This is a genomic window from Micromonospora sp. WMMD558, from assembly GCF_049315255.1.
Classification (GTDB): Bacteria; Actinomycetota; Actinomycetes; order Mycobacteriales; family Micromonosporaceae; genus Micromonospora.
The window spans coordinates 285,479-343,149 of the sequence record NZ_CP186061.1 but is presented as its reverse complement, the minus strand read 5'-3'; the positions used below and the strand labels follow the sequence as shown (position 1 = coordinate 343,149).

Below are 57,671 nucleotides of genomic sequence, written 5' to 3'. Positions count from 1 at the left end.
CGACGTCAGCGACGTGCACGCCGACCTGGAGGCGGGGGTGCCCGGCCTGGTCGTGGTCGACTCGCGCGGTGCCGCCGCCTGGGACCAGGGGCACCTGCTCGGTGCCGTCCACCTGCCGACCGCCGACATCGCGACGCGCGCCGCCGGGATCGTGCCGGCCGGATCGCGGGTCGTCACCTACTGCTGGGGTCCGGGCTGCAACGGCGCGACGCGGGCGGCGCTGGAGTTCGCCCGGCTCGGGTACGCGGTCAAGGAGATGCTCGGCGGCTACGAGTACTGGGTCCGCGAAGGGCTTCCCGTCGTCGCGCCGGGCGGGCTCACCCGCCGGCCGGTCGACGAGCTGACCGCGCCGCCCGCCGCGATCACCTGCGACTGCTGATCCCTGCCGGCGCTCCGCCTGGTGCCGGGTGCCGGGTCACCCGGCCGGCTCGTCGGTGAGCCGTTCGCCCCGGCGGCGCAGCATGTTGAGGCCGGGGATGCCGGCGACGGCCAGCTTGAGGTCGCGGGTGACGTCGAGCAGGTCGTGCAGGTCCGGCCCGACCCGGTCGAGGGTGGCGAGGATGGGCAGGATGTCGGCGGTGAGGTGCTGCCGCAGCTTGGGCAGCTCGTCGACGAGGCGGATGGCGGCGGCCACCTCCTCGTGGCTGAGCTGCTCCACGAAGTGGTTCGCCATCGGGGCGCCCCGGCGCAGCGCGGGCTCGTACGCGGTCAGCAACTCCGCCGCGGTGGCCGCCGCCTCCGCCGCGACGCCCACCGTCTCGGCCGCCCGGCCGGCGATCGAGTCGGCCGCGCCGACCACGGCGCCCGCCGTCCGGGCCACCTTCTCCGCCTCGCCGACCACCACCGTCGCGGCGGCGGCCACCTCGGCGGCGTTCTCGATGGCGGTGGTCGCGGCGGCGCTGATGACCGCCACCTCGGCCACCGCGGCCTCGGCGTCGGTGAGTACCCGGTCGGTGCGGTCCAGGGACGTCTCGATCCGGTCCACCACCCCGTCGATCCGCGTCAGCAGCGCCTCCACCCCGTCGAGCACCGCGAAGGCGCGGGCGGGGATCGCGGCGAACGAGGCCGCCGAGTCGAGGGCGGAGCGGGTGAGGCCGACGACCGACGCGGGCCGGGGGAGGGGAATCGCCATGGCACCCAGTGTGCGTCAGCGGCGCTCCCCGTGCTGTTCGACGGCGCGTTGCACGGCCCGGTAGATCTGCCCGAACCGGAGCGCGTCCGGGGTGCGCAGCAGCAGCATCTCGCGGCCGTGCGCCTGCACCCACAGCTCGTGCACGCGGTTCCCCCGCTCGTACGAGCGGTCCAGCCATCCGAGCGGGATCTCCAGGAAGGGCGTGAGCGCCAGCGCGAGCACGACGCACGCGACGAGGGTGATCAGCACCGGCAGCCAGCCCCGGTCCGGCACCGACCACGCGAGCGAGAGCGCGCACACCACGGCCACCAGCGGTGGCAGCGACAGCACCAGCACCAGGACGCCCCGGCCCAGGACCCGCCCCCGGACGGCGAGCGTCGTCCGTCCCTTGGCGTGCCAGACGTACGTCACGTCGGCGATCGCCACCGCCAGTCCACCGACCCGGATCGACTCGGACGTCACCTGCACCACGTCGTCCCGGTAATAGAGGGCCATCACTAAGCCTAACCACCCCGCGGCGAACCGCCGGTGTCCGCGAGGACGGGTCGGGGCCTCCTGTCGGGTCCGTCGGACTGCCGCCGTCGGTACCCCGCGACGTCCCGGTGGCGGCTCACCTCGTCTCACGCGGGCCGGTCCCATGGAAGGCCTGGTGATGGGCACCCGCAGCGGCGACCTGTTGCCGGCCGGCGCCTTTGGAACTGACCCATTCACGACATCAGCCGATATCTCGTCGCCCTGCCAGGTCTCCCGGTGGGGTCCGTCGTCCAGTCCGGCTTGTCAGGGGCGTTCGTCGTCCGGTTCGGGCCAGAGGAGTTCGGCGTCCGGTCCGGCTTGTCAGGGCGTTCGGCGTCCGGTCCGGCTTGTCAGCGGCGTCCGTCGTCCGGTCCGGCTTGTCAGCGGCGATCGGCGTCCGGTTCGGGCCAGAGGAGTTCGGCGTCCGGTCCGGGCACAGCGGGTTCGGCGTTCCGGCCCGCAAGTGGCAAGCGACGTTCGGCGCTGACGCCGGGCGGCGGGCATCCTGTCGCCGAGGGTGCCGGCGCGGGGTAATCCAGCAACGACATCAGGTCCAAAGGGGCCGGGAGGGCTACGTGTAGGGGCGCGTCGACGACGAACAGGTTCCGAGCGGCACCGGCAGGCGGGCCCGGGGGACCGAGCAGGAACGCAACGTCGAGGTGGTCCGGCGGTACTGGCGGACCTCGTCACGAGGGCCTGGCGGAGCTGCGCGCGGCGGCGGTCTCGTCCCCCGGGCTCACCGTGCTCGCCCCGGCGATCGTGGAGCTGCTCGCCGCCGAGGATCGCTACGGCCTGCTGCGGGGCCTGGGCATGCTGCCGGACGCGCCGATCCCGTTCTGACCCGCGCCGATCGCGTTCCGGCCCGCGCCGATCGCGTTCGGGCCGCGAACCGCGGGCGGGTGGCCGGCCTCGACGGCCCGCTGCACCGCCCGGTAGATCTGGCCGAACCGCAGGGCATCCCCGGTGGCCAGCAGCTGGACCGGTCGGCCGCGCCAGCGGGCCCAGATCTCCAGCCGCCGGCTGCCGCGGGCGTACGAGCGGTCCAGGTGCTCGAAGAGAAAGTCGGCGACCGGCCCGACGGCCAGCCCGACCAGCACCGAGGCGCCGACGATCCCGACCGTGACGGCGGCGGAGCGGTCCAGCCAGAGGGCGAGCGCGATGCCCAGCCCGGCGGCGACCAGGGGCCCGGCGAGGGCCGCGCCGATCGCGCCCCGGCCGGCGAGCACCCGCCACGAGCGGCTGCCGCGGTGGTGCCACACGGCGCTGATCTCGGCCAGCGCAAAGGTCCGACCGTCCACCCGCACGGCGGTGGAGGTGACCTGGACCGACCTGTCGTCGTAGTACGTGACCATCACGGAACTCCCGGTGGCGGCGCTGACACCAGACTACGTACCACAACGAGCCGGGCCGTAAGGTTGGCACGCGACTTCGACGAGGAAGTGAGGGTCAGCGTGGGCGAGTTCGTGCGGCTGGAGACCAAGGACGGCATCGGCACCATCCGGCTGGAGCGGCCGCCGATGAACGCCCTCAACACCCAGGTGCAGGAGGAGTTGCGCGCCGCGGCGACGGCGGCCACCGCCGACCCGGAGGTCCGCGCCGTCATCGTGTACGGCGGTGAGAAGGTCTTCGCGGCCGGCGCGGACATCAAGGAGATGGCCGACATGTCCTATGTGGACATGGCCGACCGCGCCGCCGACCTGTCCAGCGCGCTGGGTGCGATCGCACGGATCCCCAAGCCGGTGGTCGCGGCGATCACCGGGTACGCGCTCGGCGGCGGCTGCGAGCTGGCCCTCGCCTGCGACTGGCGGGTGGTCGCCGAGGACGCCAAGCTCGGCCAGCCGGAGATCAAGCTCGGCATCATCCCGGGCGCCGGCGGCACCCAGCGGCTCGCCCGCCTGGTCGGCCCGGCTCGCGCCAAGGACCTGATCATGTCGGGCCGGATGGTGGACGCGCAGGAGGCGCTGCGGATCGGGTTGGCCGACCGCGTCGTCCCGGCCGCCGAGGTGTACGACGCCGCGGTGGCGTTGGTGAAGCCGTACCTGACCGGGCCGGTGCAGGCGCTGCGCGCGGCGAAGCTCGCGGTCGACGGCGGCCTGGACATGGACCTGAACTCCGGCCTCGCCTGGGAGAGCCAGCTCTTCGCGGCGCTGTTCGCCACCGACGACCGGCGCGAGGGCATGGCGGCGTTCGTCGAGAAGCGGAAGCCGGACTTCACCGGCCGCTGACCCGAGCGGTGTTCACATTCGGGCTACCGCTGAGTAGCGTGTGACCCCGGTCATCCGGAACGAAGGGGAGCGGTGATGTCGGAGCGGATCGAAGGTCACGGCGGCGAGCTGGCGCTCGCGGCGCTGCGCGCGTACGGGGTGCGGGAGATGTTCACCCTCTCCGGCGGGCACGTCTTCCCGCTCTACGACGCCGCGCACAAGGGCGACTTCCCGATCTACGACGTGCGGCACGAGCAGTCGGCGGTCTTCGCGGCCGAGGCGGTCGCGAAGCTCCAGCGGCGACCGGGTCTCGCCGTGCTCACCGCCGGCCCCGGTGTCACCAACGGCATCTCCGGGTTGACCAGCGCGTTCTTCAACGCGTCGCCGGTGCTGGTGCTGGGCGGGCGGGCCCCGCAGTTCCGGTGGGGTTCGGGCAGCCTCCAGGAGATGGACCACCTGCCGCTGGTCGCCCCGGTGACCAAGCACGCCGAGACGGTGTTCAGCACCGACGACATCCCGCGGGCGGTGGGCGCGGCGCTGACCGCGGCGCTCACCCCGCACCGGGGTCCGGTCTTCCTGGACTTCCCGCTCGAGGCGGTCTTCTCGGTGGCCGACGCGGACCTGCCCGCGCCGGCGGGCATCGCCCCGATCGAGCCGGACCCGGACGAGGTGACGAAGGCGGCCACCCTGATCGCCGGCGCCAGCCGTCCCGTGATCATCGCCGGTTCCGACGTGTACGCCGGTGACGCCGTCACCGCCCTGCGCGAGGCGGCCGAGGCGCTCCAGGTTCCCGTCTTCACCAACGGCATGGGTCGCGGCGCGCTGCCGCCGGAGCACCCGCTCGCCTTCGCCAAGGCCCGGCGGGTCGCCGTCAAGGGCGCCGACGTGGTCGTGGTCGTCGGCACCCCGCTGGACTTCCGGCTCGGCTTCGGCGACTTCGGCGACGCGAAGGTGGTGCACGTCGTCGACGCGCCGAGCCAGCGCGCCGGGCACGTCCAGCCGGCCGCCGCGCCCGCCGGCGACCTGCGGCTGATCCTCTCCGCGTTCGCCGGGTACACCGGCGACCGGGCCGACCACGCCGACTGGATCGCCGGCCTGCGGACCGCCGAGGACGCCGCCAAGGCCCGTGACGCCGAGGAGATGGCCGCCGAGAGCGACCCGATCCGCCCCGGCCGGGTCTACGGCGAGCTGCGCAAGGTGCTCGCCCGCGATGCCATCACCATCGGCGACGGCGGGGACTTCGTCTCGTACGCCGGCCGCTACCTGGAGCCGGCGCAGCCCGGCACCTGGCTCGACCCGGGCCCGTACGGCTGCCTCGGCACCGGCATGGGCTACGCGATGGGCGCCCGGGTGACCCACCCCGACCGGCAGGTCTGTGTGCTGATGGGCGACGGCGCGGCCGGCTTCTCGCTGATGGACGTGGAGTCGCTGGTCCGGCAGAAGCTGCCGGTCGTGATCGTGGTGGGCAACAACGGCATCTGGGGCCTGGAGAAGCACCCGATGCGGGCCATGTACGGCTACGACGTCGCGGCCGACCTCCAGCCCGAGCTGCGCTACGACGCCGTGGTCGGTGCGCTCGGCGGCGCCGGCGAGACGGTGGCGAAGGCCGCCGACCTGGGGCCGGCGCTGAAGCGGGCGTTCGAGGCGGGCGTGCCGTACCTGGTGAACGTGCTGACCGACCCGACCGACGCGTACCCCCGCTCGTCGAACCTGGCCTGAGCCGGACCGGCCGCCGGCACGCGGTGCCGGCGGCCGGTCAGGCGTCGGGGCTCTTCTCCTCGCGCGGCGGGTCGCCCTCGCGGCGGCGCAGGTCGTCCTCGCGGCGGCGCAGGTCGTCCTCCCAGCGCCGGAACAGGTCCTGGTCCCGCGGGCGGGTGCGCTCGTCGATCGAGCGGAGGAACTCGGGGTCGTCGTCGGGGGCGACCGGCCGGGGCTTGCGCTCGGCGACGCCCTTGCCGACCGGCCATGCCTTCGCGGCGCCACCGGCACCGCGGTCACGGCCGGCGACGAACCAGGCGATCGACCCGACCAGCGGGAAGAACAGGATGATCAGCACCCAGGCGACCCGGGGCAGGGCGCGGATGTCGCCCTCCTCGGCCGAGAGGCAGCTGATCAGAGCGCAGACGGCGAGGACGATCTGCGCGAGGAAGACGAGGACGTACAGCCGGGCCATGACTCCATGATGACGCACCCGCGCCGGCTACCACACCCCGCGTATCAGCACCACGACACCGAGCGTGGCGTACCCGACGGTGGCCAGCGCGGCCAGCGGCACGGCCCGGCTGTAGGCGGCCCGTCGGGCGACCGTCACCCGCCACCAGCAGACGAGCAGCGCCGCCGACCAGCCGAGCACCGCCACCCCGCCGAGTGTCACGCCGGCCGCGCCGAGGGGCAGCGCCAGCCGCACGGTCAACACCATGACGACCGTCATCGCCAGCGCGGTGCGCCGCCAGGCGAGCCGGGTCCGTTCGGGTTGCAGGCCCGGGTCGGGCCGGCTGACCCCGGACGCCCGGTCAGCCATTCCCGCCGATGGCGCGGACCAGCACCGCGGCGACCAGGAGCAGCGCCCCTACGCCCACGGCGAGCGCCAGGACGGCCGGGAAGCGGGAGGCGGGCAGCTCCTCGCCGAGCCGGATCGCACGCTCGGTGCGGGCCCAGTGGTCGATGGCCCGGACCGCGACAGCCCCGCCGAGCAGCAGCAGGGCGATGGCGATCGCCTCACGCAGGTGGGCCAGCGGCAGCGGCGGCAGGAACTGTGCCGTGGCCAGGCCGCCGGCGACCAGCGCCAGGCCGGTCCGCAGCCAGGCGAGGAAGGTGCGCTCGTTGGCCAGCGAGAAGCGGTAGTCCGGCGTGGTGCCCACCGAACGTAGCTCCTGCGGGTCGAACCACCGCCTGATCGCGTGCCACACGTGCTGATTATCCGCTTCCATCCGGACGTAGCCTGGTCTGGTGACGGATCTTGATGTGAACACCCTCCGGAGGGCGTACGACCGCCACCTGCGCGCCTTCGTGCCCGACCCGCTGCCGGCCGGCGTGTCCATCGAGCGGGACGGCCCGCTGCTGCGGTTCCTCGGCCTCGACGACGGCGGCTTCCTCACGTACCACGACCTGGGCGGCCTGGCGGGCGCGGAGCTGGACGAGCTGATCGCCCGGCAGGTGGCGATCTTCCGGGATCGGGGCGAGCCGGTCGAGTGGAAGCTGCACGGCCACGACGAACCGGCCGACCTGGCGGACCGGCTGCGCGCCGCCGGATTCGTGCCGGAAGCGCCGGAGACCGTCGTGATCGGGCCGGTCGCGCCAATCGCCGCCGCCCTCCCGGTCGTTCCCGAGGGCGTCCGGCTGCGCGAGGTCACCTCGCGTGCGGACCTGGACCGGATCGTGGCGATGGAGGAGGCGGTGTGGGGCACCGACCGCAGCCACCTCGGGCCCGGCCTGGAGAAGGAGCTCGCCGCCGACCCGCAGTCGATCACCGTGGTGGTGGCCGAGGCCGGCGACGAGGTGGTCAGTGCCGGCTGGGTGCGGTACCCGCAGGGGACCGGGTTCGCGACCCTCTGGGGCGGCTCGACCCTGCCCGCCTGGCGTCGTCGGGGGATCTACCGGGCCCTGGTCACCTACCGGGCCCGGCTCGCCGCGCAGCGCGGCGCCACGCTGCTTGAGGTGGACGCCTCGGCGGACAGCCGGCCGATCCTGGAACGGCTCGGCCTCGTCGCGGTCACCACGACCACGCCGTACGTCTACACTCCGTGATCATGGAGCAGCGGTTGACGGCCGAGGAGCGGCTGACTCTCAAGACCGGAGCCTTCGGTGCGGTCTTCCTGGTGTCCAACGCCGACCCCGGCATGCTGGCGCTGTTCCGGGAGAGCTTCGCCGCCTCCGGTGCGATGGCCGACGCCAGCGGGGTCGTCAAGGAGGCGCTGACCACCGGCCCGCTGCCCAGGCTGCCGAGGGACTCGGCGCTGGAGATCGAGTCGGTGGTGCTCCCGGCGCTCACCCGTGCGGTGGCGATCCTGCGGAGCAAGGCTCCGTCGGAGGTCGGCACGTACCGCGAGGTGGTGCTCGCCGCGGCGGACCGGGTGGCCCAGGCGCACCGCGGCGTCAGCCCGGAGGAGACGGCGATGATCGAACGGATCCGCGCGGCGCTGGCGCAGGCGGCCTGAGCTGCGCGGTGAGCTGTGTCACCCCCGCCCTCCGGAGAGGGCAAGCTACTTGTGGGTAACATTGCGCCGTGGGCAACTGCACAGCGGCCCGCGGTTGACCGAGCGTTAAGTCACGCGGGAGGCTGCGCCCCAGACCGGGCGAGCGATCGCCACAACCACAGGAGGGTCGTCGAAGCGCGATGAACATCGTCGTACTCGTCAAGCAGGTGCCCGATTCGGGCGCGGACCGCAACCTGCGCACTGACGACAACACCGTCGACCGCGGTTCGGCGAACAACGTCATCAACGAGATGGACGAGTACGCCATCGAGGAGGCGTTGAAGATCAAGGAGGCGCACGGCGGCGAGGTCACCATCCTGACCATGGGTCCGGACCGGGCGACCGAGTCGATCCGCAAGGCGCTCTCCATGGGGCCGGACAAGGCCGTGCACGTCGTCGACGACGCCCTGCACGGGTCCTGCGCCGTCGCCACCTCCAAGGTGCTCGCCGCCGCGCTCGGTCAGCTCAACGCCGACCTGGTCCTCTGCGGCGCCGAGTCGACCGACGGCCGCGTCCAGGTCATGCCGCACATGATCGCCGAGCGGCTGGGCGTCGCCGCCCTGACCGGTGCGCGCAAGCTCACCGTGGACGGCTCGACCCTGACCGCCGAGCGGCAGACCGAGGAGGGTTACGAGGTGGTCACCGCCTCGACCCCGGCCGTGGTCTCCGTCTGGGACACCATCAACGAGCCGCGATACCCCTCCTTCAAGGGCATCATGGCCGCCAAGAAGAAGCCGGTGCAGACCCTGTCCCTGGGTGACCTCGGCGTCGCCCCGACCGAGGTGGGCTTCGACGGCGCGACCAGCACCGTGCTGGAGCACAGCAAGCGCCCGCCGCGCTCCGGCGGCGCGAAGGTCACCGACGAGGGCGACGGCGGCGCGAAGCTGGTCGAGTTCCTCGCCACCGAGAAGTTCGTGTGAGAGCAGGTACGGACATGTCTGAGGTTCTCGTCGTCGTCGAAGCCACTCGGGAATTCGGCGTCAAGAAGGTCACCCTGGAGATGCTCACCCTCGCCCGCGGCCTGGGCACGCCCAGCGCGGTCGTGCTCGGTGGCCCCGGCGCCGCCGAGGCGCTGAGCGCGAAGCTGGGTGAGTACGGCGCGGAGAAGATCTACGCGGCCGAGAGCGAGGAGATCGACGGCTACCTGGTCGCCCCGAAGGCGACCGTGCTGGCCGAGCTGGTCCAGCGGGTGCAGCCGGCCGCCGTGCTGCTCGCCTCGTCGCAGGAGGGCAAGGAGATCGCCGCCCGCCTCGCGGTCAAGCTCGACAACGGCATCCTGACCGACGTGGTGGCCCTGACGGCCGACGGCACCGCCACGCAGGTGGCCTTCGCCGGCTCCACCATCGTGAAGTCCAAGGTCACCCGTGGCCTGCCGCTGGTCACCGTCCGGCCGAACTCGCTTAACCCGGAGCCGGCCGCGGCCAGCCCGGCGGTCGAGCAGCTCACCGTGTCGGTCACCGACACCGACAAGCTGGCCAAGGTCGTCGACCGGGTCGCCGAGCAGAAGGGCTCCCGCCCGGAGCTGACCGAGGCGTCGGTGGTCGTCTCCGGCGGTCGCGGTGTCGGCAACGCCGACAACTTCAAGCTCGTCGAGGAGCTGGCCGACCTGCTCGGCGGTGCGGTCGGCGCGTCCCGCGCCGCCGTCGACTCGGGCTTCTACCCGCACCAGTTCCAGGTGGGCCAGACCGGTAAGACCGTCTCCCCGCAGCTGTACGTCGCGCTCGGCATCTCCGGCGCGATCCAGCACCGGGCCGGCATGCAGACCTCGAAGACCATCGTCGCCGTCAACAAGGACGCGGAGGCGCCGATCTTCGAGCTGGCCGACTTCGGCGTGGTGGGTGACCTGTTCAAGGTCGTACCGCAGGCCGCCGAGGAGATCCGTAAGCGCAAGTGAGCTGAGCTCGCACCACGACGAGGGCCGGGAGCCGGGCAGGTTCCCGGCCCTCGTCGTGCCGCCGTCCGCCCGGAACCGCACGACTGGCGGCTCCGACCTGGGAGGATGGACCTGTGGGCCCCCGCGCACCCCCCGGCCCGGACGTGGGAACGAGGAGTGCGAATGCCGGTGAAGGCGCCCGGAAGTGGCCACCACGCGCTGGCCGTGCACGAGGTCGTCCTGCTGCTGGAGACCGACACCCACCGCGGCCTGAGTGCCTCGGAGGCGGCCGGGCGCCGGGAACGCTTCGGCCCGAACGTGCTGCCGACCGCCGCCCGCGGCAGTGTGCTCCGCCGGCTGCTCCGGCAGTTCCAGAACCCCCTCGTGTACGTGCTGCTGGTCGCCGGCCTGGTCACCCTGCTGCTCCGCGAGTACGTCGACGCCGCCGTGATCCTCGGAGTGGTCGTCGTCAACGCCGTCATCGGCTTCCTTCAGGAGTCCAAGGCCGAGGCCGCGCTGGACGCGCTGCGCACGATGGTGCGGACCGAGGCCCGGGTGGTGCGGGACGGCCGGCCACGGCGGGTGCCCTCGGACGACGTGGTCCCCGGCGACCTGGTGCTGGTCGAGGCGGGGGACAAGGTGCCCGCCGATCTGCGCCTGGCCCGCGCCGACGAGGTGCGGGTGGACGAGTCGACGCTGACCGGCGAGTCCCAGCCCGTACGCAAGGACGAGGTCGTCGTCGCCGACGAGACGCCGGTGGCCGACCGGAGCAACGTGTTGTACTCCGGCACCCTGGTGACCGGCGGTTCGGCGGCCGGCCTCGCCGTGGCGACCGGGGCGGAGACGGAGCTGGGCCGGATCCACCGCCTGGTCGGGAGCGCCCAGGTCCTGGACACGCCGCTGACAACCAAGCTGGCCCGCTTCAGCCGGGTACTGACCGTCGTGATCCTGCTGCTCGCCGGGGTGACCTTCGCGGTCGGCGTCCTACGCGGGGAGCGGGCCGGCGAGACGTTCACCGCGGCCGTGGCGCTGGCCGTGGGGGCCATCCCCGAGGGCCTGCCGGCGGCGGTCACCATCACCCTGGCGATCGGGGTCGCGCGGATGGCTCGCCAGCAGGCGGTGATCCGCCGGCTGCCGGCGGTGGAGACGCTGGGCAGCACGACGGTCATCTGCACCGACAAGACCGGCACCCTGACCGAGAACCAGATGACGGTGCGGGCGGTCTGGACGCTCGCCGGCCGGCACAGCGTCAGCGGCAGCGGCTACGCGGCGGCGGGGGAGATCCGCGACCCCGACGGCGGCATCGCGCGTACCGGGCAGGACGGCGCGCTGCGCTGGTCGCTGCTCGCCGGGGTCGCCTGCAACGACGCCCGGCTGGACGAGCGGGACGACCGGTGCGTGGTGCTCGGCGACCCCACCGAGGTGGCGATGCTGGTGGCCGGGGCCAAGGTGGGCCTGCGGGCTGCGGAGGTGGCCGCCGAGTTGCCCCGGGTCGCCGCGATCCCGTTCACGTCCGAGCGGCAGTTCATGGCGACCCTGCACGACACCCGGGACGGCGAGCGGGTGGTGCTGGTCAAGGGTGCGGTCGAGCGGGTGGTGGAGTGGTGCGCCGAGGCGCTGGACGAGGAGGGGCGGACGGTGCCGCTCGACCGGCGCGCGGTGCTGGCGGCCGCCGGGGAACTCGCCGGTGAGGGCCTGCGGGTGCTGGCCACGGCGATGGCGCGGGTCGGCGGTGGTGCCGGCCTGGCGGAGGAGGACCTGCCCGGCAACCTGGCCTTCACCGGGCTGCACGCCATGCTGGACCCGCCGCGGGCCGCGGTCGCCGACGCGATCGCCGCCTGCCGGCGCGCCGGGATCGCGGTGAAGATGATCACCGGTGACCACCGGACCACGGCGAGCGCCATCGCCGTACGCCTCGGACTGCTGGACGCGGAGCCGGGGCCCGGCGCGGTGCTCTCCGGCACGGACCTCGCGGAGCTGCCGGACGCCGAGCGACCGGCGGCGGTGGACCGCGCCTCGGTGTTCGCCCGCGTCTCGCCCGAGCAGAAGCTCCGGCTCGTCGAGGCGTTGCAGGCGGACGGGCAGGTGGTCGCGATGACCGGGGACGGCGTCAACGACGCGCCGGCCCTGCGGCAGGCCAACATCGGGGTGGCGATGGGGCGGAGCGGCACGGAGGTGGCCAAGGAGGCCGCGGACATCGTGCTCACCGACGACGACTTCACCACGATCGAGGCGGCCGTCGAGGAGGGGCGCGGGGTCTTCGCCAACCTCACCAAGTTCATCACCTGGACGCTGCCCACGAACACCGGTGAGGGGCTGGTCGTCCTCGTCGCGATCGTGCTCGGTACGGCGCTGCCGATCCTGCCCAGCCAGATCCTCTGGATCAACATGACCACGGCGGTGCTGCTCGGCCTGACGCTCGCGTTCGAGCCGAAGGAGGCCGGGGTCATGGAGCGACCGCCCCGCGACCCGGCCCAGCCGCTGCTCACCGGCGCCCTGGTGGCCCGGGTCCTGCTCGTCGCCGCGCTGCTGGTGGCCGGTGCCTGGTGGCTCTTCGAGTGGGAGCTGGGCTCCGGGGCGGAGTTGCCGGAAGCGCGTACGGCGGCGGTGAACCTCTTCGTCACCGTGCAGGCGTTCTACCTGCTGAGCTGCCGGTCGCTCACCCGCTCACCGTGGCGGCTGGGGCTGTTCAGCAACCGCTGGCTCCTCGCGGGGGTGCTGCTGCAGGCTCTCGGCCAGGCCGCGCTGACCTACCTGCCGGTGATGAACACGCTGTTCCGGACGGCGCCGATCGGCGCCGACACGTGGCTGCGGATCGTGGCTGTCGCCGTGGCGGTCAGCGCCGTCGTGGCGGTGCACAAGCGGTTCGGCCGCCGGCTCGGGTGAGGCCGGCGGCGGTTGCGGCGGAAGGGGAGCTGATCGGCGGGCCGGGGAGCTGAGCCGGCCCGCCGATCAGCCCGTCAGGGTGCCCCTCAGCAGGCTGTTGCCGGAGTGGGCGGTGTTGTTGTCGTACGCCTCGGCGGAAACGTCGACAACCGAGTATGCCTCAAGGTCCACGTTCGGTGGCAACGGGAGCAGCTCGTCTTTCTGCGAACCGAGCACGCCGACCGAGAACATCTCCATGGTGTCCGGGTTGATCAGCCACACCTCGTAGTACCCCGACACGTCCGGGAGATTCGCCACGTGCAGGTGCAGTCGCCCGTTGTCGAACACCCGGGCCTCGCCGTTCGCGTCCGGCGGGGTCGAGCCGTACGCGGTGAGCGGCGCCGTGGCCAGCACCGGCGGTGCCGGCTGCGGGTCCGGGCCGGTCACACCGAGCACCGTGAGCGTGCCGACCACACCCATGGCGGCGGCGGCGACCGCGGTCACCGCGGTCGTCAGCCAGCGCGGCCGGCGGGCCCGCCGGTGCGCCGGCGGCGACGGCACCACCGCGGGCGGGTCGTCGGCGGTGCCGGTCGGCGCGGCCGGCGACACCGGGCGGCGCGCGCCCGCGATCGTGGGCAGCTCCTCGGCGGCCCGGACCTCGGCCACGATGCCCTGCCACACGTGCTCGGGCGGGTCGGGCAGGTCCCGCAGGCCCTGCGCGCCGGCGCCGAGGCCCGCGACGTGCTGGAGGGTCTCCATCTCGAGGCGGCAGTGTTCGCAGCTGTCGAGGTGGGTGCTCTCCCCGTTGTCCGCCTCGCTCTCACCGAGCGCCAGGAAGACCAGCCGGTCGTGGTCCAGGTGTTGCACCGTCCACCTCCCATCTGCGTTTCAAGCTCTGCATGCCGCGTCGGATGTGACTCTTCACCGTGCCGAGGGGCACCCCGGTCACCGCCGCTATCTGCTGGTGTGTCAGGTCGTCGAAGAACGCCAGCTCCAGCATGCGTCGCTGGTCGTCGGGGAGTCGAGCCAGCTCGTCCGCCACGACCAGCCGGTCGACCACGGTGTCCGGATCGGGACCGGCCGGGGCCGGGTCGGGCAGTTGACGGACCGTCTCGACCACCCGGCTCTCCCGGGCCGAGGCGCGCAGCCGGTCGACCACCTTGCGGCGGCCGATACCGAGCAGCCAGCCGATCAGCGACCCCTTGGCCGGATCGAACGTCTCGCGCCCCAACCAGGCGGCCACGAACGTCGCCTGCGTCACGTCCTCGGCGTCGCTGCGGTTGGCCAGCGTGCTGGTGGCCAGGTGGAGCACCGCCCGGCCGTACCGGTCGTACGCCTCCCGGAGCGCCGCCTCGTCGCCGGCGCGGAAGCGGGCGGCCAGGTCGTCCTCGGGCGGACCCGGGGGCTGCTGTGGTGCCGCCGTCACGGGTCGGCTCGCCTTCCTCGGGGCATGCCCGACTGTAACTCCCACAGCCTCCGCCCCACTTTCCTGGTCGTGTCGTTCCCACCCGCTCTTCGTCCTGGGGGCCGGCCGCGGATGCGGTCGCCCGGAGAAAAAGAAATCGTCTCCGGCCGCATCCAGCCGGCGCGGAACGGGCGTAACCCGTTTCGCAAGCCGAGCCTGACGAATCAGCTCCAATCACCAGGAGGCAGACATGCAGCTCTCGTACATCCGCCGGGCGGCCGCCGGCGGCGCGGTCGCCGCGCTGACGTTCGCCGGTGTCGCCGCCGTCACCGCGACCCCGGCGTACGCCGCGACGTCCAAGGTCTCCGTGGTGCACGGCATCCCGGACACCCCGGTCGACGTCTACGTCAACGGCGAGAAGACCCTCTCGAACTTCGCGCCCGGCGACGTGGCGGGCCCGCTGGACCTGGCGGAGGGGGCGTACGACATCGCGCTGACCAAGCCCGGCGAGCCGGTCGGCAGCGCGATCCTCACCGTCGACGACGCCCAGGTGCCGGGCGGGGCGAACATCAGCATCGCCGCCCACCTGGACGCGAACGGGCAGCCGAAGATCACGCCGTTCGTCAACGACACCGCGAAGGTCGGCGCCGGCAAGGCGCGGCTGATCGTCCGGCACACCGCCGCCGCCCCGGCGGTGGACGTGCGGGCCGGTGGCACTCCGGTCTTCGAGGACCTGACCAACCCGAACGAGGCCAAGGCCGACGTCGACGCCGGCACCGTCAGCGCGGACGTCGTGCTCGCCGGCACCTCGACCGTGGCGATCGGCCCGGCCGACCTGAACCTGCGCGAGGGCACCGCGACGATCGTCTACGCGATCGGCTCCGCCGAGGCGAACAACCTGGAGGTCGTGGCGCAGACGATCACCGGCCTGCACTCGGCCCCGGCCGGTGTGCCGAGCGGTGACGGCGGCCTGGCCGGCACCGGCGTGGGCACCTGGTGGTACGTGCTGGCCGGCGCGGGTGTGCTCCTGCTGGTCGGTGGCGGGGCGCGGGTCGCCACCGCCCGGACCGGCCGCCGGTGACGGTGCGGGATCGCGGGGCGCTGGCGGCGATGGCCGCCGGCGCCGCCGCGCTCACCGTCGCCGCGCTGGTCGCCTGCGCCACCCGGCCGGCGGAGGACGTCGGCGCGGACGAGGCGGCCGCCCTCGCCGGCGCCAGCCCCTCGGCGACGGCCACCGGCGGTGGGTCGTCGGTTCCGGTCACCGCCGGCGACCTGCCCGCCGGGCCGGAGGTCGTCCCGCCGGTCCGCCTGGAGATCCCGACGATCGGGGTGACCGCCAGGGTGAACGCGGTCGGGATCAACGAGCGGACCGGCGAGTTCGAGGTGCCGCCCAGCGTGGACCAGATCGGCTGGTACCGGTACGGCCCCGGGCTGGAGGCGACGGCCGGATCGGTGGTGATCGCCGGGCACGTCGACAGCTCCACCCAGGGCCGGGGCGCCTTCTTCCGGCTCCGGGAGCTGGACCGGGGTGACACGCTCACGGTCACCGACGGCGCCGGCGGGGAGCGCGCCTACCGGGTGGTCGCCCGGGAGGAGTACCGGAAGACGAAGATCCCGCTGGAGCGGTACTTCGCGCGGGACGGGGCTCCGCGCCTCACGCTGATCACCTGCGGCGGGCCGTTCGACGCCGAGACCCGCCGCTACCGCGACAACATCGTGGTCACGGCCGTCCCGGCGTGACCGCCGGGACGCGCCCGTCGGCCGCCCGACCTGCCGGCTGACCGGGCCGCGCCGAGCCGGGGCGGGGGAGGAGACGCACCCCCGCCCCGGCTCCGGCGTACCGGGCGAGCTCCGCCGTTCGCGGCCCGCGTACTCCGGCGTCCGGCGGGTGCCCGGTTGGTCGTTAGGCTGAACCCTGATGGCTTACCTGGATCACGCGGCGACGACTCCGATGCTCGACGAGGCACTGGAGGCGTACGTCGCCACCGCCCGCGAGGTCGGCAACCCGTCCGCCCTGCACGCGGCGGGCCGCCGTGCCCGCCGGCGGGTGGAGGAGTCGCGGGAGCGGGTGGCCGCCGCGCTGGGCGCCCGACCCTCCGAGGTGATCTTCACGGGCGGCGGCACGGAGAGCGACAACCTCGCCGTCAAGGGTGTCTTCTGGGCGCGCCGGGCCGCGGACGGCCGGCGGACCCGGGTGGTCTCCAGTGCCGTCGAGCACCACGCCGTGCTGGACGCGGTCGACTGGCTCGCCGCTCACGAGGGCGCCGAGGTGGGCTTCCTCCCGGTGGACGCGGCCGGCCGGGTCGACCCGGATCAGCTCCGCGCCGAGCTCACCGCGCACGGCGACCGGGTCGCCGTGGTGACGACGATGTGGGCGAACAACGAGGTCGGCACGATCCAGCCGGTCGCCGCGCTGGCGGCGGTCGCCGCCGCGCACGGCGTGCCGTTCCACACCGACGCGATCCAGGCGGTCGGCCAGGTGCCGGTCGACTTCGCCGCCAGCGGCGTCTCGGCGCTCACCGTCACCGGGCACAAGCTCGGCGGGCCGGCCGGCGTGGGTGCGCTGCTGCTCGCCCGCGACGTCGCCGCCACCCCGCTGCTGCACGGCGGCGGCCAGGAGCGCGACGTCCGGTCCGGCACGCTCGACACCGCCGGCATCGTCGCCTTCGCGGTCGCGGTGGAGACGGCGGTCAAGCGCCAGCAGGAGTACGCGGCCCGCGTCGCCGCCCTCCGCGACGACCTCGTCGAGCGGGTCCGGCAGGCGGTGCCGGAGGTCGTGTTCAACGGCGACCCGGTGGACCGGCTGCCTGGCAACGCGCACTTCTCCTTCCCCGGCTGCGAGGGCGACGCGCTGCTGCTCCTGCTCGACGCGCAGGGCATTGCCTGCTCCACCGGTTCGGCCTGCTCGGCCGGGGTGGCCCAGCCGAGCCACGTGCTGATCGCGATGGGCGCCGACGACGACCGCGCCCGTTCCTCCCTGCGCTTCACGCTGGGCCACACCAGCACGGAGTCGGAGATCGACGCCCTGATCAGGGCCCTCCCCGCGGCGGTGGACCGCGCCCGCCGCGCCGCCAGCTACCGCACCCCCCGCTGAGCCCCGCGCGACCGCCGGCCAGCAGCCGTGGTGCCCGAAGTGCCACCTTCTGCACCAATTGCGGCCACCACCACTTCGTGATCGCGGGCGCTGGGACGGGTGGGGTGGGTCGCAGCGGGGGTGCGGGGAGTTCGAGGGTGGGGTCTCGGGTCGTTACGCTCGGACGGGAGATGGGGAAGGGTGGTAGAGGTGCGGGTACTGGCGGCGATGTCGGGCGGCGTGGACTCCGCCGTGGCGGCGGCGCGGGCCGTCGAGGCGGGACACGACGTGACCGGCGTGCACCTGGCGCTCGCCCGTAACCCGCAGACGTACCGCACCGGCGCCCGCGGCTGCTGCACCCTGGAGGACTCGCGGGACGCCCGCCGGGCCGCCGACGTGATCGGCATCCCGTTCTACGTGTGGGACATGGCCGACCGGTTCCACGCCGACGTGGTGGACGACTTCGTCGCCGAGTACGCGGCCGGTCGTACCCCGAATCCCTGCCTGCGCTGCAACGAGAAGATCAAGTTCGCCGCGGTGCTGGACCGCGCCGTCGCCCTGGGATTCGACGCGGTGGTCACCGGCCACCACGCCCGGCTCGGCGCGGACGGCCTGCTGCGGCGCAGCGTCGACCTCGCCAAGGACCAGTCGTACGTCCTCGCCGTGCTGTCCCGCGAGCAACTGGACCGGTCGATGTTCCCGCTGGGGGACTCGACGAAGGCACAGGTCCGCGAGGAGGCGGCGCGCCGCGGGCTCGCCGTGGCCGACAAGCCGGACTCCCACGACATCTGCTTCATCGCCGACGGGGACACCCGCGGCTTCCTCGCCGAGCGGCTCGGCGAGACACCCGGTGACGTGGTCGACGCGACCACCGGCGCCGTCGTCGGCACCCACGCCGGGGCGTACGCGTACACCGTCGGCCAGCGGCGGGGCCTGCACCTGGACCGGCCGGCGCCGGACGGCCGCCCGCGCTACGTCCTGTCGATCACGCCGAAGACCAACACGGTGACCGTCGGCCCGGCCGAGGCCCTGGCGGTGTCGCACGTCCGCGCCGAGCGTCCGGTGTGGACGGGCGGGGTGCGTCCGGACGCGCCGGTCGAGTGCGAGGTGCAGCTGCGCGCACACGGCGACGTGGTGCCCGCCACGGTGACGGTGACCGCCGACGGCCTGCGCGCCGAGCTGCGTCGCCCGGTCCGGGGCGTCGCCGCCGGTCAGGCGATCGTGGCGTACCGGCCGGAGCCGGCCGGCGACGTCGTGCTCGGCTCCGCCACCATCGCCGCCTGAGCCGGCTTCCGCACCGCTGCCGGCGTACCGGTGAGCCCGGTCCCGCCGAGGCGGGATGGCGTACGTGCGGGCGCCGGGACCGGCGGTCCGGGTGGGGCGGCACCGCGTACCCGATAGTCTTCGGCCGTGACAGATCAGGGGTGGCCGTGGCCGGCCGGGGCGGCGACCGGCGTCGGATCGCTGCCGGGCACCGACATCGCCGAGGCCCAGCGGATCGTCCTCGGTGAGCTCCCCGCCCTGCCGCACCTGCCGGAGCTGCCCGCCCGCGGCCCCGGTGCGGACCTGATCGGCCGCACCGCCGGCCTGCTGGTGGAGCTTCCCGTCGAGCTGTACGCGGCCCGCTGGCGCATCGCGCCCCGCCCCGGGCGGGACCTGCGCCGCGCGCGGGACCTGATGGAGCGCGACCTGGACCAGCTCGCCGAGCAGGCCGAGACGTACGCCGGGCCGATCAAGATCCAGGTCGGCGGGCCGCTCACCCTGGCGGCGTCGCTGGAGCTGCCGATCGGCGGCCGGATGGTCCGCGACCCGGGAGCGGTCCGGGACCTGACCGGGTCGCTCGCCGAGGGGGTACGCGGCCACGTCGCCGCCGTGACCCGCCGCCTGCCCCGGGCCTCGGTGCTGCTGCAACTGGACGAGCCGTCGCTGCCCGCGGTGCTCGCCGGCCGGGTGCCGACCGAGAGCGGCTTCGGCACGTACCGGGCGGTGGAGCCGGGGGTGGCCGGCGCGCTGCTCGGCGACGTCGTCGAGGCGGTCGGGGTGCCGGTGGTCGTGCACTGCTGCGCGCCCGACGTGCCGCTGGAGCTGATCCGTACGGCCGGCGCGGTGGGCGTGGCGCTCGACCTCGGCCTGGTCACCGACCTGGACCCGCTGGGCGAGGCCGTCGACGCGGGCCTCGGGCTGCTGGCCGGCGCCGTGCCGACCGGGCCGCCGTCCGCCGGGCGCGCGCCGACGTCGGCGCAGGTCGCCGACCGGGTACGCCAGCTCTGGGACCGCCTCGGATTCCCGCGCCGCCGCCTTGCCGAGCAGGTGGTCGTCACCCCGGCCTGCGGGCTCGCCGACGCCACCCCGCGGTACGCCCGGGCGGTGCTCACCGCCTGCCGGGACGCCGGGCGGCGGCTCGCGGAGGAGTGAGGTTTCCTGTCGTACGGGCGGGGCAGGATGACGCCATGATTGGACAGCTTCGTTCCGTGGTGATCGACTGCCCCGACCCGCGGGCCCTCGCGGCGTTCTACTCCGAGCTGCTCGGCGTGCCGCTCGACTCCGACGACACGGAGGACGACTGGGTGGTGCTCTCCGGCGGCGGGCACCGGCTCGCCTTCCAGAAGGCCCCCAACCTGCGTCCGCCGACCTGGCCCGAGCCGGCCGTCCCGCAGCAGTTCCACCTGGACGTGGAGGTCGAGGACGTGGCGGCGGCGGAGAAGCAGGTGCTCGCGCTCGGTGCGCGCCGGCTGCCCGGCGGGGGGCAGGACTTCCGGGTCTACGCCGACCCGGCCGGCCACCCGTTCTGCCTGGTCTTCGACGTCTGAGCCGCCGGGCCCCGGCCGCTGGGCGGTCCTCCGCTCCGGGAGGTTCCGCCGTCCCACCACCTCGGTCTGCGGCGCCCGGGTCGGGCGGGTGGCCGCGGGGCTGGCGGAGGTCGTCAGTGGACGGCATGATCGCGGGAATGACCGACCCCTCCCTCCGGCGGGCCGCGGGCTCGCTGTTCGGCCTGGCCTACGGTGACGCGCTCGGCAAGCCGACCGAGTTCCTGACCGTCGCCGAGATCGTCCGACGGTACGGCCCGGCCGGCCCGCGCGAGCTGACCGGCGACCCGGCCCTGGTCACCGACGACACCCAGATGGCGCTGGCGGTCGGCTGGGCCCTCCACGACGCGCCGCAGCTCACCCCGGAGACGGTCGAGCCGCTGCTGCGGCGGCGCTTCGTGGCCTGGTCGGTGAGCCCGGACAACGACCGGGCTCCCGGGATGACCTGCCTGCGCGCCTGCGCGGAACTGGCCCGGGGGACCCGCTGGCAGCACGCGACCGTGATCGGGTCGAAGGGGTGCGGCGCGAACTTGCGGGTCACCCCGGTCGGCCTGCTCGACGTGGACCTCGACACGCTCGCCGGGCTGGCCCAGCTCCAGGCGGGGCTGACGCACGGCCACCCGACGGGTCTGGCGGCCAGCGAGCTGACCGCGTACGCGGTGCGGCTGCTGCGCGACGGCGCCGAGCCGGCCGCGGTGCCGGCGCTGCTCGCGGAGCGGGCCCGGGAGCAGCGGGGGACCTACCGGGAGGAGTGGCTCGGCGACCTGTGGCAGGTCGCTCGTGCCGCCGGCCCGGCGGCCTTCATCGCCACCGGCTGGGACGAGTGCCTCGCGATCCTCGGCCGCCTCCGGGCGGCGCTGGCCGGGCCGGACGACGGCGGTGACCCGTGCCGGCACACCGGCGCGGGCTGGATCGCCGAGGAGGCGCTCGCCACGGCCCTGTACTGCGCGATCCGGCACGCCGACGACCCGGTCGCCGCGCTGGCCCGCGGCGCCACCACCGCCGGCGACTCGGACTCGATCGCCGCGCTGGCCGGCGCCTTCGTCGGCGCGGCCCTCGGCACGCCGGCCTGGCCCGCCGACTGGGCCACCCGCATCGAGTACGCCGACCAGCTCTTCACCCTCAGCACCCTGCCCACCCGCCACCCCTGACGCCCCCCGCTGCGTTGATCAAGAGGTTTTCGGTCTCCGGAGGCGTCCCCGGGCCCCGGAACCTCTTGATCAACTCTCCGCGGCAGGTGGTCACCGGGGGAGGCGGCGGATCTGACGCCAGAGGGCCGGGTCGCAGGTGCCGGCGCGGTTGGCGAAGTCGGCGAGCGGGACGCGCACCGGCTCGGTGAGGTTGACGAAGCTGTCGTGCTCGGCGTCCGGGTCCCAGGTCCGGGTCGGGACGGGGACGTGGTCGTCCCGGTCGCTCTTGTCCCGGCTGGTGATCTTCAGGACGTCGGCGCCCCGCTCGTCGGCGCGCAGCACCAGGCAGGGGCGCACCTTCGAGCCGCTGCCGTCGGCGTACGGGACGTCGGCCCACCAGATCTCCCCGGGGCGGGGTGCCGGGGCGGACGTCCCCGCACCGGTACGCGGGCGGGGCGGGGCGGCGACGCGGCCGCGCCGGCGGGAGCCGGTCCGCGGGTCACCACGCCCGCCGGGCCGGGTGCCACCGCTCCCGCCACGGCCGCCGGTGCCCCCGCCACGGCCGCCACCGCGCCCGTCGCGGGTGCCGGCGCCCTCGGCACGGCTGCCACCGGGTTCCTCCGGGGGGGTGCCGCCCGGCCCGGCGGAGCGGCGTCCGGCGGCGCGGTGCCGCCACTCGTTCCACCCCCAGCCGGCGGCCACCGCCAGCACGATCGCCGCCGCCCAGAGCAGCCAGTCGGGCACGCGTACCCCCTTGGTCACGGGTGGGCGCGGCGGGGCCGCCGCGCGGCGCCGCGGCGGCCCGTCGGGGCCGGTGGGCGCGTCGTCCGGCGATCCTCGCACGTTCCGGGCGGGGTCGCCCGTCCCGGCGCGGCGGGTGGGCGGCGGAGTGTCCCACCCGCCGGATACCGTGCCGGGTAACGGAACAACAGGAGGTCACGGCGGTGTCCGAGGATGTCATCGGTCAGCAGGCCAGTCCGGCGCAGGAGGCGGCGGCCGGCGCCGAGCCGACCCCGGAGGCGCGGGATCGGCACGCGACGCTCGGCCGTGAGCTGACCGAGCACCAGTACCGCTACTACGTGCTCGACGCGCCGACGATCTCCGACGCGGAGTTCGACCGGCAGCTGCGGGAGCTGGAGGCGCTGGAGGCGGAGTTTCCGGCCCTGCGCACGCCGGATTCGCCGACCCAGCGGGTGGGCGGCACGTTCTCCACCGACTTCACCCCGGTGGCGCACGCCGAGCGGATGATGTCGCTCGACAACGCGTTCAGCGACGAGGAGTTGGCGGCGTGGGCCGAGCGGGTCGAACGCGACGCCGGCGGCCCGGTTCCGTACCTGTGCGAGCTGAAGGTGGACGGGCTCGCGATCAACCTGACCTACGAGGAGGGCCGGCTGGTGCGGGCGGCCACCCGGGGCGACGGCCGGACCGGCGAGGACGTCACGGCCAACGTGCGCAGCATCCGCGACGTGCCCGGTGAGCTGACGCCGTCGGCCGAGTTCCCGGCGGTGCCCGACCTGATCGAGATCCGGGGCGAGGTCTACTTCCCGGTCGCCGCGTTCGCGGACCTCAACGCCGGGCTGGTCGAGCAGGGCAAGGCGCCGTTCGCCAACCCGCGCAACGCGGCGGCCGGCAGCCTCCGGCAGAAGGACCCCCGGGTCACCGCATCCCGCCCGCTGCGCCTGGTCGTGCACGGCATCGGTGCCCGCCGTGGCTTCCAGCCGGCCTCCCAGTCCGAGTCGTACGCCGCGCTGAGGGCCTGGGGCCTGCCGACCAGCGACCGGTGGCGCGTCGTGCCCGACCTGGCCGGCGTTGCGGAGTTCATCGCCTACTACGCGGAGCACCGGCACGACGTCGAGCACGAGATCGACGGTGTGGTCGTCAAGGTCGACCCGGTCTCCATCCAGGGCCGGCTCGGCTCGACCAGCCGCGCGCCGCGCTGGGCGATCGCCTTCAAGTACCCGCCGGAGGAGGTCAACACCAAGCTGCTCGACATCGACGTGAACGTCGGGCGGACTGGCCGGGTCACCCCGTTCGCCGTCCTGGAGCCGGTCCGGGTGGCCGGGTCGACGGTCGCGCTGGCCACGCTGCACAACGCCCGCGAGGTCGAGCGCAAGGGGGTGCTGATCGGCGACACGGTGGTGATCCGTAAGGCCGGTGACGTCATCCCCGAGGTGCTCGGTCCGGTGGTCGAGTTGCGTCCCGCCGACGCCCGGCCGTTCGTCATGCCGACCACCTGCCCGGCCTGCGGCACCCCGCTCGCCCCGTCGAAGGAGGGCGACGTCGACATCCGTTGCCCGAACACGCGCAGCTGCCCGGCCCAGCTCCGCGAGCGGGTCTTCCACCTCGCCGGGCGGGGGGCCTTCGACATCGAGGTCCTCGGCTACAAGGGCGCCGCCGCGCTGCTCGACGCGCAGATCATCACGGACGAGGGCGACCTGTTCGGCCTCGACGCCGAGCAGCTCGCCCGGTCACCGTTCTTCGTCAACAAGGACGGCAGCCTCGGCAGCAACGCGGTGAAGCTGCTGGAGAACCTGGCGGTGGCCAAGGAACGCGACCTGTGGCGGGTGCTGGTGGCGCTCTCCATCCGGCACGTCGGCCCGACGGCGGCGCAGGCGCTCGCCCGGCACTTCCGGTCGGTCGAGGGGATCGACAAGGCCACCGAGGAGGAGCTGTCCTCGGTCGACGGCGTCGGCCCGACCATCGCCGCGAGCATCCGGGAGTGGTTCGCGGTCGACTGGCACCGCGAGGTGGTGCGGAAGTGGGCCGAGGCCGGCGTCCGGATGGCGGAGGAGGCGGTCGACGAGGGGCCGCGCCCCCTAGAGGGGGTGACCGTGGTGGTGACCGGCACGCTCTCCGGTTTCTCGCGGGACCAGGCGGCGGAGGCGATCCAGTCCCGGGGCGGCAAGGTCAGCGGGTCGGTGTCCAAGAAGACCGCGTTCGTGGTGGTCGGCGACAATCCGGGCTCCAAGGCCGACAAGGCGGTGAGCCTCAAGGTGCCGACGCTGGACGAGGAGGGCTTCCGCGTCCTGCTCGACGCCGGTCCGGACGCCGCCCAGAAGGTCGCCCGCATCGGCGAATAGCCGGGGATCTTGGGCGCGTATACCAACTTAATTACGACTACGACCGATTCGTGACTGTCGGACGGGGAAACTCGGCACCTGGGGCGTTTCATTGGGGCACGGCGTACGGACGGGTACGCCGTTCGTGACCGCCGGAGGTGTGATGGAGACCGCCGACCCGCGCAACTCCGTCCCACCAGGACGGGTGGCGCCGTTCTCCGCCTTCGTGGCCGCGGTCATCGCCGTGGCCGCGTTGGTCTCGGCCGCTCCTCTGCTCACGTTCACCGACCAGGTGTCCCGGCTTCCCGCCGCGTTCTGGACCATGGCCGTGCTGGCCGTCGCCTGCGACGCCCGTCCGTTCGTCGCGCCCGGGCGGCGCCAGTCGTCGGCGGTGTTCCCGTCGACGTGCTTCACCTTCGCGATCCTGCTCGGCTGGGGGCTGGGCCCGGCGGTCGCCGTGCAGGCCGTCGCCGTGGTCGTGTCGGGAGCCCGGTTGGGATACGCCCCCTGGCGGACCGCCTTCAACGCCGGGCAGTACGCGTGCGCGCTCGGTGCCGCGTACGCCGTCACCCGCCTCGGTCCCGGCGACCTGTTCGACGGCGGCCGGCTGCGGGGGACCGACGTGGCGGTCGTGGGCGGGGCGATGCTGGCCTGGTTCGCCGTCAACTACGGCCTGGTCAGCTCGGCGGTGCGGCTGCGCTTCGGTGAGCGCTGGACGCCCGGCCTGCGGCAGGGCCTGGGGTTCGAGCTGCTGTCCACCGGTTCGCTGCTGCTGCTCGCGCCGGTGCTGGTCACCGCCGCCCGCGCGAGCGCTGCGCTGATCCCGCTGGTGCTCGTGCCGCTGTTCGCCGTCTACCGGATGGCCCGGCTCAGCGTGGAGCAGCAGCAGCTCGCCTCCCTCGACCCGCTCACCGGGCTGCCCAACCGCAAGGCGCTGCTCGCCGAGGTCGGCGAGCAGTTGCACCTGCACGCGGAGCGGGCGGCGCGCGGCGAGCCGCCCGCCCGGCTGGCGCTGCTGCTGATCGACCTGGACCGGTTCAAGCACGTCAACGACGCGCTCGGGCACGCGGTGGGTGACCGGCTGCTGGTCGAGGTGAGCGCCCGCCTCACCGAGGTGGTCGGGCGGGACATGGTCGCCCGGCTCGGCGGGGACGAGTTCGCCATCGTGATGACGGGGCTGACCGACGCCGGCGAGGCGCGCGAGTTGGCCGACCGGGTGGTCGCGGCGCTGGCCGAGCCGGTGCCGCTGGACGGGCTGCCGCTGGACGTCGGCGGGTCGATCGGCATCGCGCTCTTCCCCGACCACGGGGAGGACTTCGCCACTCTCATGCGCCACGCCGACGTGGCGATGTACGACGCGAAGCACCGCAACGACACGGTCGCCGTGTACGCGGCCGAGTCCGACCACAACTCCGCCGAGCGGCTCGGGCTCCTGGCCGACCTGCGCCGGGTCCTGGAGACCGGGGCGTCGGCCGCCGATCCCTCGACCGCCCAGCCGGGGCCGGGCGAGCCGGCCCCGGACGCCGGCGCTCCGGGCCTCGACGGCCGGCCGGAAGCGGAATTCGCTGACCCCGACGTCGAAGCGGCCGGTGGCGAGACGGTGGGCGCCGACGGCCGGGACGGGGACGTGACCCAGCCGGTGCTCGCCCCCGGTGGGCCGGCGCTGGCGGTTCCGGCCACCGCGCGGGGTGGGGACGGCGCCGCGCTGCCGGCCCGCGACGGCGGCTCCCGTACCGGCCGCTGGCGGCTGCGTGGCCGGCGGCAGCGGGACGACGACCTGGCCCACACCGACGAGCTGATCCAGCGGATCGTCACCGCCGCCGACCCGATCCGCCGCCGGGAGGCGCGGGCGGCGGGAGCCGACGCACCAGCGGCCGGCGCCGCCGGACCGCCGGGCGTCGCCGCCGGGCACCTGGCCGGTCCCGCCGCACACCCGGGCGTTGCCGCCGGGCACCCGGCCGCTGCCGACCGGGCCGACCCCGCGCGGCACCACGACCGCGCCGGTGGCGCACGCAACGGATCGCGGGGCCGGGGCGGCGGCCGTCCCGACGGGACCCCGCAGCGCCGGGGCCGTGGCACGGCCGACCGGCAGTCCGGCGAGCCGGCCGCCGACGCCGGTGAGATCACGATGTATTACCAGCCGCAGATCGCGATCGCCACCGGCGAGGTGGTGGGTGTCGAGGCGCTGCTGCGCTGGCGGCACCCGCGGCGGGGGATGGTCGACCCGGAGGAGCTGATCCGGGTGGCGGAGCAGAGCGCCGTGATGCGGCTGCTCACCTTCCGGGTGGTCGACGACGTGGTGGAGCAGCTCGCGAAGTGGTCGGCCGCCGGTCTCGGATTGCGGGCCTCGCTCAACGTCAGCGTGCGGGACCTGCACACCGGCGAGATCGCCGACCGGATCGCCGGCCGGCTGGCCCGGTACGGCGTACCGCCGCAGCGCCTCCAGCTGGAGATCACCGAGGGGGCGCTGATGGCGGACCCGCGCCGGGTGCTGGCCACCATCTCCCGGCTGCACCGCCTCGGGGTGGGGATCGCGCTGGACGATTTCGGCACCGGGTACTCGTCGTTGCAGCACCTGCGCCGGCTGCCGCTGTCCGAGGTGAAGGTGGACCGCTCCTTCGTGCTGGGCATGGCGGAGGACGCCGACGACGCGGCGATCGTCACGTCGATGATCGAGCTGGCCGGCGCGCTCGGGCTGCGGGTGGTCGCCGAGGGGGTCGAGGACGAGCGCACCTGGCGGCTGCTGCACGCGGCCGGGTGCGACGCCGCGCAGGGCTGGTTCTACGCCCGGCCGATGCCGGCCGAGGAACTCGTCGCCTGGCTGGCCCGGTACCGCCCGGTCCGTCCGGCCGCCGGTCCGGACACCGCGGTCCCGCGCCGGCACCCGCGGTGAGCGTGCGCGGGAAACCGGGGCGCGGCGGGACCGCTCGTGGTCGGGGCCCCCGACGAGCCGGGGGTGCGGGCAGTGGCGTCCGGCGGGCTCGGAGGGGGAGTCGGGGACGCGCCGCCGGGGCGGAACAATAGACTCGCTCCGGTCACCGCGCGTCACGCACCACCGCCGCGGTCGGCGCAGGAGGACCCAGCAGGACAGCCACGAAGGGGGCACCGATGGCCGCCATTTCCCGCGAGGAGGTCGCGCACCTGGCGCGACTGTCGCGGCTTGCCGTGACGGAGGAGGAGCTGGACACCTTCGCCGGCCAGCTCGACGTGATCCTCCAGGCGGTCGCCCAGGTCGGCGAGGTCGCCGCCGCGGACATTCCGCCGACCTCCCACTCCGTGCCGCTGACGAACGTGCTGCGGGAGGACGTGGTGACGCCGTGCCTGACCCCCGAGGAGGCGCTGTCGGGCGCGCCCGACGCCGAGGAGCAGCGGTTCCGCGTCCCGCGGATCCTGGACGAGGATGTGGCATCGTGACCGATCTGACGAGACTGACCGCCGCGGAGCTCGCCGGCCTGGTGGCCAAGGGCGAGGCTTCCGCCGTCGAGGTCACCCAGGCCCACCTGGACCGGATCGCCGCCGTCGACGACCGCGTGCACGCGTTCCTGCACGTCGACACCGCCGGTGCGCTGGACGCGGCCCGCGCGGTGGACGAGCGCCGCGCCGCCGGTGAGAAGCTGGGCCCCCTCGCGGGCGTGCCGGTCGCGGTCAAGGACGTGCTCACCACGAAGGGCGTGCCGACCACCGTCGGCTCGAAGATCCTGGAGGGCTGGCGCCCGCCGTACGACTCGACGATCGTGCAGCGGCTGCGTGCCGCGGGCACGGTGATGCTCGGCAAGACCAACATGGACGAGTTCGCGATGGGCTCCTCCACCGAGTACTCGGCGTACGGCGCGACCCACAACCCCTGGGACCTGAGCCGGATCCCGGGTGGCTCGGGCGGTGGCAGCGCCGCGGCCCTCGCCGCGTACGAGGCGCCGCTCGCGATCGGGTCGGACACGGGCGGCTCGATCCGCCAGCCCGGCGCCGTCACCGGCACCGTCGGTGCGAAGCCGACGTACGGCGGGACGTCCCGGTACGGCCTGGTGGCGTTCTCGTCCTCGCTGGACACGCCCGGCCCGTGCGCCCGTACTGTGCTGGACGCCGCGCTGCTGCACGAGGCGATCGCCGGCCACGACCCGCGCGACTCCACCTCCATCCCGGCCCCGGTGCCGGACGTGGTGGCCGCCGCGAAGCTCGGCGCGACCGGGGACCTGACCGGCGTCAAGCTGGGCGTGGTGAAGGAGTTCGCCGGCGAGGGCGCCGAGCCGGGCATCACGGCCGCGTTCCGCGACGCGGTCGACACGCTCACCAAGCTGGGCGCCGAGATCGTCGAGGTGTCCTGCCCGCACTTCAGGTACGCGCTGCCGGCGTACTACCTGATCGCCCCGAGCGAGTGCTCCTCCAACCTGGCCCGGTTCGACGGTGTCCGCTTCGGCCTGCGGGTCGGCGACGACGGCAACCGGTCGCTGGAGGAGGTCATGTCGCTGACCCGCGAGGCCGGCTTCGGCCCCGAGGTCAAGCGCCGCATCATGATCGGCACGTACGCCCTCTCGTCGGGCTACTACGACGCGTACTACGGGCAGGCGCAGAAGGTCCGCACGCTCATCACCCGGGACTTCACCGCCGCGTTCGAGCAGGTCGACGCGCTGATCTCGCCGACGACGCCGTTCGTGGCGTTCCCGATCGGGGCGCGCACCTCCGACCCGTACCAGATGTACCTGGCCGACCTGTTCACCATTCCGACGAACCTGTACGGCGGTCCGGGCATCTCGGTGCCGTGCGGCCTGTCCGAGGGGTTGCCGGTCGGGCTACAGGTCATGGCACCGACGATGGCCGACGACCGGATGTACCGGGTCGCGGCCGCGCTGGAGAGCGCCGTCGGCACGTTCACCCCACCGGCACTGTGAGGCAGGAGCACCGATGACGACGACACTGCCCGCGTACGACGAGGTCGTCGCGCGCTTCGAACCGGTGATCGGCCTGGAGACCCACGTCGAGCTGGGCACGAACACCAAGATGTTCTGCGGCTGCCCGACCGACTTCGGCGGCGCGCCGAACACCCGGGTCTGCCCGGTCTGCCTGGGCCTGCCGGGCTCGCTGCCGGTGGCCAACAAGGCGGCCATCGAGGCGACGATCCGGATCGGTCTGGCGCTGCACTGCTCGATCGCCGAGTGGTGCCGGTTCGCGCGGAAGAACTACTTCTACCCGGACATGCCGAAGAACTTCCAGATCAGCCAGTACGACGAGCCGCTCTGCGTCGACGGCTACCTGGACGTCGACGTGAACGGCGAGACCGTGCGCATCGGCATCGAGCGGGTGCACCTGGAGGAGGACACCGGCAAGACGCTGCACGTCGGCGGCGCGACCGGTCGCATCCACGGCGCCACCGAGTCGCTGGTGGACTACAACCGGGCCGGCATCCCCCTGGTCGAGATCGTCACCAAGCCGGTCACCGGCACCGGCGCGCTGGCGCCGGAGGTGGCCCGCGCGTACGTCACCGAGCTGCGTGACGTGATCCGCTCGCTCGGCGTCTCCGACGTGCGGATGGAGGAGGGTTCGCTGCGCTGCGACGTCAACACCTCCCTCAACCTGCCCGGGGAGGAGTGGGGCACCCGCACCGAGACGAAGAACGTCAACTCGCTGCGTTCGGTGGAGCGGGCGGTCCGCTCGGAGATGATCCGGCAGGCGTCGGTGCTCGACGCGGGCGGCCGGATCACCCAGGAGACCCGGCACTTCCACGAGGACACCGGTGACACCACGCCGGGCCGGTCCAAGGAGACGGCGACCGACTACCGGTACTTCCCCGAGCCGGACCTGGTGCCGCTCGCGCCGGACCCGGCGTGGGTGGCCGAGCTGAAGGCCGCGCTGCCCGAGCTGCCCCGGTTGCACCGGCGGCGCCTGCAGGAACAGTGGGGTCTGTCCGACCTGGACATGCAGTCGGTGCTCAACGCCGGTGCGGTCGAGCTGATCGAGGCGACGGTCGCCGCCGGCGCGACCCCGGCCGCCGCCCGCAAGTGGTGGCTCGGTGAGCTGTCCCGCCGCGCCAACGAGGCCGGCGTGGAGCTGGCCGACGTCGGGGCCACCCCGTCGCAGGTGGCCGAGCTGCAGAGCCTGGTCGACGCGGGCAAGCTCAACGACAAGCTGGCCCGGACCGTCCTGGAGGGCGTCGTGGCCGGCGAGGGTACGCCCACCGAGATCATGACCAACCGGAACCTGGAGGTCGTCTCGGACACCGGGGCGCTGACCGCCGCCGTGGACGAGGCGATCGCCGCCAACCCGGACATCGCCGACAAGGTCCGTGGCGGCAAGACGGCCGCGGCCGGCGCGCTGGTCGGCGCGGTGATGAAGACCACCCGGGGTCAGGCCGACGCCAAGACCGTCCGCGAACTGATCCTGACCCGCCTGGGCGCCCAGGGCTGACGTGCAAGGAAGGGCCCCTTCTTAACGCCTGGTGCATAGGAAGGGGCCCTTCCCAACCCCCCACACCCCTCGGAGGGCGTCAACGGCGACGCCCGGATGGAGTCACCGTGAACCAGCACGACCTCGACGTCCTCGACGAGATCCAGCGGCGGGTGCTCTGGCTCGCCACCCGCATCGTCGACGCCGCCAACCACGACCGGGACACCGGTGACGGGGTGAAGGTGGGCGGGCACCAGGCGTCGAGCGCCTCCCTGGTCACCGCGATGACCGCGCTGTGGTTCGCGCACCTCGACGCCGAGGACCGGGTCGCCGTGAAACCGCACGCGTCGCCGGTGTTCCACGCCATCCAGTACCTGCTCGGCAACCTGGACCGGTCGTACCTGACCCGGTTGCGGGCGCGGGGCGGCCTCCAGTCGTACCCGTCCCGGACCAAGGACCCCGACGAGGTGGACTTCTCGACCGGCTCGGTCGGGCTGGGCGCCGCCGCGCCGCTGTTCGCCGCGGCCACCCGCCGCTACGTCGACGCGCACTTCGGCGAGCGCGCGCGCTCCCGGTTCATCGCCCTGATCGGCGACGCCGAGCTGGACGAGGGCAACATCTGGGAGGCCGTCGCCGACCCCGCGACCACCGGCCTCGGGAACGTCATGTGGGTGGTCGACTTCAACCGGCAGTCGCTGGACCGGGTGGTTCCCGGCGTCCGCATCGACCAGTGGCGGGGGCAGTTCGAGGCGGCCGGCTGGCACGTGGTCGAGGTCAAGTACGGCCGCCGGCTCGCCGAGGCGTACGCCCGGCCCGGCGGCGAGGCGCTGCGCGACTGGATCGACGCGATGCCCAACGAGCAGTACCAGTCGCTGTTCGGGCTGGCCGGGCCGGCCCTGCGCAAGCAGTTCCTCGACGGTGCTCCGGCGGGCGTCGCCGACCTGATCGCGGACGTCTCCGACGACGAGCTGGGCCCGCTCGTCACCGACCTCGGCGGCCACGACCTGGCGGCCATGCTCGACGCGTACGCCCAGTGCGACGCGGTCACCGACCGGCCCAGCGTCGTCTTCGCGTACACCGTCAAGGGCTGGGGGCTGCCGATCGCCGGCAACCCGCGCAACCACTCGGCTCTGCTCACCACCGAGCAGGTCGCCGCGCTGCGCGCCGCGCAGGGCCTGACCTCCGAGACCGAGTGGGACCGCCTCGACCCGGCGTCCCCGGCCGGCATCCGGGCCGGCGAGCGCCGGGAGGCGCTGTCCCGCGCGCCGCGCACGCGGGCGCTGGGCGTCCCGGTCCCGGAGACCACCCGGGTACGCGCGAACAAGCCGATCTCCACCCAGGAGGTCTTCGGTCGGGTGCTGGTCGACCTGGCCCGCGACCCGCAGGTGGGGCGTTACCTGGTCACCACCGCGCCCGACGTGGCCACCTCGACCAACCTGGCCGGGTTCATCAACAAGACCGGGGTGTTCGCCCCGACCGAGCAGCGTTCCTGGAGCGAGGACCGGATGCTGCGCTGGACCGAGAGCCCGGCCGGGCAGCACATCGAGCTGGGCATCTCGGAGATGAACCTGTTCCTGCTGCTCGGGCAGCTCGGCCTGTCGTGGGACCTGTCCGGGCAGCCGCTGCTGCCGGTCGGCACCGTGTACGACCCGTTCGTGCTGCGCGGCCTCGACGCGTTCCTGTACGGCACCTACTCCGGGTCGCGGTTCGTCGTCGCGGGCACCCCGTCGGGCGTCACCCTCGCGCCCGAGGGCGGCGCGCACCAGTCGACGATCACCGCCAGCGTCGGCCTGGAGCTGCCCGGGGTCACCTTCGTCGAGCCCGCGTACGCGGCCACCCTGGACTGGCTGCTCTGCGACGCGTTCGGCCAGATCGCGCAGGGCGGGGCGCCCGCCGCCACCGCCGCACCGGCCGAGGACGGCGCGTACTACTTCCGGCTCAGCACCCGCCCGATCGACCAGGCGCCCTTCGAGGCGGCCCGCGCCCGCCTCGGCGAGGCGGTGCTGCGCCGGCAGGTGCTCGCCGGCGCGTACCGCCTGGTCGACGCCCACCAGGCGTACCCGCACCTGGCGGACGCCCCGGTCGTGCAGATCGCCGCGTCCGGTGCGGTGCTGCCGGAGGTGCTGGCCGCCGCCGCGGAACTGGCCGAGGAGGGCGTCGCCGCGCACGTCGTGGACGTCACCAGCCTGGACCGTCTCTACCGGGCCTGGCAGCGCACCCTGCGGCAGGGCGTGCGCACCGCCACGGTTCCCAGCGTCCCCGGTGCCCTGCGGACGGCCTTCGCCGACCGGGTGCCGGTGGTGACGGTGCACGACGCCGCCTCGCACGCGATGGCCTGGCTCGGCTCGGCGGTCGGCGCTCCGGCGGTGCCCCTCGGGGTGGACGAGTTCGGTCAGTCCGGCAGCGTCACCGAGTTGTACGAACTGCACGACCTCCTCCCCGGCAGCATCGTCAACGCCGCTCTCGCCGCCCTGTCCCTCCGCTGACGCGGGGACCGGCGGGCCGAGCCGAACGCGCACGCCGGCACCGGGGCCGACGGCGCGCACGGCCGGCACCCGCGCACGGCCGGCACCCGCGCACGCCGGCACGGGGGCGCCGACGGCGCGTACGCCCGCGCCCGGGTCAGCGGGTCGGGGTCGGGGTGACCGGTGCGGGGGCGCCGGCCTTCGGGTCCTCCACGATGTGCCGCTGGAGGTTCACCTGGGCCTGCCCGGTGCCGCCCACCGTGATGTCGTCGTACGCCTGGAGCAGCTTGTTCTCGTCGTCGAAGTACAGGACGCTCATCGACAGGGGCGTCGGCTGCTCGCCCTCCAGCCCGCGCAGGCCGGCGCCGCCGCTCGACCCCTGCACCATCAGCAGGGTGGGCGACTGACCGGGTGCCTGCGGCAGCTTGGACACGTCGCGCCGGTGGGTGTGGCCGGCGAGCACCAGGGGAGTGGTGCCGGCGAGCGGCCCGGCGGACGCGGGATCGTGCACCAGCCCGATGTTCACCGGCCGGGGCGAGCTGCGTACCGTCGCGGCGAGCTTGTCGCCGGTGTCGATGAGCTGGTCGGCGGTTTCCCGGGTCAGGCCGCTGCCCGCCGGCGAGGTGCTCTTGTCCGGGGTGAACCGGGGGTCGCCGATGCCGGCGATGGTCAGCCCGGCGACGGTGGTGGTGGTGTTGTCGAGCACGATCGCGTTGCGCTGGCGGGCCACCGCCGCCGCCGTACGGCCCGAGTCGTGGTTGCCCCGGATGAACACGTACGGCTTCTGGAGCAGCCCGATCGCGCCGACGTAGGACGCCTCCGGCTCGCTGCCCCAGTCGGTGATGTCGCCGGTGTCCACCACCACGTCGATGTTGAACTGCTCCACCACGGTGCGGATGAGCTGCCAGGCCGCGGGGTTGAGGTGCATGTCGGAGATGTGCAGGACCCGGGTGGTGTCCGGGTCCGGCTCGTACACGGGCAGCGCCGAGACGGTGGTGTAGAGCTGGCTGACGTTGCCGACGATGCGCTGGAGCTGCTCGGCGTACCGGGTGTAGTCGTTGGCGATCCGGCGGGCGTCACCGACGATGGCCGGCGCGTTGACCAGCAGCCCCTCGTAGCGCGGCTCCTCGATGGCCTGGGGGCGCAGGGTGGACGCCGCGGTGCCGAGGCTGGCCGCGGTCACCGCCAGCGCGAGCCCGCCCGCCCAGGCGGCCCGCCGGGTGTCGCGAAACACCAGCAGGGCCAGCACCAGGGTGACCAGCACGGTCGAGGCCGCCGTACGCAGGCCCAGCCGCATCACGCCCTCGCGGACGTCGTCGACCGCGGTGCGGCTCGCCTGGCTGAGGCTGGCCGGGTCGTCGAGGAGCGCCTCGGTGCGGCCCTGGTCGAGCGCACCCAGCTCCACGGTCAGGTGGGTCGGCCCGTCGTGGCTGTCGAGCAGCAGCGCGCCGAGCGGGGGGACGTCGACGGTGGTGCTGCCGGTGAGGGCCGGGGCCACCGTCAGGTCCGCCTGGAACGGCCCGATGTCGGTGCTGACCCGGCCGCCGGCCAGCGCACCGATCATGACCCCGGCCAGGGCGACCGCGAGGACCGCCAGCGTCACACCGGTCGCGCGGAGGGCCCGCCACCTGCGTCGGCCGTCGGTCGGCCCGGGGAGGGCGAACCGCCGTGTACGGCCGGCCTTCGGTGCCACGTCGCTCCGGCCCTCCTGCTGCTCGTTCTCCTGCCCATCCATGCTGAGATTCTGACCTGCCCGCCGACGGATCTTGGCAAACCTTGCGCGTGGCGTCCCCCGACGTCAGCTTCGTCCGGCTCCGCCCTGAGCGAACACCAGGCGCAGCAGCCGGTCGTCCTCCGGTGCCGGGTCGCCGCGCCCGTCGTGGTTCGACGTGCTCACCCACAGCGAGCCGTCCGGCGCCGCGGCGACCGCCCGCAGCCGGCCGAAGCGGTTGGTCAGCAGGTCACGCGGCTGGCCGAGCACCGTACCGGTCTCGGTCAGCTCGACCAGCCAGAGCCGCCGGCCCCGCAGGCAGGCCGTCGCCAGCAGCGACTCCGCCCGGGCGAGCCCGGAGCACGAGGCGTCGGAGGTGGGCCACTGGGTGATCGGGTTGACGTACCGGCGGTCGTCGGAGCGGCCCTCGACCTCCGGCCACCCGTAGTTGCGGCCCTTGACGATCTCGTTGATCTCGTCCCAGGTGTTCTGTCCGAATTCGACCGCGTACATCTTCTGGTTGGCGGCCCAGGTGAACCCCTGCACGTTCCGGTGTCCGAGCGACCAGACCGGGGAGTCGGGGAACGGGTTGCCGGGCGCGGGCTTCCCGTCGGTGGTGATCCGCAGGATCTTGCCGCCGAGGCGCTTGGCGTCCTGCGACTGCGTCCGGTCGCCGGCGTCGCCGGTGCTGGCGTAGAGCTGGCCGTCCGGCCCGAACGCGAGGCCACCGCCGTTGTGGATGCCCGCCTTCGGGATGCCGGTCAGGATCGGCTGGGGCCGCTCGCCCAGCCGGAGCCGCGCGATCCGGTTGTCGCGCTCGGCGGTGTAGTAGATGAAGATCGTCCGGTCCCGCTGGTAGCTCGGCGAGACGGCGATGCCCATCAGCCCGCCCTCGCCGCCGGCCGTCACCTCGGCGACCGTCTGCACCCGGGTGACCTTCAGGCCGTCGGGGCCGGACTCGGGGCCGACCTGGAGGATGCGGCCGGTGTCCCGTTCGGTGACCAGCGCTCCCCCGTCGGGCAGGAAGGCGATGCCCCACGGCACGCGCAGGCCCTTGGCGAGCACGGTGGCCACGACCTCCCGGCCGGCGCCGCCGGGGCTCGCCGTCGCCGACGGCGTGGGGAAGGTGGGCGGCTCACCGGCCCGGTCCGGCTCCGGCTCGCCGAAGGTGCAACCGGTGGTGACCAGCAGCGCCGCGCACGAGGCGGCGAGCGCCGCCCGGAGGCGGCGGGTGCGACGGTACGGGAGACGGGCGCTCACCCGGCCCAGCGTAGCCCGCTGCGGTGGCGATGCGGGCCCGCCGGGCATCGCCGGTCGGCGCGACGGAGGTCAGCGGGCGCGGACGGCGAGCAGCGCGATGTCGTCCTCACGGCGGTGCGCCGCGGTCACCAGCAGGTCGCACAGCCGGTCCAGGGGCAGGCTTTCCGTACCCCGGAGCCGGTCGGCCAGCTCGTCGAGGCCGGTGTCGATGGGCTGGTCCCGCCGCTCCACCAGGCCGTCGCTGAAGAGCAGCAGCGTGTCGCCGCCGGCGAGCGTCGCGTGGTGGGTGGTCCGCCGTACCGGTGCGGTCAGGCCGAGCAGGGGCTCCGGCGGCGCCGCCAGGGCCTCCACGGTGCCGTCCGCGCGTACCACGAGGGGCGCCGGGTGCCCGGCGTTGCACCAGGCGACCGACTGGCCGCCCCGGCCGTCCGACCGCAGGCGGACCAGGACGGCGGTGGCTACGGCGGGGATCCGCAACCCGCGGATCGTGTCGTCCAGGTGGCGCATCAGGTCGGCGACGGCGTCCGTCCGGCCGTACGCGTTGCCCCGGACCAGGTTGCGGAGCTGCCCCATGGTGGCGGCCGCCTCGATGTCGTGCCCGGCCACGTCCCCGATCGCGGCGACCAGGTCGCCGTCGGGTTGCCGGAAGACGTCGTACCAGTCGCCACCGACCTCGACCCGGTCCGCCGCCGGCTGGTACCGGGCGGCGAGCTCCAACCGGTCGTCGGTGGGCAGCGGCGGCAGCATGCTGTGTTGCAGGACGTGGGCGACGTGCCGCTGCTCCCCGTACATCGAGCTGTTGCCGATCGCCTGCCCCGCCCGGCGGCCGATCTCCACGGCGGTGAGCAGGTCGCCGTCGTCGAGATGCCGTCGGGCCGGGCCGTTGACGAGGGTGACCGTCCCGAGCACGCGGTCGCGGCCGGTGTCCGTGACCGGCACGGTGAGATGCGAGGCGAAGCCCAGCCGCTCGGCGATCTCGGGCATCTCGGAGCCGATCGTGCCGCTCCGCACGTCGGCGAGGGTGGCGGCGCCGCCGAGCACCGGTGTGCCGGTGCGCAGCACGGTCAGGGTGATCGACCCGGGCCCGAGTCGGGTGCGCATGAGCTGGGCGAAGCGGGCCACGTCCGCCGCGCGGGCCGGATCCCGGTGCGCCGCCACCACGTCGTGCAGCCCGCCGTCCGGGCCCACCACGCTGACCACGCACCAGTCGGCGAGCAGCGGGACCATGGTGGCGGTGAGCTGGCGCAGCGCGGTGCCGATGTCGAGCGTGCCGGCCAGCGTCTCGCTCAGTCCGGCCAGCAGCGCCAGCCGTGAGTGCGCCTCCTCGGCCCGCCGCCGGGCCTGCTCCGCGCCGTCGAGCGCGATCCGCAGCCGCAGCTCGGACGAGCAGGCCGCCGCCAGGTCGGCGAGCGTCCGCAGCTGGGCGGCGGTCCAGGCCCGGGGCTTGCTGTCGATCGCGCACAGCGACCCCAGGACCCGACCGTCCAGGTCGGTCAGGGGCATCCCGGCGTACGCGACCACACCGAGGTCGGGGATGGCCAGGTTGTCCCGCACGCGGGGGTAGAGCCGCGCGTCGGGCAGCACCATGGGCGTTTCCAGGTCGACCACGTGCTGGCAGAACGAGTGGCTGAGCGGGGTCTCGCGCCGGTCGGCCCACGGTTGGGGCAGCCCGGTCTCACCCGGGAAGAACTGTCGCTCGGCGTCGACCAGGGAGACCAGTGCGACGGGCACGTCGAGCAGGTCCGCCACCAGCCGGGCGAAGCGGTCGAAGGCGTCGTCGGGGGTGGCGGCCAAACGCGTCTCCGCGAGCGCCCGCAGCCGGGCGGGGTCGCCGAGCCCCGGGATCGGGACGGACCGCCCGGAGGGTCGGTCGGTGCCGTCGCTCATGGAACCACCTGTCTGGCCGCGTTGACGATCCGGAGACCGGCTGGCACTCCGGCTCCCGTTATACCCGCCCGAGGGGCGGATCGATGCCGGCCCGTCGGTCACCCTGGTCACCCGCGATCCGGCGCCCGTTCGGGTGTGGGAGAACGCCCCGAAGGGCGCCCGGCCGGCCGAGGGCCTATCGTCGGCGGGCGTGAAGCTGTGGATCCCTCACGAGGACGGCCCGTCCCTGCTCGGTGACCTGCCACCGGGCGTCACCGTGGAGGTGGCGTCGGACCCGACGCGCCTCCCGTCGACGGTGTCCGACGTCCGGTTCTGGGTGCCGCCCTTCCTCGCCGGGCCGGCGGCCACCGCCCTGCTGCGAGACCTGCCCGACCTCGAGGTCGTGCAGTTGCTCTCCGCCGGGGCGGACGCGTGGGTCGGCCGGATGCCGGCCGGGGTGACGCTCTGCGACGCCCGCGGGGTGCACGACCCGGCCACGGCCGAGTGGGTGGTCACGGCGATCCTCTCCCACCTGCGGGCCTTCCCGGCGCTCGCCCGCGCGCAGGCCCGCCGCGAGTGGGCGTACGCCCAGGTGACGCCGACCGACGAGTTGATCGGCAAGCGGGTGCTCATCGTCGGGGCCGGCTCGATCGGCGCCGCGGTCCGGCGGCGCCTCGAACCGTTCGAGGTGAGCCTCACCCTGGTCGCGCGGACGGCCCGGCCGGGCGTCCACGGCGTGGCCGAGCTGCCCCGGCTGCTTCCCGAAGCCGACGTGGTGGTGCTGCTGGTGCCGCTGACCGAGCAGACCCGCGGGCTGGTCGACGGGGCGTTCCTCGGGGCCATGCGGGACGGCGCGTTGCTGGTCAACGCCGCGCGTGGCCCGGTGGCCCGGACCGAGGCGCTGGTCGCCGAGCTGCGTACCGGCCGGATCTCGGCCGCGCTGGACGTGACCGACCCGGAGCCGCTGCCCTCCGACCATCCCCTGTGGACGATGCCGAACGTGCTGCTCACCCCGCACGTCGCCGGCTCGGTACGCGGCCTGCTGCCACGGGCGTACCGGCTGGTGGGGGATCAGGTCCGCCGGTTCGCCGCCGGGGCGCCGCTGATCAACGCCGTGGTCGACGGCTACTGAGCCGGCTCGTCGGGCCGGCTCTGGCCGGTGGCGGCGACCAGCCGGGGCAGGTCCTTCCCGCGGACCGCCGGGAGCGGCACCTCCCGGCCGTCGTCGAGGCGGGCGACCGCCCGGCCGCGCGGATCGCTGGCCAGCTCGACGACCTGGTCCCAGGTGATGCGGCGCTCCCCGGTGAGCGCCCGCAGGCGCAGACCCCGGGAGTCGGCGTCGGTGCCGGCCCGCCACGCCCACAGGCCCACGGCGAGGGGGACGAGCAGCACCGGCAGGAAGTACCACTCGGCGTTGGCCAGTGGCAGGGCGCCGATGAAGGCGATCACCGCGGCCGCCGCGATGGCCTGGTTGTGCCGGAACCGGACGGTGTCGGAGCTGCTCACCCCCCGATGATCCCACCCTGCCCAGCCGCCGGACGCGGCGGGCCGCACCGGTCGCCGGCCGGCCCGGGCGGTGACGCACGTCACGGTAAGGTGGGCGTCACCGCCCGGTCGCCGCCTCGTTGACGAGGGTTGGGCACCGGACTTTCGTTCGCGTCCCGCCCCGCCGCACCGCCCCCGTGCCCCCTCACGAAGGCGATCGCCGTGCCCCTCGCGTACCCGCTCCGCGCCCCGGCCCGCCGACCGGCCCTGCCGGAGGTCGTCGTTCTCGCAGTGGTCACCGTGCTCCTGCTCGCCGCCGCGGTCGGACCGCTGCCCGCCCTGGGCGTGGTGGCGCTCACCGCGGCCGCCGGGAGCGCGCTCGCCGGCACCCGGCTGTCGCGGCTGGCCGCCGGCCCACCCCGTCCGGCCGCCCGGGACGGCGACACCCGGGCCGCCGCGCGGCGCCGGGCGGCCCGGCCCCGGCGGGTCGCCGCCCTGCTGGACGCGGCCGTCGTCGCCGCCGGGCTCACCGCCGCCGTCCTGCCGCTGGCGGACGACGCGCAGCGCAGCAGCGCGGCCGTCACCGGGCTGGCCGTCGCGGCCGTGCTGTTCGGGGCCGGCCTGGCCGTGCTGGCCAACCCGCCGCACCCACCGGTCCGGGTCCGGCTGCGCCGCGCCGCCGACGCGGCCGGGCCGGGCGCCGGCCTGGCCCTCGCCGCCTGGTTGCTCCTGCCACGCGACAGCGTCGGCGCCCCGGCCCGTCTCGCCGCGGCGGTGGCGCTCGGCGTGCTGGCGGTGGCCGCGCTCACCGCGCTGACCGGGCCGCACCGCCACTCCGGTGCGGCCCGGTGCCGCGGTGGGGCGGCGCTCGCGCTGACCGGCCTGGTCGTGCTCGCCACGTTGACCGCCGGCCCCCTGCCCGACCGGGCCGGGCTGCTGGCCGTACCCCCGCTGGTGGGCGGGGTGCTGCTGACCGCGGGGGGTGCGCGGCGCGCGCTGCGCCCGGAGCTGGACCCGCCGCCGCGGCCGACCGCCGTCTGGCCGCGGGTGGTGGCACCGGCGGTCGCCGTGGTCGCGGCGACCGCCTGGTGGCTCGGTTCCGGGTTGGCGCCCGACCCGACGGCCGTGCTGCTCGCGCTTTGCGTGGTCCCGCCACTGGTGCTCCGGGAGCTGCTCCGGCCCCGGCGGCGTCCGCACGCCGGGCGGGTTCCCGCGCCGGTGGACGGCGCGGCCGGGTCCGTCGGGGCGGGCGGCTCGGTGCCGCCGCCGGCGGGCGGGGCGGCCGGGGCCGGCCTGACCGGGGACCGGAGTGCGCTGCTGCGGGCGCTCGCCGTGCTGCGGGACGCGCCGCCCCCGTCGGGCGCGCTGCTCGTGGTGGAGCTGCACGCGCCCAGCGCCGACGTGGCGGAGCAGCTCGCCGGTCCCGACCTGGCGGCCGAGGTGGCGCGCCGGACCCGGGCCGTCCTCGGCCCGGGCGACCTGGTGGCCGACGTGACCCACACGGGCTTCGCGGTGGCGACCGGCGTCGGGCCGTTGCTCGCGTACGCGCTGGGGACCCGGCTGGTCGCCGCGCTCACCCAGCCCTACCAGGTGCCCGGCGCGGTGCTGCGGCTTCAGGCCAGCATCGGGCTGGCCGAGACCGGCGGGACCGACCCGGAGGACGTGCTGCGCCAGGCGGACCTGGCTCGCCGGCGGGCCGTGCAGCTCGGCCGGGACCGGGTCGAGTGGTACGACGCCTACCTGGAGGAGCAGCTGGTCCGCCGCCTGGATCTGGAGCGGGAACTGCCCGGTGCGGTCGCCCGGGGGGAGCTGGACCTGGTCTTCCAGCCGGTGCTCGGGCTGGCAGACCGGGTGCCGGTGGGCGCGGAGGCGCTGCTGCGTTGGCGCAGCCCGGTGCTCGGCACGGTGCTTCCCGCCGAGCTGCTGCCGGTGGCGGAGGATCTCGACGTGGTGGGCGAGCTGGGCCTCTGGGTCCTCGACCGGGCCTGCCGGCAGCTGGCCGACTGGACCGGCACCGGGCGTGAGCTGTGGATGGCGATCAACGTGACCGTCCGTGAGTTGACCGCGCCGGACTTCGTGCCCCGGACGGCGGCGGTGCTCGACGCGTACGGCTTGCCGCCGGATCGGCTGGTGGTCGAGGTGGCCGAGCCGAGGGTGGCGGCGGAGCTGCCGACGGTGGTGGCCCGGCTGGCGGGGTTGCGGTCGTTGGGTGTCCGCACCGCGCTGGACGACTTCCGCGCCGAGCACGCCTCCCTCGCGCAGCTGCGCCGGCTCCCGATCGACCTGCTCAAGGTGGGCCCGGAGCTGGTGACCCGGGGGACGGACGCGTCGGGGCCGCTGATCGACGTGGTGGTGAGTGTCGGCGCCCGGCTCGGCCTGGAGATCGTCGTCGAGGAGTTGGAGTCGGAGGACCAGGTGGCGGGGGCGCAGCGCGCCGGGTGCCGGTACGGGCAGGGGTTCGCCCTCGCCCGGCCGGCCACCGCCGAGCGGGTCGAGGCGTACTTCGACGAGTTCCCCTACGCGTCCCGCTGACGACGCTGCGGCTGAATCGGTTCAGTCAAGCCGGGTGGCGACGCGGTGCTGCCGCGCGGGGTGAGGTGCGCGGTCTCGTCCTGGAACCCGCCGACCGGCGACCCGCCGACCACCGCCAGCAGTTGGCGGGCGGCGTGGGCGCCGTACGCGGGGATGTCCCGACCCAGCGCCGTCAGCGGCGGGTGCACGAGCCGGCAAAGCGGTGAGTCGTCCCACGCCACGATGGACAGGTCGCCCGGGACGGCGAGCCCCATCTCCTGCGCCACCGACAGCCCGGCGATCGCCATCACGTCGTTGTCGTAGATGACGGCGGTGGGCCGCGCGGGCGAGCTGAGCAGGCGGCGGGTGGCGCGGGCGCCCTCCTCGCCGGTGTAGTCGGACGAGACGGTGACCGCGTCGGGCAGGTCGAGCCGCCGGCGCACCTCGGTGAAGGCCTCGGTGCGGATGGACGTGTGCAGCAGCTCGGGCAGGCCGCCCACCCGGGCGATGCGGCGGTGGCCGAGGGCGACCAGGTACTCCATGGTCTCCACCAGGGCCGCCGCGTCGTCGGACCAGACGCTGGCCAGCCGCCCGGTGCCGCCGGGCCCGCCGATCACGACGGCGGGCAGGCCCAGCTCCTCCAGGACGGGGACGCGCCGGTCGTCGGTGCGCAGGTCGCACACGAGCACCCCGTCCACCCGCCGTTCGCCCCACCAGCGGCGGTAGACGGCGATCTCGGCGTCCTGGTCGGCGACCACCTGGAGGGTCAGCGCGTACGACCGGGCGGAGAGCTCCGCCTCGACGCCGCTGATCAGCTCCATGAAGAACGGCTCGATCCCGAGGGTGCGGGCGGGCCGGCACAACGCCAGGCCGATGGCGTCCGAGGTGGCGCCGGAGAGCGCCCGGGCGGCGCTGCTGCGGCTGAAGCCGATCTCCGCCGCGACGGCGAGGATGCGTTGCCGGGTCGTCTCCGAGACGCCGGGCTGGCCGTTGAGCGCGTAGGAGACCGCTCCCTTCGAGACCCCGGCCCGGCGCGCGACGTCGGCGATGGTCGGCCGCTTCACCGGCGCCCCCTTCGTGCTCCGCCGCTCCGCGTCGGCGGCCGCTGTTCACTTGCTCGGTTCAGCCTACGTCAGCCCGGCCGTTGACACGGTCGCAGGCCGCCCGTACGGTGTCGGCACTTATCCGGTTCAGTAGATGTCGTTCGATGCCGGGAGCGATACCAGTTGGGTGGAGGATGTGATGACGCGATCCCTGGCCCGGTGGGCGAGGAGAGCCGCCGTCGGTGCGGTCAGCCTCGTCCTGGTGGCGGCGTGCAGCGGCAACAGCGGTGGTGGTGGCTCGAAGCCCGGCGGGCCGGTCACCCTCAAAATCACTTCTGGGGCGACTTCGGTCTCGACGAGCTGAAGGCCACGTACGAGGACGCCAACCCGAACGTCACGATCAGCCTGGTGAGTACAACGCCCAGCACATCGTCCGGGGAATCATGGAAGGTGCGGTGAAGTCGTGACCCCGTTGCACGAGGGCTGGACCCTGCGGGCGCTGCCCGGACCGGAGGTGCCGGCCGCGGTCGCCGGCCGGGTGGTGCCGGCCACCGTCCCCGGCTGCGTCCACACCGACCTGCTCGCCGCCGGGCTCGTCCCGGACCCGTACCTCGACGACAACGAGACGCGGCTCGCCTGGATCGGGCGCACCGACTGGGTGTACGAGACGACGTTCGACCGGCCGTCGGGCGGGCACCAGCGCCTCGACCTGGTCTGCGCCGGCCTGGACACGGTCGCCACGGCGACCCTCAACGGCGCCGAGGTCGGCCGCACCGAGAACATGCACCGCGGGTACCGCTTCGACGTCACCGCCCTGCTGCGGGCCGGGAACAACGCCCTCGCCGTCCGCTTCGACTCGCCGTACCGGTACGCCGAGGCACACCGTGACCGGCTCGGCGACCGGCCCAACGCGTACCCCGAGCCGTTCCCCTTCATCCGGAAGATGGCCTGCAACTTCGGGTGGGACTGGGGGCCCACGGTGGTCACCGCCGGCATCTGGCGGGAGATCGGCCTGCACGGCTGGTCCACCGCCCGGCTGCGGACCGTCCGCCCGCTGGTCACCGTCGCCGGCGGCGAGGGCCGGGTCGAGCTGCACGTCGACGTGGAGCGCGCCGCCGACGTGCCGGTCACCGTCCGCGCCTCCGTCGCCGGTGCCGACGCCGAGGCGCGGATCGAGGCGGGGGAGCATCGGGCCGTCCTGACCCTCACCGTCCGCGACCCGCAGCTGTGGTGGCCCCGGGGGTACGGCGACCAGGCGCGCCACACCCTGGACGTGGCCCTCGCCGACGGTGACGGCGCCGTGCTCGACACCTGGCGGCGGCGCATCGGCTTCCGGTCGGTACGGGTCGACACCGCCCCCGACGCGCACGGCGCCCCGTTCACCCTGCACGTCAACGACACCCCGATCTTCGTCCGGGGCGTGAACTGGATCCCCGACGACGCCTTCCCCAGCCGGATCACCCGCCAGCGGCTGGCGCGGCGCTTCGACCAGGCCGCCGGCGCCAACATCAACCTGCTGCGGGTGTGGGGCGGCGGCCGGTACGAGTCGGAGGACTTCTACGAGCTGGCCGACGAGCGCGGCCTCCTGGTGCAGCAGGACTTCCTCTTCGCCTGCGCCGCGTACCCCGAAGAGGAGCCGATCGCCGCCGAGGTCGCCGCGGAGGCGGCCGAGCAGGTGGTCCGCCTCGCGCCGCACCCGTCGCTGGTGCTGTGGACCGGCAACAACGAGAACATCTGGGGCTGGCACGACTGGGACTGGCAGGAGCCGCTCGCCGGGCGCAGCTGGGGCCGCGGCTACTACCTGGACCTGCTGCCCCGGATCGTCGCCGAGCTGGACCCGACCCGCCCCTACTGGCCGGGCAGCCCCTGGTCCGGCAGCGAGGACATCCACCCCAACGATCCCGCCTACGGGACCACGCACATCTGGGACGTCTGGAACACCGCCGACTACCTGACGTACCGCGAGTACGTGCCCCGCTTCGTCGCCGAGTTCGGCTGGCAGGCGCCCCCGGCGTACGCGACGCTGCGCCGGGCGCTGACCGACGAGCCGCTCGCCCACGACTCACCCGGCATGGTCCACCACCAGAAGGCGACCGACGGCGACCGCAAGCTGCGCCGGGGTCTCGACGCCCACCTGCCGGCCCCGCGCGACTTCGACGACTGGCACTACTTCACCCAGCTCGTCCAGGCCCGCGCGATCCAGGTCGGGGTGGAGCACTTCCGCTCCCACCGGGACCACTGCACCGGCACCATCGTGTGGCAGCTGAACGACTGCTGGCCGGTCACCTCCTGGTCCGCGGTCGACGGCGACGGCCGGCGCAAACCGCTGTGGTACGCGCTGCGCCGGGCGTACGCCGACCGGCTGCTCACCGTCCAACCCCGCGACGGCGGGCTGGCGCTGGTCGCGGTGAACGAGACCGGTTCGCCGTGGCGGACCGGGGCGACGGTCACCCGGCTGACCCTGGCCGGTGAGCCGCGGGCGAAGACCGCGGTCGAGCTGGACGTGCCGCCGTACTCCTCGGTGGTGCGGGCGCTGCCGGCGGAGCTGGCGCGGCCGGAGGAGGCCCGCCGGGAGCTGCTGCTCGCCGAGGCGGGGGAGGAGGCCGAGCGGGCGCTCTGGTTCTACGCCGAGGATCGCGACGTCGCGTGGCCGGCGGCCGGGTACGACGCGACGGTCGAGCCGGCCGACGGCGGCCACCGGGTCCGGGTCTCCGCGCGGACGATCCTGCGTGACCTGACCCTGTTCCCGGACCGCCTCGATCCGTCGGCCGAAGTCGACGAGGCACTGGTGACGCTGCTGCCCGGCGAGTCCGTCACCTTCACCGTCCGCGCGGACACCCCACTGGACCCCGCCGCGCTCACCCGCCGCCCGACCCTCCGCTGCGTGAACGACTGAAAGGAAGGGCCCCTTCTTAACGTCTCCGGTAGTGGAGGGGCCCCTTCTTAACGCCTTCGGCACGGCGTTGCCCGGTGCGGTTTCGCCGGCGCCCGTGGTGGTACCTGGTGGGCATGACGAAACCGGTTGATCCCTCCCTGCCCGAGGAACTCGACGAGCACGCCGGGGGCGCAGACCCCGGTCCCGGAGCCCCCGACCGGATCCACGGCGAGACCGGCGAGCCGGACGAGCAGTTCCAGTCGCCGATGGGGGTCGCAGGAATGTCGCCGGGCGGCGGATCGTACGGCGGCACCTCGCCCGCCGACCAGAACCCCGCCGCCGATCCGGGTGGCGTCCCGCGCGGCAACCAGTGAAGCCACCGTGCCCGCTGCGATGTGAAGAAGGGCCCCTTCCACCGCCCTGGGCGTTAAGAAGGGGCCCCTTCCTTCTCACTCGGGGACGCGGCGGTAGGCGCCGTCGCTGGCCGAGGTGGCCATCGAGGCGTACGCGCGCAACGCCGCCGACACCGGGCGCTGCCGGTCGACCGGGGTGTACGGGCGGTCCCGCTTCTCCTGGGCGATCCGGCGGGCCTGGAGCACGTCGTCCGGCACGTTCAGCTCGATGGAGCGCCCCGGGATGTCGATGACGATCTCGTCGCCCTCCTCGACCAGCGCGATCAGGCCGCCGGAGGCCGCCTCCGGTGAGACGTGCCCGATGGACAGCCCGGAGGTGCCGCCGGAGAACCGACCGTCGGTGAGCAGCGCGCAGGCCCGGCCCAGCCCGCGGCCCTTGAGGAACGAGGTGGGGTAGAGCATCTCCTGCATGCCCGGGCCGCCCTTCGGCCCCTCGTACCGGATCACCACCACGTCACCGGCGACGACGTCCTTCGCCAGGATTGCCGACACCGCGTCGTCCTGGGACTCGTACACCTTCGCCGGGCCACGGAACGTCAGGCACTCCTCGGGCACGCCGGCGGTCTTCACCACGCAGCCGTCCGGCGCGAGGTTGCCGTGCAGGATGGCCAGCCCGCCGTCGGCGCTGTACGCGTGCGCACGGTCACGGATGCAGCCGCCCGTCGCGTCGGTGTCCAGCGACGACCAGCGGTTGGTGGTGGAGAACGGCTCGGTGGTGCGGACCCCGCCCGGGGCGGCGTGGAACAGCTCCACGGCCTCCGGGACCGCCGTTCTGCCGCGCACGTCCCAGTCGGCCAGCCAGCGGTCCAGTGAGGGGGAGTGCACGGCGTGCACCTCCCGGTTGAGCAGCCCGGCGCGGTCCAGCTCGCCCAGGATGGCCGGGATGCCGCCGGCCCGGTGCACGTCCTCCATGTGGTACTGCGGCGAGTTCGGTGCGACCTTGGCGAGGCAGGGCACCCGCCGGGAGATGGCGTCGATGTCGGCGACCGAGAAGTCCAGCTCGGCCTCCCGCGCGGCGGCGAGCAGGTGCAGGATCGTGTTCGTCGATCCGCCCATCGCCACGTCCAGGGCCACCGCGTTCTCGAACGCCGGGCGGCTGGCGACCGACCGGGGCAGCACGGAGGCGTCGTCGCCGTCGTACCACCGCTTGGCGATCTCCACCACGGTGCGCCCGGCCTCGACGAAGAGCGACCGGCGCGCGGCGTGGGTGGCGAGGGTCGAGCCGTTGCCCGGCAGCGCCAGGCCGATGGCCTCGGTGAGGCAGTTCATCGAGTTGGCCGTGAACATGCCGGAGCAGGAGCCGCAGGTCGGGCAGGCGGAGCGTTCGATGGCCCCGAGCTGGTCCTCGGTGACCGCCTCGTTGGAGGCGGCGATCATCGCGTCGATCAGGTCGATCTTGGAGTGGACCACGCCCTCGATCGCGACCGTCTTGCCGGCCTCCATCGGCCCGCCGGAGACGAAGACGGTCGGGATGTTCAGCCGGAGCGCGGCCAGCAGCATCCCCGGCGTGATCTTGTCGCAGTTGGAGATGCAGACCAGGGCGTCCGCGCAGTGGGCGTTGACCATGTACTCCACGGCATCGGCGATCAGCTCCCGGCTGGGCAGCGAGTAGAGCATCCCGCCGTGGCCCATCGCGATGCCGTCGTCGACCGCGATGGTGTTGAACTCGCGGCCGACCCCGCCGGCCTCGGCCACCGCGTCGGCGACGAGCCCGCCGAGGTCCTTGAGGTGGACGTGACCGGGGACGAACTGGGTGAAGCTGTTGGCGATGGCGACGATCGGCTTGCCGAAGTCGTCGTCGGTCATCCCGGTGGCCCGCCACAGGGCCCGGGCGCCGGCCATCGTCCGACCGTGCGTGGAGGTCTTCGACCGCAGCTCAGGCATGCATACCAGTCTGGCACCGCCGCCCGCGCGACCGCCGCCCGCGCAGGACGTGTCCCAACAGATGCACACCCGGTACCCCACCGCGCGGGGTGATCCGGCACAGTTGAGGGCGTGCTGTCACCCCCGGGCATGCTCACCGTCGCGGTGCTGAGCGCGCTCGTCGCCGCGTCGGGCGTCGCGCTGCTGACCGCCGGCGTGCGGCGGCGGGAGGTGGCGCACCGCTCGGCGTACGTGCTGCTCGCCGCGGCGGCCGGCGTCGGGCTGGTGGCGGTGCTGGTCGGGGCGGGCGTGGCGCTGGAGGCGGCGGGGCACGCCGGGCACGGGTCGGTCCGGCGCCCCGGCTGGGCCGAGGTGGTCGCGCTGGTCACCGCCGTCAGCGGCCTGCTCTTCGCGGCCGGGATCCTGCGGCTGCCCGGGGTGGCGCCCACGCCCGGGGTGGCCACCCGGCTGTCGCTGGACGGCCTGATCGTCGCCACCGCGCTCTGGTTCGTGGGGTGGGTGCTCTTCTCCGAGCCGACCCGGCTGCTCGGCGACGCCACCCCGATGGCCTGCGAGCCGATCCTGCTCGCCACCGTCAGCGCGGCGCTCACCGCTGGGTTGGCCATCATCGTGGTCTTCCGGGCCCCGCCCCGGCGGCACCGGCTCGCCACGCTCGTGACCGGCGCCGTCGGCGTGACCACCGGCGGGCTCGGCATCGCCACCGGGCTGTGCCAGGCGGGCCCGGTGGTGGCGCTGGTCGGCGCGGCGGTGCTGGCCGCCGGTCTGCTGACCGTCGCGCTGGTGGTCCGGCGGCTCGACCCGCCCTGCCGGTTCGAGGTCGACGTGAACCGGCGCGACGCCGAGTACGGCGTGCTGCCGATGGTCGCGATGGCCGCCTCGGCGATGTACCACCTGCTCCAGGACGGCCGGTTCGACGCGCTGGGCATCGTGGCCGGCAGCGTGGAGGGCTTCGCGCTGGTGGCCCGGCAGTACCTGACCCTGCACGACGTCCGCAGGTACGCGGGCCGGCTGGCCGAGCGGGAGGCCCACTTCCGTGAGCTCGCGCACACCGACCCGCTGACCGGCCTGGCCAACCGGCGGGGGCTGCTGCGGGCCCTGCACCGCTGCGCGCAGGCGGGCACCCCGTGCGTGCTGCTCACCCTCGACCTCGACGGCTTCAAGAACGTCAACGACATGCGGGGCCACGACGCCGGCGACGCGGTGCTCGCCGAGGTGGGCCGGCGGCTGCGCGGCAACCTGCGCCCCGGCGACGTGGCGGCCCGTCTCGGCGGCGACGAGTTCGCCGTGCTGATGCCGGGCCGGCCGGCCGACGCCGACCGGGTCGGTCAGCGGCTGCTCGGGGTGCTCGGCGCCGCGTACCAGCAGCCGGAGGGGGCGGTCTTCCTCTCGGTGAGCATCGGCACCGCCGGCTGGGCCGGCGAGCCGGACGTCGAGCTGCTGCTGCGCCACGCCGACCTCGCCCTGCGGTACGCCAAGCAGCGCGGCAAGAACCGGATCGAGCGGTACGACGCCGCGTACGACCGGCTGCTGCGCCGGCGGACCACCCTGGAGCACGAGCTGCGCGGCGCGATCGACCGCGGCGAGCTGCGGCTCGCGTTCCAGCCGGTCGCCTCGCTGCCGTCGGTGCGCCCGGTCGGCGCCGAGGCGCTGCTCCGGTGGCGCCATCCGGAGCTGGGCAACGTGCGGCCCGACGAGTTCATCCCCCTCGCCGAGGAGTGCGGGATGATCGCCAAGCTGGGTGCCTGGGTGCTGCACGAGGCCTGCCACCAGCTCTCCCGCTGGCTGGCCGACGGCCACGACGTGTGGGTGTCGGTGAACGTCTCGCCCCGGGAGCTGCACGCCCCGGAGTACGTCGTCCAGGTCGCCGAGGCGCTGCGCGCCCACCACGTCCCACCGCAGCGCCTGGTGCTGGAGGTCACCGAGCACGCGGTCGCGACCGACCTGGACGAGCTGATCCGCCGGCTGAGCGCGCTGCGGCGCACCGGCGTCCGGATCGCCCTGGACGACTTCGGCGCCGGGTACTCGTCGCTCGGCCAGCTGCGCCGCCTCCCGATCGACATTCTCAAGATCGATCACAGCCTCGTCGCCGAGCACGAGCCGGTCCGGCCGATCGGTACGGACGGGCCGGCCTTCGCACCGATGGTCGACATCGTGATGCGGCTCGGTCACCAGCTCGGCCTGGAGGTCATCGCCGAGGGCGTCACCACCCCGACGGAGCTGGCCGCGGTGGTGGCGGCCGGCTGCCGCTTCGGCCAGGGCGCCCTCTTCGGCTGGGGCGTGCCGGCCGAGCACCTGGAGGCGATGCTGGAGGCCGCCACGTCGCCCGGGGCCCGGCCGGTCCCGACCTCGGCGCCGCCCGCCCCGCCGGCCCGTCCCACGCCACCGCGACGCCTGCCGAGGCTCCCCGCGCCCCGCCAACCCGCCTCCGAGCAGGCCGAACAGGGCCCCGAAGTTCCCCGAACGGGGGATTCCACAAGATCCGTTAACCAACATGTGGGATCAGTTGACTCAGCGCGTGAGATGCGTCAGGCTTGACCGCATGTTGTCGTACTGGTCGCGTCGAGTACTTACCTGAGCGCACTCTCCCCACCGAGAGTGCGCTGGCCCCGTGCATCCTGCACGTGGGCTTTTTTGTTGCCGTCAGACCCCATCGGTGCGGGCCCCGCCCGCGTTCCACTGCCCGAGAGCCGCACCCACTCCAGCCGAAGGCCTGAACCGCCATGACGAGACCCACGCCCGAGACCCTCGCCAACTCCGCCCGGCGGGCCCGCGCGGCCGCCGAGCCGGCGCGCGACGCCGAGCCGGCCGCCCGCGCCGCGGCCACCCCGACCGTCCCGGGGGTACGCACCCCCGCTCCGGCCCAGGTCTCCGGTGCCGGTTCCCTCGTGCGGTCCCTCGAAGCCCTCGGCGTCGACGTCGTCTTCGGCATCCCCGGTGGCGCGATCCTGCCGGCGTACGACCCGCTCTACGACTCCACCGTCCGGCACATCCTGGTCCGGCACGAGCAGGGCGCCGGGCACGCCGCGACGGGGTACGCGCAGGCCACCGGCCGGGTCGGCGTCTGCATCGCCACCTCCGGGCCGGGCGCGACCAACCTCGTCACGCCGATCGCCGACGCGTACATGGACTCGGTGCCCATGGTGGCGATCACCGGCCAGGTCGCGCGGCCCTCGATCGGCACGGACGCCTTCCAGGAGGCGGACATCCAGGGCATCACCCTGCCCATCACCAAGCACAACTTCCTGGTCCAGAACGCCGACGAGATCCCCCGGGTGCTGGCCGAGGCGTTCCACCTCGCCTCGACCGGCCGACCCGGTCCGGTCCTGGTGGACATCCCCAAGGACGTCCTCCAGGCGCCGACGGCGTTCGCCTGGCCGCCGACGCTCGACCTGCCCGGCTACCGGCCGACGCTGCACCCGCACGGCAAGCAGATCCGGGAGGCGGCCCGGCTCATGGCCGTCGCCCGGCGGCCGGTGCTGTACGTGGGCGGCGGCGTGCTGAAGGCCGGCGCCACCGAGGGCCTGCGCAAGCTCGCCGAGCTGACCGGCATCCCGGTGGTCACCACGCTGATGGCCCTCGGCGCGTTCCCCGACTCGCACCGGCAGCACCTCGGCATGCCGGGCATGCACGGCACCGTGGCGGCGGTCTACGGCCTCCAGAAGGCGGACCTGATCGTCGCGCTCGGCGCACGGTTCGACGACCGGGTCACCGGCCGGCTGGACTCGTTCGCCCCGGACGCGACCGTCGTGCACGCCGACATCGACCCGGCGGAGATCGGCAAGAACCGCCACGCGGACGTGCCGATCGTCGGTGACGCCCGGCACGTGATCGACGAGCTGATCGCGGCCGTCACCACCGAGCAGGCGGGCGGGCACCGTCCCGACCTCGCCGACTGGTGGACCCAGCTCGACGACCTGCGCAAGCGCTACCCGCTGGGGTACGAGGAGCCGGCCGACGGCACCCTGTCCCCGCAGTACGTCATCAAGCGGCTCGGCGAGATCGCCGGCCCGGACGCCATCTACGTCGCCGGTGTCGGCCAGCACCAGATGTGGGCCTCTCAGTTCATCTCGTACGAGAAGCCGTACACGTGGTTGAACTCCGGTGGCCTCGGCACGATGGGGTACGCGGTGCCGGCGGCCATGGGCGCCAAGGTCGGCAAGCCGGACACGGTGGTCTGGGGGATCGACGGCGACGGCTGCTTCCAGATGACCAACCAGGAGCTGGCGACGTGTGCCCTGGAGGGCATCCCGGTCAAGATCGCCGTCATCAACAACGGCAACCTCGGCATGGTGCGCCAGTGGCAGACCCTGTTCTACGGGGAGCGCTACTCCAACACCGACCTCGGCACGCACAAGCACCGCATCCCCGACTTCGTGAAGCTGGCCGAGGCGCTCGGCTGCATCGGCCTGCGCTGCGAGACGGCCGAGGACGTCGACAAGACGATCGAGGCCGCGATGGCCATCAACGACGCCCCGGTGGTCATCGACTTCGTGGTCGGCAAGGACGCGATGGTGTGGCCGATGGTCGCCGCCGGCACCAGCAACGACGAGATCATGTTCGCCCGCGGCGTCCGCCCGGCCTTCGACGAGGATGACATCTGATGACGATGCACACGCTCTCCGTGCTCGTGGAGAACAAGCCCGGCGTCCTGGCCCGGGTGTCCGGGCTGTTCTCCCGGCGCGGCTTCAACATCGACAGCCTCGCCGTCGGCGAGACCGAGAACCCGGACGTCTCCCGCATCACCATCGTGGTGAACGCCGAGTCGTCCCCGCTGGAGCAGGTCACCAAGCAGCTCAACAAGCTGGTGAACGTGCTCAAGATCGTCGAGCTGGACCCGCAGGTGTCCGTCGCCCGCGAGCTGCTGCTGGTCAAGGTCCGCGCGGACCGCAACGCCCGGGGTCAGGTGCTGGAGACGGTCAACCTGTTCCGCGCCCGGGTGGTCGACGTCGCGCCGGACACGCTGACCATCGAGGCGACCGGCACCCCCGACAAGCTGGACGCGCTGCTGCGCGACCTCGAACCCTTCGGCATCAAGGAGATGGTCCAGTCCGGCACGGTGGCGATCGGGCGCGGCTCGCGCTCCATCACCGCCGGTCCGGCGCTCCGGGCCGCCTGATCCTCCGCACCGCTTCAGACCACGACGGGCCGCCCGGGCCGCCGTACGAAAGGGAATTCCATGAGCGTTGAGGTGTACTACGACGACGATGCCGACCTGGGCCTGATCCAGGGCCGCAAGGTCGCGGTGATCGGCTACGGCAGCCAGGGCCACGCCCACGCGCTGTCGCTCCGGGACTCCGGCGTCGACGTGGTGATCGGCCTGCAGGAGGGCTCGAAGAGCCGGGCGAAGGCCGAGGAGCAGGGCCTGCGGGTGGTCACGCCCGCGGAGGCGGCGGCCGAGGCCGACGTGATCATGATTCTCGCCCCGGACACCGCGCAGCGCCGCCTCTACGCCGAGTCGATCGCGCCGAACCTGAGCGCGGGCAAGGCGGTGTTCTTCGGCCACGGCTTCAACATCCGCTACGGCCTGATCACCCCGCCGGCCGACGTGGACGTGGCGATGGTGGCCCCCAAGGGCCCCGGTCACCTGGTCCGCCGCCAGTACGTCGACGGCAAGGGCGTGCCCTGCCTGGTCGCGATCGAGCAGGACGCCAGCGGCGGCGCGCTCGCGCTGGCCCTGTCGTACGCGAAGGGCATCGGCGGCACCCGGGCGGGCGCCATCCGGACCTCCTTCAAGGAGGAGACGGAGACCGACCTGTTCGGCGAGCAGGCGGTGCTCTGCGGTGGCGCGGCGGCGCTGGTGCAGACCGGCTTCGAGGTGCTCACCGAGGCCGGGTACGCGCCCGAGGTGGCGTACTTCGAGTGCCTGCACGAGCTGAAGCTCATCGTCGACCTCATGTACGAGGGCGGCATCGCGAAGATGCGCTACAGCATCTCCGACACCGCCGAGTACGGCGACCTCTCCCGCGGCCCGCGCGTCATCGACGCCCGGGTCAAGGAGGAGATGCGCAAGATCCTGGGCGAGATCCAGTCCGGCGAGTTCGCCCGGGAGTGGGTGGCCGAGGACGAGGCCGGCCGGCCGAACTTCAGCAAGTGGCAGGCCGAGGGCGCCGCGCACCCGATCGAGGAGACCGGCCGCAAGCTGCGCGGGATGATGAGCTGGGTCGACCGGCCGATCACCGAGACCGCCTGACCGGAAGGCGTTCCTCCGTACGGCACCCGGGCCCGCGCTCTCCCCGGCGCGGTGCCCGGGTGCTGTCGTGTCCGCGGCCCCGCCCCGAACGATCGTTAATCTGCACGTCATGTGCCGTTTGTGAGGGCACTCACCCCGGTGTCCGGGGCGCCGGGCGCGACCGGCCCCCTACGATCCCAGTAGGTGCGTAGCCGACACCTGACGGCCATGGCCCGGACCAGGGCGGGGCGCAACGCCGCTTCCCGCCGACCGGCCGACCGCTCTGACGACATCTACGAGGACCGATGAATCCTGTCGTACTGATCGCCGAAGAACTCGCTCCCGCCGCCATCGAGGTGCTCGCCCACGACTTCGACGTCCGTCACGTGGACGGCACCGACCGACCGGCCCTGCTCTCGGCGCTCTCCGAGGCCGACGCCGTCATCGTCCGCAGCGCGACCCAGATCGACGCCGAGGCGATCGCCGCCGCGCCGCGCCTGAAGGTCGTCGCTCGCGCCGGCGTCGGCCTGGACAACGTCGAGGTGCCGGCCGCCACCGCACGGGGCGTCATGGTCGTCAACGCCCCCACCTCCAACATCGTCTCCGCCGCCGAGCAGGCCGTCGCGCTGCTGCTCGCGGTCGCCCGTAACACCGCGAGCGCCAGCGCCGCGTTGAAGGCGGGGGAGTGGAAGCGGTCGAAGTACACCGGCGTGGAGATCCAGGGCAAGACCGTCGGCGTGGTCGGCCTCGGCCGCATCGGTGTGCTCTTCGCGCAGCGGATCGCCGCGTTCGGCACCCGGCTGATCGCGTACGACCCGTACATCCAGCCGGCCCGCGCCGCCCAGCTCGGCGTCCGCCTCGTCGGCCTCGAGGAGCTGCTGCGGGAGAGCGACTTCATCTCCATCCACCTGCCGAAGACGCCGGAGACCGTCGGCCTGATCGGCGAGAAGGAGCTGGCGATCGTCAAGCCCGGCGTGCGGATCGTCAACGCCGCCCGGGGCGGCCTGGTCGACGAGCAGGCTCTCGCGGACGCGATCGCCGAGGGCCGGGTCGCCGGTGCCGGCGTCGACGTGTACGCCAAGGAGCCCTGCACCTCCTCGCCGCTGTTCGCGTTCGACAACGTGGTCGCCACCCCGCACCTGGGCGCGTCGACCCACGAGGCGCAGGACAAGGCCGGCCTGGCCGTGGCCAAGAGCGTCAAGCTGGCCCTCCAGGGCGAGTTCGTGCCGGACGCGGTGAACGTCCAGGCCGGCGGCGTGGTCGCCGAGGACGTCCGGCCGCTGCTGCCGCTGGCCGAGAAGCTCGGCCGCGCCTTCACCGCGGTCGCCGGCGGGGTCGCCGCCAGCGTGACCGTCGAGGTCCGCGGCGAAATCGTCAGCCACGACGTCTCGGTGCTCAAGCTCGCCGCCACCAAGGGGCTGTTCAGCTCGGTCGTCGAGGAGCAGGTCACCTACGTCAACGCGCCGCACCTCGCGGCCGAGCGGGGCGTCGAGGTGTCCCTCACGACCCAGCCCGAGACCGCCGACCACCCGGTGCTGGTCACGATCCGCGGTGCCCTGCCCGACGGCCGTACGGTCAGCGTCTCCGGCACCGTCACCACCGCCGGCACCCGCGACGTCATCAAGCTGACCGAGGTGGACGGCTTCGACGTCGAGATCGGTGCGGAGGGGATCCTCGTCTTCCTCCGGTACGTCGACCGGCCCGGTGTCGTCGGCACCGTCGGCACCCTGCTCGGCGAGGCGGGCATCAACATCGCCGCCATGCAGGTGGCCCGGCGGGAGGCCGGCGGCGAGACGCTGATGACGCTCACCATCGACCAGGCGCTCGGCGCCGACCTGCTCACCTCGGCGGCCGACTCGATCGGCGCGACCGCGGCCAGCGCCGCGGACCTGCGCGACGAGTGACCTGAGCGCACGACGCGGAGGGGCCCGGCGTCCGCCGGGCCCCTCCGCCGTCCCCGTTCCCTTCGCCTGCGCCCGCGAGATCCGCGCACTTTCCCGGAAAGAGTGGCCATCCGGCCTCGGATGAGCGCACCTTCCCCGAAAGTGCGGCCTCCTCGCGGCGTCAGGTGGTGACGCGGGTGGGCGGTGGGTAGACCGAGCCGTCCTGGGCGTCGAAGAGCATCAGCCCGTGCTCGCCGGCCAGCCGCTCGATGTCCAGCAGCACCTGGTCCTCGCAGGTCGGGTGCAGGTTCAGTTCGACGTGGTCACCGGCCGCATGCAGCGGCGCCACCGCCCACGGCGTGTCCGCGCCGGCCGGACGGTCCGGGTACGTGCTGGTGATCGCCCGGTAGAAGGCGACGACACGGGGATCGGGTTGACGGTCCGTATGCTGGCCCTGCCGGCACCGTTGCACCGCCGCTCGTACGTCCTCGGGCGTCGCCCCGTCCGCCAGGGCCCACACGCTCAGATCGAAACTCACGGCGGACAGCGTGCCATCCGTCGTTCACCATGTCGAAATTGCCCCGCCGCAGGTCCGTCGCAATCTTGTCGGGAGGGTCCGCAGTGGAGACTCTTGCGTCGAGTTGCGTCGATTCGCTAGCGTACCGGTGCGGTCACCGGCCGAGCGCGTGACGTGGGCCCGTCTTCGGGTGGCGAGGTCGACGTCCGGGCCCGACCGGCCCGCACCCCTCGATTGCGCGAGCCACGCGCACTCGTCGCTGACCGGCCCTCACGGTCGTTGCCGAGACCGTGGGGGCCGATCGCGGATCGGCCGCCGAGGGGTCACTCACCCAGCACCCCGACGCGTCCACGCCGGCCGTGGAGTTCCGCGCCGCGCCGGTCACGTTCGCCGGCGAGGCCCGGCGCCCGGGAGCAGTTTGCTCAGCGGCGGTCGGCGAAGAGCGCGCGGTAGTCGGATCCGTCGCGGAACCAGGCCAGCCCGGCGGGGCCGGCGGCGTAGAGCGCGGTGGCGTAGGCGTCGGCGACGGCCAGGTCCGGCCCGATGACGGTGGCGGCGACCAGGTGGTCGGCCGGCTCGCCGGTGTGCGGGTCCACGACATGTCCCTGTCGCCCGGTCACGCCGGACGTGCCGACCGCACCGGCGGTCATCTCCAGCACCAGCGGGGCGCGCCGCCGGTCGGTGGGATGGTGCACCGCCACCCGCCAGGGGCCGCCGTGCGGCGCGTGACCGCGTACGACGAGGTCGGCGCCCGCGAGCACGACGTAGTCGTTAACGCCCGCGGCGCGCAACCGGGCCGCCGCCCGCTCCACCGCCCACCCGCCGAGCAGTCCGCCCGGGTCGAAGCCGCCGGGCACCGCCCACGCGTCGAACCAGCCGTCGGTGGCGGCCCGCATCGCGGCGCAACGGTCCACCAGGTCGGCCAGGGGTGGGTACGACTCCGGGCTGATCTCG

48 protein-coding genes (2 of these 48 running past the window's edge) are annotated in these 57,671 nt (G+C 74.2%); 31 read left to right on the top strand and 17 right to left on the bottom strand.

Translation table 11 applies throughout. The features are described 5' to 3' along the window. A protein-coding gene (locus ACN26Y_RS01580) for a rhodanese-like domain-containing protein (protein WP_155333731.1) crosses the window boundary here: on the top strand, positions 1-379 show its 3' portion. Its footprint begins 80 nt before the window's first position; only the last 379 of its 459 coding nucleotides appear in the window; its start codon lies off the left edge, out of view; its stop codon occupies positions 377-379. 36 nt (positions 380-415) lie between these two features. Here the strand turns inward: ACN26Y_RS01580 and ACN26Y_RS01575 are convergent, their stop codons facing one another. From ACN26Y_RS01575 to ACN26Y_RS01565, 3 genes are all read right to left on the bottom strand, one after another. Then, positions 416-1,132 (bottom strand): hypothetical protein, encoded by a 717-nt coding sequence (locus ACN26Y_RS01575; protein WP_155333730.1) that lies wholly within the window; start codon positions 1,130-1,132, stop codon positions 416-418. A gap of 15 nt (positions 1,133-1,147) precedes the next feature. After that, complete coding sequence (locus ACN26Y_RS01570) at positions 1,148-1,627, bottom strand: DUF6232 family protein (protein WP_155333729.1); 480 nt, start codon at positions 1,625-1,627, stop codon at positions 1,148-1,150. 803 nt (positions 1,628-2,430) lie between these two features. Continuing rightward, positions 2,431-2,997: a DUF6232 family protein gene (locus ACN26Y_RS01565; RefSeq protein ID WP_155333728.1), complete on the bottom strand. Its 567-nt coding sequence runs from the start codon at positions 2,995-2,997 to the stop codon at positions 2,431-2,433. Between the two features lie 99 nt (positions 2,998-3,096). Between ACN26Y_RS01565 and ACN26Y_RS01560 the strand changes: the two genes are divergently transcribed. Together ACN26Y_RS01560 and ACN26Y_RS01555 are read left to right on the top strand one after the other, a co-directional pair. Continuing rightward, positions 3,097-3,870 carry an enoyl-CoA hydratase-related protein gene (locus ACN26Y_RS01560; protein WP_155333727.1) on the top strand — a complete coding sequence of 258 codons (774 nt, stop codon included), beginning with the start codon at positions 3,097-3,099 and terminating at the stop codon, positions 3,868-3,870. Between the two features lie 75 nt (positions 3,871-3,945). Next, a complete protein-coding gene (locus ACN26Y_RS01555; RefSeq protein WP_155333726.1) occupies positions 3,946-5,568 on the top strand; it encodes an acetolactate synthase in 1,623 nt (540 codons plus the stop codon). A 37-nt stretch (positions 5,569-5,605) separates the two neighbouring features. Here ACN26Y_RS01555 and ACN26Y_RS01550 read toward each other — a convergent pair whose 3' ends face one another. The 3 genes from ACN26Y_RS01550 to ACN26Y_RS01540 are packed head-to-tail and all read right to left on the bottom strand — an operon-like array spanning position 5,606 to position 6,779. Further along, the gene (locus ACN26Y_RS01550; RefSeq protein WP_155333725.1) at positions 5,606-6,022 is read right to left on the bottom strand and encodes a PLD nuclease N-terminal domain-containing protein; all 417 of its coding nucleotides are present in this window, start codon (positions 6,020-6,022) and stop codon (positions 5,606-5,608) included. A gap of 27 nt (positions 6,023-6,049) precedes the next feature. Continuing rightward, a complete protein-coding gene (locus ACN26Y_RS01545) occupies positions 6,050-6,370 on the bottom strand; it encodes a DUF202 domain-containing protein (protein WP_155333724.1) in 321 nt (106 codons plus the stop codon). Next, positions 6,363-6,779: a YidH family protein gene (locus ACN26Y_RS01540; protein WP_422734110.1), complete on the bottom strand. Its 417-nt coding sequence runs from the start codon at positions 6,777-6,779 to the stop codon at positions 6,363-6,365. The genes ACN26Y_RS01545 and ACN26Y_RS01540 overlap by 8 nt, the downstream gene beginning before the upstream one ends. 19 nt (positions 6,780-6,798) lie before the next feature. On the opposite strand from ACN26Y_RS01540, the gene ACN26Y_RS01535 reads away from it, so the two are divergent. The 5 genes from ACN26Y_RS01535 (at position 6,799) to ACN26Y_RS01515 (ending at position 12,804) form a co-directional block, all read left to right on the top strand. Continuing rightward, positions 6,799-7,596, top strand: a complete 798-nt coding sequence (locus ACN26Y_RS01535) for a GNAT family N-acetyltransferase (protein ID WP_155333723.1) — start codon at positions 6,799-6,801, stop codon at positions 7,594-7,596. After that, entirely contained in the window at positions 7,593-8,006 is a 414-nt protein-coding gene (locus ACN26Y_RS01530; protein ID WP_155333722.1) for a hypothetical protein, read from the top strand. Before ACN26Y_RS01535 ends, ACN26Y_RS01530 begins: the two co-directional genes overlap by 4 nt. Positions 8,007-8,185: 179 nt before the next feature. Then, complete coding sequence (locus ACN26Y_RS01525) at positions 8,186-8,965, top strand: electron transfer flavoprotein subunit beta/FixA family protein (protein ID WP_155333721.1); 780 nt, start codon at positions 8,186-8,188, stop codon at positions 8,963-8,965. A 14-nt stretch (positions 8,966-8,979) separates the two neighbouring features. Continuing rightward, on the top strand, positions 8,980-9,939 hold the full coding sequence (locus ACN26Y_RS01520; protein ID WP_366598343.1) for an electron transfer flavoprotein subunit alpha/FixB family protein: 960 nt from the start codon (positions 8,980-8,982) through the stop codon (positions 9,937-9,939). Between the two features lie 162 nt (positions 9,940-10,101). Beyond that, a complete protein-coding gene (locus tag ACN26Y_RS01515; protein WP_422734109.1) occupies positions 10,102-12,804 on the top strand; it encodes a cation-translocating P-type ATPase in 2,703 nt (900 codons plus the stop codon). Between the two features lie 66 nt (positions 12,805-12,870). Here ACN26Y_RS01515 and ACN26Y_RS01510 read toward each other — a convergent pair whose 3' ends face one another. Both ACN26Y_RS01510 and ACN26Y_RS01505 read right to left on the bottom strand, forming a co-directional pair. After that, the gene (locus ACN26Y_RS01510; RefSeq protein WP_155333718.1) at positions 12,871-13,650 is read right to left on the bottom strand and encodes an anti-sigma factor; all 780 of its coding nucleotides are present in this window, start codon (positions 13,648-13,650) and stop codon (positions 12,871-12,873) included. Then, a complete protein-coding gene (locus ACN26Y_RS01505; RefSeq protein WP_155333717.1) occupies positions 13,604-14,209 on the bottom strand; it encodes an RNA polymerase sigma factor in 606 nt (201 codons plus the stop codon). The genes ACN26Y_RS01510 and ACN26Y_RS01505 overlap by 47 nt, the downstream gene beginning before the upstream one ends. Positions 14,210-14,438: 229 nt before the next feature. On the opposite strand from ACN26Y_RS01505, the gene ACN26Y_RS01500 reads away from it, so the two are divergent. From ACN26Y_RS01500 to ACN26Y_RS01470, 7 genes are all read left to right on the top strand, one after another. Then, positions 14,439-15,269 carry a DUF4397 domain-containing protein gene (locus ACN26Y_RS01500; RefSeq protein WP_155333716.1) on the top strand — a complete coding sequence of 277 codons (831 nt, stop codon included), beginning with the start codon at positions 14,439-14,441 and terminating at the stop codon, positions 15,267-15,269. Further along, positions 15,266-15,928 carry a class F sortase gene (locus tag ACN26Y_RS01495; protein WP_155333715.1) on the top strand — a complete coding sequence of 221 codons (663 nt, stop codon included), beginning with the start codon at positions 15,266-15,268 and terminating at the stop codon, positions 15,926-15,928. Before ACN26Y_RS01500 ends, ACN26Y_RS01495 begins: the two co-directional genes overlap by 4 nt. Positions 15,929-16,106: 178 nt before the next feature. Continuing rightward, the gene (locus ACN26Y_RS01490) at positions 16,107-17,282 is read left to right on the top strand and encodes a cysteine desulfurase family protein (RefSeq protein ID WP_155333714.1); all 1,176 of its coding nucleotides are present in this window, start codon (positions 16,107-16,109) and stop codon (positions 17,280-17,282) included. Positions 17,283-17,471: 189 nt separating this feature from the next. Next, on the top strand, positions 17,472-18,545 hold the full coding sequence (mnmA, locus tag ACN26Y_RS01485; RefSeq protein ID WP_155333713.1) for a tRNA 2-thiouridine(34) synthase MnmA: 1,074 nt from the start codon (positions 17,472-17,474) through the stop codon (positions 18,543-18,545). Between the two features lie 126 nt (positions 18,546-18,671). Next, positions 18,672-19,676, top strand: coding sequence for a methionine synthase (locus ACN26Y_RS01480; protein ID WP_155333712.1), 1,005 nt, complete (start codon positions 18,672-18,674; stop codon positions 19,674-19,676). A gap of 35 nt (positions 19,677-19,711) precedes the next feature. Then, entirely contained in the window at positions 19,712-20,071 is a 360-nt protein-coding gene (locus ACN26Y_RS01475) for a VOC family protein (protein WP_155333711.1), read from the top strand. A gap of 137 nt (positions 20,072-20,208) precedes the next feature. Further along, positions 20,209-21,219 (top strand): ADP-ribosylglycohydrolase family protein, encoded by a 1,011-nt coding sequence (locus tag ACN26Y_RS01470; RefSeq protein ID WP_422734108.1) that lies wholly within the window; start codon positions 20,209-20,211, stop codon positions 21,217-21,219. A gap of 90 nt (positions 21,220-21,309) precedes the next feature. Here ACN26Y_RS01470 and ACN26Y_RS01465 read toward each other — a convergent pair whose 3' ends face one another. After that, the gene (locus ACN26Y_RS01465) at positions 21,310-21,942 is read right to left on the bottom strand and encodes a type II toxin-antitoxin system PemK/MazF family toxin (protein ID WP_155333710.1); all 633 of its coding nucleotides are present in this window, start codon (positions 21,940-21,942) and stop codon (positions 21,310-21,312) included. A 200-nt stretch (positions 21,943-22,142) separates the two neighbouring features. Between ACN26Y_RS01465 and ligA the strand changes: the two genes are divergently transcribed. The 6 genes from ligA (at position 22,143) to ACN26Y_RS01435 (ending at position 33,121) form a co-directional block, all read left to right on the top strand. After that, complete coding sequence (ligA, locus tag ACN26Y_RS01460) at positions 22,143-24,278, top strand: NAD-dependent DNA ligase LigA (RefSeq protein WP_155333709.1); 2,136 nt, start codon at positions 22,143-22,145, stop codon at positions 24,276-24,278. 142 nt (positions 24,279-24,420) lie between these two features. Then, on the top strand, positions 24,421-27,150 hold the full coding sequence (locus ACN26Y_RS01455) for an EAL domain-containing protein (protein ID WP_422734107.1): 2,730 nt from the start codon (positions 24,421-24,423) through the stop codon (positions 27,148-27,150). A gap of 215 nt (positions 27,151-27,365) precedes the next feature. Continuing rightward, complete coding sequence (gene gatC, locus ACN26Y_RS01450; protein WP_088995614.1) at positions 27,366-27,671, top strand: Asp-tRNA(Asn)/Glu-tRNA(Gln) amidotransferase subunit GatC; 306 nt, start codon at positions 27,366-27,368, stop codon at positions 27,669-27,671. Then, positions 27,668-29,143 (top strand): Asp-tRNA(Asn)/Glu-tRNA(Gln) amidotransferase subunit GatA, encoded by a 1,476-nt coding sequence (gene gatA, locus ACN26Y_RS01445; protein WP_155333707.1) that lies wholly within the window; start codon positions 27,668-27,670, stop codon positions 29,141-29,143. The genes gatC and gatA overlap by 4 nt, the downstream gene beginning before the upstream one ends. Before the next feature lie 13 nt (positions 29,144-29,156). Next, entirely contained in the window at positions 29,157-30,656 is a 1,500-nt protein-coding gene (gene gatB / locus ACN26Y_RS01440; protein ID WP_155333706.1) for an Asp-tRNA(Asn)/Glu-tRNA(Gln) amidotransferase subunit GatB, read from the top strand. Positions 30,657-30,763: 107 nt separating this feature from the next. Continuing rightward, the gene (locus tag ACN26Y_RS01435) at positions 30,764-33,121 is read left to right on the top strand and encodes a transketolase-like TK C-terminal-containing protein (protein ID WP_422734106.1); all 2,358 of its coding nucleotides are present in this window, start codon (positions 30,764-30,766) and stop codon (positions 33,119-33,121) included. Between the two features lie 136 nt (positions 33,122-33,257). Here ACN26Y_RS01435 and ACN26Y_RS01430 read toward each other — a convergent pair whose 3' ends face one another. The 3 genes from ACN26Y_RS01430 to ACN26Y_RS01420 all read right to left on the bottom strand — a co-directional run bounded on the left by ACN26Y_RS01430 (position 33,258) and on the right by ACN26Y_RS01420 (position 37,958). Then, the gene (locus ACN26Y_RS01430; RefSeq protein ID WP_155333704.1) at positions 33,258-34,835 is read right to left on the bottom strand and encodes a metallophosphoesterase; all 1,578 of its coding nucleotides are present in this window, start codon (positions 34,833-34,835) and stop codon (positions 33,258-33,260) included. A 63-nt stretch (positions 34,836-34,898) separates the two neighbouring features. Then, positions 34,899-36,119 (bottom strand): PQQ-dependent sugar dehydrogenase, encoded by a 1,221-nt coding sequence (locus ACN26Y_RS01425; RefSeq protein ID WP_422734105.1) that lies wholly within the window; start codon positions 36,117-36,119, stop codon positions 34,899-34,901. 21 nt (positions 36,120-36,140) lie between these two features. Beyond that, the gene (locus ACN26Y_RS01420; RefSeq protein ID WP_422734104.1) at positions 36,141-37,958 is read right to left on the bottom strand and encodes a SpoIIE family protein phosphatase; all 1,818 of its coding nucleotides are present in this window, start codon (positions 37,956-37,958) and stop codon (positions 36,141-36,143) included. Between the two features lie 190 nt (positions 37,959-38,148). Here ACN26Y_RS01420 and ACN26Y_RS01415 point away from each other — a divergent pair, with 190 nt between their 5' ends. Continuing rightward, complete coding sequence (locus ACN26Y_RS01415; RefSeq protein ID WP_155333701.1) at positions 38,149-39,069, top strand: 2-hydroxyacid dehydrogenase; 921 nt, start codon at positions 38,149-38,151, stop codon at positions 39,067-39,069. Here the strand turns inward: ACN26Y_RS01415 and ACN26Y_RS01410 are convergent. Beyond that, entirely contained in the window at positions 39,063-39,443 is a 381-nt protein-coding gene (locus ACN26Y_RS01410) for a PH domain-containing protein (RefSeq protein ID WP_155333700.1), read from the bottom strand. The two genes, ACN26Y_RS01415 and ACN26Y_RS01410, sit on opposite strands and share 7 nt — an antisense overlap. Positions 39,444-39,644: 201 nt before the next feature. Between ACN26Y_RS01410 and ACN26Y_RS01405 the strand changes: the two genes are divergently transcribed. Continuing rightward, complete coding sequence (locus ACN26Y_RS01405) at positions 39,645-41,954, top strand: GGDEF domain-containing phosphodiesterase (protein ID WP_155333699.1); 2,310 nt, start codon at positions 39,645-39,647, stop codon at positions 41,952-41,954. Here the strand turns inward: ACN26Y_RS01405 and ACN26Y_RS01400 are convergent. Further along, positions 41,939-42,997, bottom strand: a complete 1,059-nt coding sequence (locus ACN26Y_RS01400; protein WP_422734103.1) for a LacI family DNA-binding transcriptional regulator — start codon at positions 42,995-42,997, stop codon at positions 41,939-41,941. The two genes, ACN26Y_RS01405 and ACN26Y_RS01400, sit on opposite strands and share 16 nt — an antisense overlap. Positions 42,998-43,246: 249 nt before the next feature. Here ACN26Y_RS01400 and ACN26Y_RS01395 point away from each other — a divergent pair, with 249 nt between their 5' ends. From ACN26Y_RS01395 to ACN26Y_RS01385, 3 genes are all read left to right on the top strand, one after another. Then, on the top strand, positions 43,247-43,435 hold the full coding sequence (locus tag ACN26Y_RS01395; protein WP_196255756.1) for a hypothetical protein: 189 nt from the start codon (positions 43,247-43,249) through the stop codon (positions 43,433-43,435). A gap of 4 nt (positions 43,436-43,439) precedes the next feature. Continuing rightward, a complete protein-coding gene (locus tag ACN26Y_RS01390) occupies positions 43,440-45,872 on the top strand; it encodes a glycoside hydrolase family 2 protein (protein WP_155333697.1) in 2,433 nt (810 codons plus the stop codon). 113 nt (positions 45,873-45,985) lie between these two features. Next, positions 45,986-46,225: a hypothetical protein gene (locus ACN26Y_RS01385; protein ID WP_155333696.1), complete on the top strand. Its 240-nt coding sequence runs from the start codon at positions 45,986-45,988 to the stop codon at positions 46,223-46,225. A gap of 75 nt (positions 46,226-46,300) precedes the next feature. Here the strand turns inward: ACN26Y_RS01385 and ilvD are convergent, their stop codons facing one another. Beyond that, on the bottom strand, positions 46,301-48,148 hold the full coding sequence (ilvD, locus tag ACN26Y_RS01380) for a dihydroxy-acid dehydratase (RefSeq protein WP_422734102.1): 1,848 nt from the start codon (positions 48,146-48,148) through the stop codon (positions 46,301-46,303). 129 nt (positions 48,149-48,277) lie between these two features. On the opposite strand from ilvD, the gene ACN26Y_RS01375 reads away from it, so the two are divergent. The 5 genes from ACN26Y_RS01375 (at position 48,278) to serA (ending at position 56,221) form a co-directional block, all read left to right on the top strand. Beyond that, entirely contained in the window at positions 48,278-50,683 is a 2,406-nt protein-coding gene (locus ACN26Y_RS01375; RefSeq protein ID WP_422734998.1) for a putative bifunctional diguanylate cyclase/phosphodiesterase, read from the top strand. A 185-nt stretch (positions 50,684-50,868) separates the two neighbouring features. After that, complete coding sequence (locus tag ACN26Y_RS01370) at positions 50,869-52,749, top strand: acetolactate synthase large subunit (RefSeq protein WP_422734101.1); 1,881 nt, start codon at positions 50,869-50,871, stop codon at positions 52,747-52,749. Beyond that, positions 52,749-53,264: an acetolactate synthase small subunit gene (ilvN, locus tag ACN26Y_RS01365; RefSeq protein WP_073832451.1), complete on the top strand. Its 516-nt coding sequence runs from the start codon at positions 52,749-52,751 to the stop codon at positions 53,262-53,264. The genes ACN26Y_RS01370 and ilvN overlap by 1 nt, the downstream gene beginning before the upstream one ends. Before the next feature lie 60 nt (positions 53,265-53,324). Next, on the top strand, positions 53,325-54,338 hold the full coding sequence (gene ilvC, locus ACN26Y_RS01360; protein WP_155333692.1) for a ketol-acid reductoisomerase: 1,014 nt from the start codon (positions 53,325-53,327) through the stop codon (positions 54,336-54,338). A 284-nt stretch (positions 54,339-54,622) separates the two neighbouring features. Further along, the gene (serA, locus tag ACN26Y_RS01355; RefSeq protein ID WP_155333690.1) at positions 54,623-56,221 is read left to right on the top strand and encodes a phosphoglycerate dehydrogenase; all 1,599 of its coding nucleotides are present in this window, start codon (positions 54,623-54,625) and stop codon (positions 56,219-56,221) included. A 160-nt stretch (positions 56,222-56,381) separates the two neighbouring features. Here serA and ACN26Y_RS01350 read toward each other — a convergent pair whose 3' ends face one another. Both ACN26Y_RS01350 and ACN26Y_RS01345 read right to left on the bottom strand, forming a co-directional pair. Continuing rightward, complete coding sequence (locus ACN26Y_RS01350; protein ID WP_155333689.1) at positions 56,382-56,738, bottom strand: hypothetical protein; 357 nt, start codon at positions 56,736-56,738, stop codon at positions 56,382-56,384. Positions 56,739-57,139: 401 nt separating this feature from the next. After that, on the bottom strand, positions 57,140-57,671 hold the 3' portion of the coding sequence (locus tag ACN26Y_RS01345; RefSeq protein WP_155333688.1) for an FAD:protein FMN transferase. Its footprint extends 326 nt past the window's final position; only the last 532 of its 858 coding nucleotides appear in the window; its start codon lies beyond the right edge, outside the window; its stop codon occupies positions 57,140-57,142.

Bases quoted from the DNA above. Each gene is read 5' to 3' on its own strand.
- ACN26Y_RS01575 (WP_155333730.1), bottom strand. From the start codon at position 1,132: ATGGCGATTCCCCTCCCCCGGCCCGCGTCGGTCGTCGGCCTCACCCGC.
- ACN26Y_RS01570 (WP_155333729.1), bottom strand. From the start codon at position 1,627: ATGGCCCTCTATTACCGGGACGACGTGGTGCAGGTGACGTCCGAGTCG.
- ACN26Y_RS01565 (WP_155333728.1), bottom strand. From the start codon at position 2,997: ATGGTCACGTACTACGACGACAGGTCGGTCCAGGTCACCTCCACCGCC.
- ACN26Y_RS01555 (WP_155333726.1), top strand. From the start codon at position 3,946: ATGTCGGAGCGGATCGAAGGTCACGGCGGCGAGCTGGCGCTCGCGGCG.
- ACN26Y_RS01550 (WP_155333725.1), bottom strand. From the start codon at position 6,022: ATGGCCCGGCTGTACGTCCTCGTCTTCCTCGCGCAGATCGTCCTCGCC.
- ACN26Y_RS01545 (WP_155333724.1), bottom strand. From the start codon at position 6,370: ATGGCTGACCGGGCGTCCGGGGTCAGCCGGCCCGACCCGGGCCTGCAA.
- ACN26Y_RS01540 (WP_422734110.1), bottom strand. From the start codon at position 6,779: ATGGAAGCGGATAATCAGCACGTGTGGCACGCGATCAGGCGGTGGTTC.
- ACN26Y_RS01525 (WP_155333721.1), top strand. From the start codon at position 8,186: ATGAACATCGTCGTACTCGTCAAGCAGGTGCCCGATTCGGGCGCGGAC.
- ACN26Y_RS01520 (WP_366598343.1), top strand. From the start codon at position 8,980: ATGTCTGAGGTTCTCGTCGTCGTCGAAGCCACTCGGGAATTCGGCGTC.
- ACN26Y_RS01515 (WP_422734109.1), top strand. From the start codon at position 10,102: ATGCCGGTGAAGGCGCCCGGAAGTGGCCACCACGCGCTGGCCGTGCAC.
- ACN26Y_RS01500 (WP_155333716.1), top strand. From the start codon at position 14,439: ATGCAGCTCTCGTACATCCGCCGGGCGGCCGCCGGCGGCGCGGTCGCC.
- ACN26Y_RS01490 (WP_155333714.1), top strand. From the start codon at position 16,107: ATGGCTTACCTGGATCACGCGGCGACGACTCCGATGCTCGACGAGGCA.
- ACN26Y_RS01475 (WP_155333711.1), top strand. From the start codon at position 19,712: ATGATTGGACAGCTTCGTTCCGTGGTGATCGACTGCCCCGACCCGCGG.
- ACN26Y_RS01470 (WP_422734108.1), top strand. From the start codon at position 20,209: ATGACCGACCCCTCCCTCCGGCGGGCCGCGGGCTCGCTGTTCGGCCTG.
- ACN26Y_RS01455 (WP_422734107.1), top strand. From the start codon at position 24,421: ATGGAGACCGCCGACCCGCGCAACTCCGTCCCACCAGGACGGGTGGCG.
- gatC (WP_088995614.1), top strand. From the start codon at position 27,366: ATGGCCGCCATTTCCCGCGAGGAGGTCGCGCACCTGGCGCGACTGTCG.
- gatB (WP_155333706.1), top strand. From the start codon at position 29,157: ATGACGACGACACTGCCCGCGTACGACGAGGTCGTCGCGCGCTTCGAA.
- ACN26Y_RS01430 (WP_155333704.1), bottom strand. From the start codon at position 34,835: ATGGATGGGCAGGAGAACGAGCAGCAGGAGGGCCGGAGCGACGTGGCA.
- ACN26Y_RS01425 (WP_422734105.1), bottom strand. From the start codon at position 36,119: ATGCCCGGCGGGCCCGCATCGCCACCGCAGCGGGCTACGCTGGGCCGG.
- ACN26Y_RS01420 (WP_422734104.1), bottom strand. From the start codon at position 37,958: ATGAGCGACGGCACCGACCGACCCTCCGGGCGGTCCGTCCCGATCCCG.
- ACN26Y_RS01385 (WP_155333696.1), top strand. From the start codon at position 45,986: ATGACGAAACCGGTTGATCCCTCCCTGCCCGAGGAACTCGACGAGCAC.
- ilvD (WP_422734102.1), bottom strand. From the start codon at position 48,148: ATGCCTGAGCTGCGGTCGAAGACCTCCACGCACGGTCGGACGATGGCC.
- ACN26Y_RS01375 (WP_422734998.1), top strand. From the start codon at position 48,278: ATGCTCACCGTCGCGGTGCTGAGCGCGCTCGTCGCCGCGTCGGGCGTC.
- ACN26Y_RS01370 (WP_422734101.1), top strand. From the start codon at position 50,869: ATGACGAGACCCACGCCCGAGACCCTCGCCAACTCCGCCCGGCGGGCC.
- ilvN (WP_073832451.1), top strand. From the start codon at position 52,749: ATGACGATGCACACGCTCTCCGTGCTCGTGGAGAACAAGCCCGGCGTC.
- ilvC (WP_155333692.1), top strand. From the start codon at position 53,325: ATGAGCGTTGAGGTGTACTACGACGACGATGCCGACCTGGGCCTGATC.
- serA (WP_155333690.1), top strand. From the start codon at position 54,623: ATGAATCCTGTCGTACTGATCGCCGAAGAACTCGCTCCCGCCGCCATC.